Annotated in this window: 51 protein-coding genes and 1 pseudogene (1 of these 52 cut by a window edge); 25 read left to right on the top strand and 27 right to left on the bottom strand. The window is 43.0% G+C overall.

The annotated features are described in order from the left end of the window. Positions 1-620: the 3' portion of an alpha/beta hydrolase gene (locus B0I21_RS13130; protein ID WP_133640943.1), read on the top strand. 25 nt of this gene lie to the left of the window's left edge; 620 of the gene's 645 nt are visible here — the last part of the coding sequence; its start codon lies off the left edge, out of view; the stop codon is at positions 618-620. Between the two features lie 123 nt (positions 621-743). Further along, positions 744-1187 carry a KTSC domain-containing protein gene (locus B0I21_RS13135; protein WP_037500477.1) on the top strand — a complete coding sequence of 148 codons (444 nt, stop codon included), beginning with the start codon at positions 744-746 and terminating at the stop codon, positions 1185-1187. A gap of 142 nt (positions 1188-1329) precedes the next feature. On the opposite strand, the gene B0I21_RS13140 is transcribed toward B0I21_RS13135, so the two are convergent. Further along, complete coding sequence (locus B0I21_RS13140; protein ID WP_133640944.1) at positions 1330-1557, bottom strand: SymE family type I addiction module toxin; 228 nt, start codon at positions 1555-1557, stop codon at positions 1330-1332. 150 nt (positions 1558-1707) lie between these two features. On the opposite strand from B0I21_RS13140, the gene B0I21_RS13145 reads away from it, so the two are divergent. Continuing rightward, positions 1708-2127, top strand: coding sequence for a helix-turn-helix domain-containing protein (locus B0I21_RS13145; RefSeq protein WP_133640945.1), 420 nt, complete (start codon positions 1708-1710; stop codon positions 2125-2127). Positions 2128-2181: 54 nt separating this feature from the next. Here B0I21_RS13145 and B0I21_RS13150 read toward each other — a convergent pair whose 3' ends face one another. Continuing rightward, complete coding sequence (locus B0I21_RS13150) at positions 2182-3675, bottom strand: hypothetical protein (protein ID WP_133640946.1); 1494 nt, start codon at positions 3673-3675, stop codon at positions 2182-2184. A gap of 131 nt (positions 3676-3806) precedes the next feature. On the opposite strand from B0I21_RS13150, the gene yiaA reads away from it, so the two are divergent. The 6 genes from yiaA (at position 3807) to B0I21_RS13180 (ending at position 9404) form a co-directional block, all read left to right on the top strand. Beyond that, positions 3807-4277 carry an inner membrane protein YiaA gene (yiaA, locus tag B0I21_RS13155; protein WP_133640947.1) on the top strand — a complete coding sequence of 157 codons (471 nt, stop codon included), beginning with the start codon at positions 3807-3809 and terminating at the stop codon, positions 4275-4277. A 139-nt stretch (positions 4278-4416) separates the two neighbouring features. Further along, a complete protein-coding gene (locus B0I21_RS13160; protein WP_133640948.1) occupies positions 4417-5379 on the top strand; it encodes a DUF2157 domain-containing protein in 963 nt (320 codons plus the stop codon). After that, a complete protein-coding gene (locus B0I21_RS13165; RefSeq protein ID WP_133640949.1) occupies positions 5363-6436 on the top strand; it encodes a DUF4401 domain-containing protein in 1074 nt (357 codons plus the stop codon). Before B0I21_RS13160 ends, B0I21_RS13165 begins: the two co-directional genes overlap by 17 nt. Further along, positions 6414-6911, top strand: a complete 498-nt coding sequence (locus B0I21_RS13170) for a GDYXXLXY domain-containing protein (protein WP_243836128.1) — start codon at positions 6414-6416, stop codon at positions 6909-6911. The genes B0I21_RS13165 and B0I21_RS13170 overlap by 23 nt, the downstream gene beginning before the upstream one ends. Positions 6912-6954: 43 nt before the next feature. After that, positions 6955-8010, top strand: a complete 1056-nt coding sequence (locus B0I21_RS13175) for an ATP-grasp domain-containing protein (RefSeq protein ID WP_208292341.1) — start codon at positions 6955-6957, stop codon at positions 8008-8010. A 110-nt stretch (positions 8011-8120) separates the two neighbouring features. Then, complete coding sequence (locus B0I21_RS13180; RefSeq protein ID WP_133640951.1) at positions 8121-9404, top strand: ATP-binding protein; 1284 nt, start codon at positions 8121-8123, stop codon at positions 9402-9404. Between the two features lie 44 nt (positions 9405-9448). Here B0I21_RS13180 and B0I21_RS13185 read toward each other — a convergent pair whose 3' ends face one another. Next, positions 9449-9907 carry a hypothetical protein gene (locus B0I21_RS13185; RefSeq protein WP_133640952.1) on the bottom strand — a complete coding sequence of 153 codons (459 nt, stop codon included), beginning with the start codon at positions 9905-9907 and terminating at the stop codon, positions 9449-9451. A 202-nt stretch (positions 9908-10109) separates the two neighbouring features. On the opposite strand from B0I21_RS13185, the gene B0I21_RS13190 reads away from it, so the two are divergent. Both B0I21_RS13190 and B0I21_RS13195 read left to right on the top strand, forming a co-directional pair. Further along, complete coding sequence (locus tag B0I21_RS13190; RefSeq protein WP_133640953.1) at positions 10110-10646, top strand: hypothetical protein; 537 nt, start codon at positions 10110-10112, stop codon at positions 10644-10646. A 175-nt stretch (positions 10647-10821) separates the two neighbouring features. After that, the gene (locus B0I21_RS13195) at positions 10822-11079 is read left to right on the top strand and encodes a hypothetical protein (RefSeq protein ID WP_133640954.1); all 258 of its coding nucleotides are present in this window, start codon (positions 10822-10824) and stop codon (positions 11077-11079) included. A 39-nt stretch (positions 11080-11118) separates the two neighbouring features. On the opposite strand, the gene B0I21_RS13200 is transcribed toward B0I21_RS13195, so the two are convergent. Continuing rightward, positions 11119-12186: an AI-2E family transporter gene (locus B0I21_RS13200; RefSeq protein ID WP_166637850.1), complete on the bottom strand. Its 1068-nt coding sequence runs from the start codon at positions 12184-12186 to the stop codon at positions 11119-11121. A gap of 761 nt (positions 12187-12947) precedes the next feature. Between B0I21_RS13200 and B0I21_RS13205 the strand changes: the two genes are divergently transcribed. Both B0I21_RS13205 and B0I21_RS13210 read left to right on the top strand, forming a co-directional pair. Further along, positions 12948-13154, top strand: coding sequence for a hypothetical protein (locus B0I21_RS13205; protein ID WP_133640956.1), 207 nt, complete (start codon positions 12948-12950; stop codon positions 13152-13154). Positions 13155-13276: 122 nt separating this feature from the next. Further along, a complete protein-coding gene (locus B0I21_RS13210; protein ID WP_133640957.1) occupies positions 13277-14398 on the top strand; it encodes a Gfo/Idh/MocA family protein in 1122 nt (373 codons plus the stop codon). 42 nt (positions 14399-14440) lie between these two features. Here B0I21_RS13210 and B0I21_RS13215 read toward each other — a convergent pair whose 3' ends face one another. The 5 genes from B0I21_RS13215 to B0I21_RS13235 all read right to left on the bottom strand — a co-directional run bounded on the left by B0I21_RS13215 (position 14441) and on the right by B0I21_RS13235 (position 20312). Further along, positions 14441-15085 (bottom strand): hypothetical protein, encoded by a 645-nt coding sequence (locus B0I21_RS13215; RefSeq protein ID WP_133640958.1) that lies wholly within the window; start codon positions 15083-15085, stop codon positions 14441-14443. 143 nt (positions 15086-15228) lie between these two features. Continuing rightward, positions 15229-16020: a GLPGLI family protein gene (locus tag B0I21_RS13220; protein WP_133640959.1), complete on the bottom strand. Its 792-nt coding sequence runs from the start codon at positions 16018-16020 to the stop codon at positions 15229-15231. Between the two features lie 7 nt (positions 16021-16027). Continuing rightward, entirely contained in the window at positions 16028-18748 is a 2721-nt protein-coding gene (locus tag B0I21_RS13225; RefSeq protein WP_133640960.1) for an outer membrane beta-barrel protein, read from the bottom strand. A 205-nt stretch (positions 18749-18953) separates the two neighbouring features. Beyond that, positions 18954-19898 carry a homoserine O-acetyltransferase MetA gene (gene metA, locus B0I21_RS13230; RefSeq protein ID WP_133640961.1) on the bottom strand — a complete coding sequence of 315 codons (945 nt, stop codon included), beginning with the start codon at positions 19896-19898 and terminating at the stop codon, positions 18954-18956. A gap of 141 nt (positions 19899-20039) precedes the next feature. After that, positions 20040-20312, bottom strand: coding sequence for a hypothetical protein (locus B0I21_RS13235; protein ID WP_133640962.1), 273 nt, complete (start codon positions 20310-20312; stop codon positions 20040-20042). Between the two features lie 325 nt (positions 20313-20637). Here B0I21_RS13235 and B0I21_RS13240 point away from each other — a divergent pair, with 325 nt between their 5' ends. Beyond that, positions 20638-21327 carry a phosphonatase-like hydrolase gene (locus B0I21_RS13240; protein WP_208292342.1) on the top strand — a complete coding sequence of 230 codons (690 nt, stop codon included), beginning with the start codon at positions 20638-20640 and terminating at the stop codon, positions 21325-21327. 10 nt (positions 21328-21337) lie between these two features. Then, on the top strand, positions 21338-22498 hold the full coding sequence (locus B0I21_RS13245; RefSeq protein WP_133640963.1) for a TIGR03364 family FAD-dependent oxidoreductase: 1161 nt from the start codon (positions 21338-21340) through the stop codon (positions 22496-22498). Between the two features lie 236 nt (positions 22499-22734). Here B0I21_RS13245 and B0I21_RS13250 read toward each other — a convergent pair whose 3' ends face one another. Both B0I21_RS13250 and B0I21_RS13255 read right to left on the bottom strand, forming a co-directional pair. After that, positions 22735-24222, bottom strand: coding sequence for a DUF5690 family protein (locus B0I21_RS13250; protein ID WP_243836130.1), 1488 nt, complete (start codon positions 24220-24222; stop codon positions 22735-22737). Between the two features lie 192 nt (positions 24223-24414). Next, positions 24415-25560: a hypothetical protein gene (locus B0I21_RS13255; protein ID WP_133640964.1), complete on the bottom strand. Its 1146-nt coding sequence runs from the start codon at positions 25558-25560 to the stop codon at positions 24415-24417. A 478-nt stretch (positions 25561-26038) separates the two neighbouring features. Here B0I21_RS13255 and B0I21_RS13260 point away from each other — a divergent pair, with 478 nt between their 5' ends. Beyond that, positions 26039-27049, top strand: a complete 1011-nt coding sequence (locus B0I21_RS13260) for an AraC family transcriptional regulator (protein ID WP_133640965.1) — start codon at positions 26039-26041, stop codon at positions 27047-27049. Here the strand turns inward: B0I21_RS13260 and B0I21_RS13265 are convergent. Further along, positions 27046-27558, bottom strand: a complete 513-nt coding sequence (locus B0I21_RS13265) for a DinB family protein (protein ID WP_166637851.1) — start codon at positions 27556-27558, stop codon at positions 27046-27048. The genes B0I21_RS13260 and B0I21_RS13265 overlap by 4 nt on opposite strands. A gap of 359 nt (positions 27559-27917) precedes the next feature. On the opposite strand from B0I21_RS13265, the gene B0I21_RS13270 reads away from it, so the two are divergent. Then, positions 27918-28265, top strand: coding sequence for a hypothetical protein (locus tag B0I21_RS13270; protein ID WP_133640967.1), 348 nt, complete (start codon positions 27918-27920; stop codon positions 28263-28265). A 39-nt stretch (positions 28266-28304) separates the two neighbouring features. Here the strand turns inward: B0I21_RS13270 and B0I21_RS13275 are convergent, their stop codons facing one another. The 3 genes from B0I21_RS13275 to B0I21_RS13285 form a co-directional block, all read right to left on the bottom strand. Next, positions 28305-29636 carry a RagB/SusD family nutrient uptake outer membrane protein gene (locus B0I21_RS13275; protein ID WP_133640968.1) on the bottom strand — a complete coding sequence of 444 codons (1332 nt, stop codon included), beginning with the start codon at positions 29634-29636 and terminating at the stop codon, positions 28305-28307. A gap of 87 nt (positions 29637-29723) precedes the next feature. Next, positions 29724-32900 (bottom strand): SusC/RagA family TonB-linked outer membrane protein, encoded by a 3177-nt coding sequence (locus B0I21_RS13280; protein WP_133640969.1) that lies wholly within the window; start codon positions 32898-32900, stop codon positions 29724-29726. Then, positions 32887-34455 (bottom strand): TlpA disulfide reductase family protein, encoded by a 1569-nt coding sequence (locus tag B0I21_RS13285; RefSeq protein ID WP_133640970.1) that lies wholly within the window; start codon positions 34453-34455, stop codon positions 32887-32889. Before B0I21_RS13285 ends, B0I21_RS13280 begins: the two co-directional genes overlap by 14 nt. Before the next feature lie 908 nt (positions 34456-35363). Here B0I21_RS13285 and B0I21_RS13290 point away from each other — a divergent pair. The 6 genes and pseudogenes from B0I21_RS13290 (at position 35364) to B0I21_RS13310 (ending at position 38906) form a co-directional block, all read left to right on the top strand. Then, positions 35364-35639: a helix-turn-helix domain-containing protein gene (locus B0I21_RS13290; protein WP_208292343.1), complete on the top strand. Its 276-nt coding sequence runs from the start codon at positions 35364-35366 to the stop codon at positions 35637-35639. A 58-nt stretch (positions 35640-35697) separates the two neighbouring features. Next, positions 35698-36009 carry a helix-turn-helix domain-containing protein gene (locus tag B0I21_RS13295; protein WP_133640971.1) on the top strand — a complete coding sequence of 104 codons (312 nt, stop codon included), beginning with the start codon at positions 35698-35700 and terminating at the stop codon, positions 36007-36009. Positions 36010-36251: 242 nt separating this feature from the next. Continuing rightward, positions 36252-37157: pseudogene (locus B0I21_RS20390) on the top strand (Abi family protein). Positions 37158-37316: 159 nt separating this feature from the next. Further along, on the top strand, positions 37317-37499 hold the full coding sequence (locus B0I21_RS20310) for a hypothetical protein (protein ID WP_208292345.1): 183 nt from the start codon (positions 37317-37319) through the stop codon (positions 37497-37499). Further along, a complete protein-coding gene (locus B0I21_RS20315) occupies positions 37492-37695 on the top strand; it encodes an HIT family protein (RefSeq protein WP_243836132.1) in 204 nt (67 codons plus the stop codon). The genes B0I21_RS20310 and B0I21_RS20315 overlap by 8 nt, the downstream gene beginning before the upstream one ends. Before the next feature lie 428 nt (positions 37696-38123). Next, a complete protein-coding gene (locus B0I21_RS13310; RefSeq protein ID WP_208292346.1) occupies positions 38124-38906 on the top strand; it encodes an HNH endonuclease in 783 nt (260 codons plus the stop codon). A gap of 166 nt (positions 38907-39072) precedes the next feature. Here the strand turns inward: B0I21_RS13310 and B0I21_RS13315 are convergent, their stop codons facing one another. Next, entirely contained in the window at positions 39073-40131 is a 1059-nt protein-coding gene (locus B0I21_RS13315) for a type I restriction endonuclease (RefSeq protein WP_133640972.1), read from the bottom strand. Positions 40132-40509: 378 nt separating this feature from the next. On the opposite strand from B0I21_RS13315, the gene B0I21_RS13320 reads away from it, so the two are divergent. Together B0I21_RS13320 and B0I21_RS20170 are read left to right on the top strand one after the other, a co-directional pair. After that, positions 40510-41082 (top strand): thermonuclease family protein, encoded by a 573-nt coding sequence (locus B0I21_RS13320; RefSeq protein WP_133640973.1) that lies wholly within the window; start codon positions 40510-40512, stop codon positions 41080-41082. Positions 41083-41299: 217 nt separating this feature from the next. Further along, the gene (locus tag B0I21_RS20170; RefSeq protein ID WP_166637852.1) at positions 41300-41602 is read left to right on the top strand and encodes an SH3 domain-containing protein; all 303 of its coding nucleotides are present in this window, start codon (positions 41300-41302) and stop codon (positions 41600-41602) included. 77 nt (positions 41603-41679) lie between these two features. Here the strand turns inward: B0I21_RS20170 and B0I21_RS13330 are convergent, their stop codons facing one another. The 11 genes from B0I21_RS13330 to B0I21_RS13380 form a co-directional block, all read right to left on the bottom strand. Next, positions 41680-43482 (bottom strand): hypothetical protein, encoded by a 1803-nt coding sequence (locus tag B0I21_RS13330; protein WP_133640975.1) that lies wholly within the window; start codon positions 43480-43482, stop codon positions 41680-41682. A 134-nt stretch (positions 43483-43616) separates the two neighbouring features. Next, positions 43617-45188, bottom strand: a complete 1572-nt coding sequence (locus B0I21_RS13335; RefSeq protein WP_133640976.1) for a hypothetical protein — start codon at positions 45186-45188, stop codon at positions 43617-43619. Between the two features lie 26 nt (positions 45189-45214). After that, a complete protein-coding gene (locus B0I21_RS13340; RefSeq protein ID WP_133640977.1) occupies positions 45215-45934 on the bottom strand; it encodes a hypothetical protein in 720 nt (239 codons plus the stop codon). A 37-nt stretch (positions 45935-45971) separates the two neighbouring features. Beyond that, positions 45972-47369 (bottom strand): hypothetical protein, encoded by a 1398-nt coding sequence (locus tag B0I21_RS13345; RefSeq protein WP_133640978.1) that lies wholly within the window; start codon positions 47367-47369, stop codon positions 45972-45974. A gap of 9 nt (positions 47370-47378) precedes the next feature. After that, positions 47379-48692, bottom strand: a complete 1314-nt coding sequence (locus B0I21_RS13350) for a TRAFAC clade GTPase domain-containing protein (RefSeq protein ID WP_133640979.1) — start codon at positions 48690-48692, stop codon at positions 47379-47381. Between the two features lie 11 nt (positions 48693-48703). Continuing rightward, positions 48704-49690 (bottom strand): hypothetical protein, encoded by a 987-nt coding sequence (locus tag B0I21_RS13355; RefSeq protein ID WP_133640980.1) that lies wholly within the window; start codon positions 49688-49690, stop codon positions 48704-48706. Between the two features lie 62 nt (positions 49691-49752). Continuing rightward, positions 49753-50319 (bottom strand): hypothetical protein, encoded by a 567-nt coding sequence (locus B0I21_RS13360; protein ID WP_133640981.1) that lies wholly within the window; start codon positions 50317-50319, stop codon positions 49753-49755. After that, positions 50319-51074, bottom strand: a complete 756-nt coding sequence (locus B0I21_RS13365) for a hypothetical protein (protein WP_133640982.1) — start codon at positions 51072-51074, stop codon at positions 50319-50321. The genes B0I21_RS13360 and B0I21_RS13365 overlap by 1 nt, the downstream gene beginning before the upstream one ends. 3 nt (positions 51075-51077) lie before the next feature. Next, the gene (locus B0I21_RS13370; RefSeq protein ID WP_133640983.1) at positions 51078-53861 is read right to left on the bottom strand and encodes a virulence factor SrfC family protein; all 2784 of its coding nucleotides are present in this window, start codon (positions 53859-53861) and stop codon (positions 51078-51080) included. Between the two features lie 7 nt (positions 53862-53868). Continuing rightward, complete coding sequence (locus B0I21_RS13375) at positions 53869-56880, bottom strand: virulence factor SrfB (protein ID WP_133640984.1); 3012 nt, start codon at positions 56878-56880, stop codon at positions 53869-53871. A gap of 18 nt (positions 56881-56898) precedes the next feature. Continuing rightward, on the bottom strand, positions 56899-57654 hold the full coding sequence (locus tag B0I21_RS13380; RefSeq protein ID WP_133640985.1) for a DUF805 domain-containing protein: 756 nt from the start codon (positions 57652-57654) through the stop codon (positions 56899-56901). Positions 57655-57671 lie beyond the last annotated feature (17 nt).

Raw genomic sequence — 57671 nt, forward strand, 5'->3', positions numbered from 1 at the left:
TTAGTGGCTTGGGGGCGGATGAGCGAGCGTTCCAAAATATAGACTTTTCGGGCCTGGATATTCAACATGTGAAATGGTTGACGCCAAATAATGAAGAATCTATTCGCGCGTATGCCAAGCGTCTTGCTACGCAGATAATTGAAAAAGAGCCTATCCTTATAGGTTTGTCCTTCGGGGGCATAATGGCTTTAGAAGTTGCGAAGCATATCGCTGTCAAACGTATTATCTTGCTATCATCTGCAAAGAAGAAAGACGAGATCCCTATTTATTTCCGATTAGCAGGAAAGATTCGGTTGCATTTTTTGCTACCCACAGCGCTACTTAAAAAAGCAAACTGTGTGAATTTTTGGCTATTTGGAACGAGCACATTGGCTGATAAGAAACTTCTGAAGGATATACTGAGCGATACAGATGTCACCTTTCTTCGCTGGGCGCTGCAACAGATTGTTCGGTGGGACAACGAATCAACACCTTGTCCTATAGCACAACTCCACGGAACGAAAGATCGCATATTGCCGATTCGCTTTGTAAACGATGCTGACCTGATCGATGCTGGGGGGCACTTCATGGTTTTGAACCGAGCAAAGGAGGTCAGCGTTTTTATTCGAAAACACCTTTAGCGCAGGAATAACCGAAGAAAAGCAATCGCAAAAAGGCAAACCTCCTCATTGTTAACATAATCTTTATACGATATATCTTAATTTATGTTGAACCGCTGAACTAGAATAACTACCTTTGCGCCGATGAAAAAGATAGCAGACTACAGAAAACTTTTAGATTTGGACGCTAAAGCTGATCTCAGCGCATTGAAGTCGCGCTATAGACAGATCATGAAGGAATGCCATCCTGATAAGTTCGTGAATGATGAGGAAGGATTACGCGCAGCGGAAGAACGAAGTAAAGAAATGATCGAAGCCTACCATTTTTTGGTAAGCATTTGTCCGGAAACACTAGAAAACCAAAAGCCGATTTATAAAAATACAATCGAGACATCAAACATAAGCGATTTTGATTGGAAAGGACATATTTTGACTATATCGTTTTTAGATGGTAGCAAATACGAATATTTTAATGTACCCCGCAATGAATACATTAAACTGGTCAATGCAGATTCACCAGGTAGATTTGCCAAGCGACACATTTATCCAAAATATGGATACCGCAATGTATTGAAAACCGCAGAATAGCGACCATTTTCTCTTACACTCTAGGCCTGATGGGGATAGCATGGCTTACGCGCTCTCCTTATCAGGCTTTCTTTTTGGCGGCATTTTTCCTACCGCGCATCCTACGAGCTGGTAAAACCGGATTAGGCACTTCCTCCTCTTTCTAAAGATTCGCAGGCGACGTTTCTATTTCGATAATAATTTTTTTCTGGTATACTTTCAGCGTCAATGCATCCCCACGCTTAAAGCCACAATCCCCAAGCCATTTTCCGGTTAACGTAATGACAGGGTTGTAGCCGCCGTAAACCCCATCCCTCGCGGCCCATTTGCGAGATACCTTTAAGCGCCTTGTTACAAACTTATCGTTTGTTCTTTTGCACAGTCCTTTCATAGCATTTCTCCTTTATTTGGACGAAGTACGAGATGCCATGGCGTATATTCAATCCTTGTCGAGAATAATTTATCCCGTAAGAAGGATACTTCAGAAATATAATTTGTTTATATTTAAAGCATTCTATTTTTCGATAAAAACAAAACAGGTATGATACACTCCGGCAACAAAAAAATACATCAAGGCAGAAATATAAAACGCTTCCGTGAAATGCTGGGTATCAAGCAGGAAGCGCTTGCATTTGAACTCGGCGAAGACTGGAATCAAAAGAAAATATCGCTCTTAGAGCAGAAAGACATTATAGAAGCCGACATATTAGCACAGGTAGCAGGAATCTTAAAGGTGCCTACCGCAGCCATCGAAAATTTTGACGAAGAACAAGCGATTAACATTATCGGTAACACGATTACCAACCATGATCATGCTTTTAATCTTGGAACATTAAATATTCATCCTATCGACAAACTCATTCAGCTGCACGAAGAAAAAATTGAACTTTACGAGCGCATGCTGAAAGAAAAGGATGATATGATGGCAAGACTGGAAAACTTGATAAAAAGCAACTCCTGAGAACCTTCAGGCAAGCACACAAGATAGTCGGTAAAATACGCGAGCCGCAGCAGATTAATAAGCGCCTTTAATAAGTTTCAGTGTAACCTCGTGAGAAGTATTTTTTTCCCAGCGCGCGATCAGCCATGCAATAAAGCTAAGCCTAAAAATATCGCTGTTCCCTGCTTCTCTTAGTTGAGCCAACACCGCTTCTTGATAAGATGGCTCAAAAGCTACCACCGGTTTTAACAGGTATTGCTCAACGAGTCGCAGGTAAGCCAGCACACGATCTTCTGACGTCGTTTGTAAATATTTTTTATAGCGGCGCCGAAAGCTCTGCAGTCGAGACAAGGCAAGTTCTACATTTTCAAATTGTGCCTGAACAATAATCTCCATCAGGTTTTTCCGAATGGTCCATAGCATGCCGAGTTTTTTTTCGTACCAGGCGTCTGTCCGCGTAAGTGCAGCCAGTTGGCGAAGGCTTTCACGATTGTTATGCTGTGCGTAAAACATGGCCAAGCAAATCCGCAAATCGGCAATATCTTCGGCTTTGGTTGTCGCCTTGACCTTCGCTAGTGCTCCTTGGAGTACGGAGACTGCGGCATCTCCGCTGCCATTAAAGTGAAGATTTAGCGCTATAAGTAACTGCTGTCGCGCAAAAAACAAATCCCCATAGCGTTTGTCGCCCGCCATGAGTTCGGCCATCTTTAACAGGTAAGATTCACTTTTGCTAAAATCTTTATTCCGTAAATGAAAATTAGCCAAAAAATACATGATCGAAATATGGTGGAACAGGTGAGTCGATTTTTTATCGGGCTGCGCACTAATAAAATTATTGATCCGCACCACATAACGTTCGATCAGCGAATAGTCTTGTTGTATTGCCGCATATTCATTCGCTATAAACAGAATCTGGTAGATGGATTTAAACGTCATCAGGTCACGCAATGAAATTTTGTGTTTACGAATGCTGCTGATAATGAGTGAGGTTAAATGAACAATTTTTCCTTTGAGGTTTACCTCTTCTAGCTCGCGCCGCAGGTAGGCGTAGGTAATGTTTAAATTTGATTCACGGAGCATGGCGGTATGATTGGCGAGAAATCGGGCAGTCAGTTCATCCAGATTTTCCGCCCCTTCCAGATGCGCATACTGCAGCTTCAGCAACAAAAGCTCGTTCACCAAATTAAAATGCTCTATATCATGAGCGAGACGTTCTGCTTTATCCAACGATTTAAAGGCTACTTTCGAAACGCCATTCTCGAGCAGAAAACGCGCCACCACGACAAGACGCGATGCCTCGTGGGCTTCGGAATGGTTGATTTCAAATGCCTTGTGCGACAGGAAGGAGAGCAAACTTCGTTGTAACCGCAGCCGCAAAGCGTGGTAAGCATCGTTGTTTTCCCGTTGTTTATACAATTTGCTTAGTGCATTTATATCGTCAGTTTCCAACAAATTGAACAACTGCAAATTCTTGACATCTGTACGTCTATTTTTTCGCTGTAAAAACCTTTTAAAATCTTTCTTATCGGTATTATCCAGCAAATTTATCAATTGAGAAAGCGTATCCATACCACTACTATTAGCAAACTAAAGGTACAATATTCAGCCATTAAATCGTCAGCATATATTGTTTTTTGACTTTTCTACCTGATGCTTGTACCCGACATTTGCTTTCATATTAATCATTAAAACAAATAAATATGGAACCGCTAAATCAAAAAACAGAAGAACACGGACCTATCGTAAAAAAACAAAACGATGATCCAAGAAACCCGTTCAAACCGACTGCTGCATTTGTTGGCGCATCGTGGTTTGCCCTACTAACTGGAACAGTTGGCTATTGTATAGGCTTGTGGAATGCAAGTATGGAATTAAATGAAAAAGGCTATTATTTTACGATCCTATTATTCGGGCTATTTGCCGTAATTTCTGTCCAGAAAAGTGTTCGGGACCGAACCGAAGGATTGGTCGTTACCGATTTATACTATGGCCTAAGTTGGTTTGCTACCATTGCCGCATTGGTGCTGCTTACCGTGGGGCTTTGGAATGCAGATCTCGCGCTCAGTGAGAAAGGATTCTATGCGATGGCATTCTCCCTCAGTATATTCTCGGCCATCGCCGTACAAAAAAATACCCGCGACGCTAAAATGTTTGAGGATAAAGATCTGTAACGTAGCGGTTGCCTGCCCCGTAGCTCCTTGCCTAGCAAGGCTGCGGGGCTTACCGCATTGGTCAATCTATTGCATATGCTTAACTGGTCTACAACAATACGATGTAGACAGCTTACAGCGCACTTAAACTTAAGCTCTTATGAACCATATTAAACGGGAAGATATACATAGGCTGGCTCCGCATAGCAGCCTTACAGCGGCGGACGCTAGCAGGGCACTGCGTACCTTCGTTTACCCCAACACCAAGGCTTGGCAGAAATTTCTTCGCATCTTCTTCCTCATCCTGGGGGTCGGATTTTCCATTTTGGGGGTCATTTTCTTTTTTGCCTACAACTGGGCCGATCTGCATAAATTTGCAAAAATAGGCATTATCGAAGCGCTTGTCTGCGGAATAACGCTACTCGCAATCAACCCTAAGTTTAGCACACAAACGAAAAACATACTCCTCACGGGCAGCTCCCTACTCGTTGGTGCTTTATTCTCGATTTTCGGACAGATTTATCAAACGGGAGCAAATGCCTATGACTTCTTCCTGGCATGGACGCTCTTTGTCACGATCTGGGTCATCATTGCTCGATTTGCTCCGCTTAGTTTATTCTACCTTGTGCTGGTAAACAGCACGTTGATTTTGTATGAACAGCAGGTGACTACAGGCTGGCCACCGAGCCTATTCTACACTATTCTGTTTTTACTAAATGGTAGCGTAGCCATGGCAGCCATCTTCCTTCAACAAACGAAGCGGACGATGAATGTGCCTATCTATTTCACCAATACCGTGTCTTTGGCTGCCGTAGCGTTTGCAACTAGGGGCGCCATCGCTGGTATCTTTAGCAACGATTATATTTACCTGAGCCTAATAGGCGTCATTATCATTGTGCTCTACAGCACTGGAATGCTATACGCTATCAGGCGCAAAGATGGATTCTACGTTGCGATCTTATCTTTTAGCTTGGTCGTGATCGTATCGGCGCTTTGGGTGCATCTTATCGAGGATGTAGTGTTGTATTTGTTCGTCAGTGCCTTCATCATCATGAGTGTAACGTTTATTATCAACAACTTACTTAAATTTCAAAAAGCTAAACACCATGGAACAGAAGAATAAAGTAGACCACATGCTGGCTTACTTCCAATCTACCTATAACGAAGATATGCAGTTTGACAGGGTCGCCATTGATCGTGCATACAGTGCCGAAGATACAAAACACCCATTGATCATAAAAATCCTTTCCGTTTTTGGCGGCTTGCTAGCATCCATCGTCTTTTTTGGCTTTTTGTTTTTGACAGGCTTATACGAATCTAAAACGCTACTGTTAGCATTTAGCGCATTAGCGATCGCTGCTGGCCTACTCGTTAGCAGAAACGACAACGGCATTCTTTGGGACACGATGAGTGTAGCGTTATTGGCGATAGGCTTCATTATGCTTTCGTTTGGTCTTACAGCGTGGGATATGCCGTCTCAACAGATCCCCCTCGTTCTTATAGTTGTAGCCGCAGCCTGTTTGGCCCTCGCCGGCAATTACATGATCTGCTTCGTTTCGACATTAATCCTGCACGGAAGCATACTAGCCTATATCATAGGTAATCATTGGGATCAATTCACTCCCTTTTACTTATGTGGGCTTGTCCTGTTGCTTAGTTATATATTTTTAGACGAAGCAGCACTCATCACCCGACCAAAATCTTTACTAAAGTGGTATAACCCAGTAAAAACAGCGCTTATTTTCGCCTTTTTTTCGGGCCTTATTACCCTTCGGGTGGACTTTCCTTTGAATGTACCGGTACAGGCTGTCTTGTTTACATCGGGCACCTGCATTATCCTGATCCTGTTTAATGCCCGGGCTGTGCTCAATCGTTTCGCCATCACAAAAAGCAGTTACCTTATCCTTACCTACGCCTTGATCTTGCTAAGCTTGATACCAACGGCAGTTGCGCCGGGCATAGCAGGATCCCTCCTCATTCTTTTGCTTTGTTTCCAGACAAATTATAAAACAGGATTTATTATTGCGGCCATTGCGCTGATCTACTTCATTGGCCAATGCTATTATGATTTACGATTTACACTCTTGACCAAATCGCTGTTGTTATTCGCTTCCGGCACATTCTTTATTATTCTTTATCTTTTTATATCAAAACGACATGATCAACATAAAAAAATATAGAGGCCCCATCATTATCGTTAACCTCGTTTTGTTGTTGGCTTACTTTCAATACAGCGTTTTCAACAAAGAACAGCTATTGACCGATGGGCAATTGCTGCTGTTGCAGCTAGCGCCGGTCGATCCGCGTTCACTTATGCAGGGCGATTACATGCAGCTTCGTTATGAAATAGCGCGAGGTGTACATCCCGATAGTGTCGGTCGTCGGGGTTACTGCGTTTTACAGGTGCTTCCTGATAACACCACGCAGCTAAAACGCTTTCAAGCAAACAAAGAACCGTTGGCAAAAGATGAACAGCTGCTGGCCTATACATCGCGCAACAAATGGCAAATCGCGCTCGGGGCAGAGTCGTTTTTCTTTCAAGAAGGACAGGCGAAAAAATTTGAAAACGCGAAATATGGCGGGCTTCGGGTTGATGCTTCAGGAAACAGTTTGTTGGTGGACCTGTATGATGAAAACTTGAAGAAGATACGTTGATTGCGGGAGCCACGATGGCAGGGTTATTGTCATCATAATGGTTATGGAGACAAAAATTGCGTTAATCTACCAAGCTGCAGCAGCGCCCGAGACAGATGGGGTTATTAAACCGATGAAGGAAAGTGGCTATGCAGACAGCTGTGCAGATATCGCGTTTGCCTTAAAGCAACAAGACATCGACGTTATTACGCCCACAAATTCTCCGGATGTACATAATGACCTGGATTGGTGCTTTCCCGATACAGCCATTGGCATTCAACGGGCCATCGAACTGGGCGCTAACACCTTATGGCTTAACACGGTTTTGTATAAGGGACATCCTATACAACGGTTTATCGACGAGGGGCTAGCCATTATCGGCCAACTTCCTGAAACGGTAGACCGCTTTGATGATAAGTGGGTAACCAATGGTTTGTTAAAAGCGAACCATCTGCCTATACCGAAATCTACGATCATCACACGGCAGAATTTACTAAGTGTTGTGCTGAATTTCCCGTTCCCCGTGGTTGCAAAGCCCATACGAGGCCGCGGCAGCCAGGGCGTTTACTTGGTCGAAGATGAACAATCGCTCCAACATCTTATGCAAGATATGATTACCGAACGTACTTATGGCGATGTGCTGTATGTAGAAGAGTACCTCGCCGGTGAAGAGATGACGATCACGGTAATGCCCCCCGGAAACTATGTTATCAAAGGGCAACGCGTCAGAAAATCGTCTTATTGGGCTCTTCCGCCGGTAAGACGATTTAACCATCAAAATGGCATCGCCCCGTACAATGGTGTTGTCGCTGTTTCGGAAAACAGTGCCGTGCTCAATGATTTTGAACTGGAAATGGATGATGTAAAAAAGCTTTGCGCGCAGTGCGAAACCGCTGCCAATATGGTAAAAGCAAAAGCTCCCGTCCGTATCGACTGCCGAGCAGACGCCAATGGCAAATTTTACCTCTTTGACGTGAATATGAAGCCAAACATGACAGGCCCTTCCAGACCTGGACGCCAAAATCAAGATAGCCTAACAGCACTTGCCGCTCAAAAAATAGGCTGGGATTATAACATGCTCGTTCGAAATATCGCATCACTCTACTGGACAAAAGCCTAATAAAACCCTTTGGCCCATTGCCTCAAGGCTTATGATAATTCATAATTTTTTACCCCGGGGCAAACAAGTAGAAAGTATTTCATTAACTTCGTCTTTATACGGAGCACACCATGAAAAACAACACCAATATTACCAATGCTAGTATCGAATCGGCTGGATTGCCCAAAGATTATAAGCATGCTATTGCAGAGTATATTTGGAACGGTTTTGATGCGAAAGCAAGCCGAGTTGATATTCGTTATGTAAGCAACGAATTGGGGTATCTGCATAGCCTAAGCTTCGAAGACGACGGCGAAGGAATTAACCACAGCACCCTGCAGCAATCTTTTGGAAATTTTTTGGATTCCATGAAACGCAGCACCTTAAAGCGCAGCTCTTACATCCGTGGCCGAAAAGGAAAAGGCAGATTTTCCTTCTCCTTATTTGCCACACGTGCTACATGGAAAACGCGCTACCGAGCTGCTGATGGAAACCTGCGTGAATACGAAATCCTTATTGACCGAGATCAGAAAGAAACCTACGAAGATTCTTTTTTAGTTGATGCCCCTCCAACAGGCACGGGTACGTCGGTGCAACTTGATGGTATCTTCGGCTTAACGGAACGAAATCTCGATGCTGCTGACTTTTTGGATTTCCTTGCTCAGGAATTTGGTTGGTTTTTATTTTTAAATAAGGATCAAGGCTTCCAGATCACGTTAAATGGTGTCGCTCTGCACTACAATCATCTTATCGCAGAAAACGAGACTGTAGCCTGGACAATAACGGATGAATTTGACCATCCCTATACTTTTCAGGTCAATTTCATTTATTGGAAAGAAAATATAGGCGACCGTTATTACTATTATTTTCTGAACAGCGAGAAAATCGAGGTAGCGAAAGAGCTGACGAGCTTCAACAACAACGCTATTCAATTTCACCACAGTGTTTATGTAGAATCATCTTTCTTTAACGCCTATGGTCAGGAATCAATGGCCATGAGTAAAGACGAAAACCTGTTTTCCCCGTTGCAGCAGCATGTAGTGTTTAAAAAACTTATGCTTGAGCTGCGCAATCTCTTGGAGCGAAAGCAAAAAAAATACGTCCGAGAGCATGTATCCGAAAATATATTACAGGGCATCAACAAAAAGAAAATTTTGCCCGATTTCGATAACTCCTCAGCTGATCAAAAACGTAAAAACATCATATTAAATATTCTACGTGAGCTCTGTATTGCTGAACCAAAAGTCTTTACAACCATGAAAGATGACTATCTTAAAGCCTACATCGGTTTTATTGACTTGTTGCTTCAAACCGATAAACGTCAATCGATTTTATCCGTTATCGAGCAGACGCTCCCACTCGGTGAGTTCGAGCGGGAGAATATAAGTCAAATCCTTCAGGACGAACCAAAGTAACATTCTGCAGCTCGTAGTATCACCCTGAATGGATGACGCGCCATTTACTTATCCAACAAGCTTAAGTCAAGCCAGATATAGGGTCTATCCAAAACGGTATAGGGCAAAGCCTTGTTTTGGATTAGCTTCTCTTTGGTATCTTCATCTTGCAGTGGTAACTCCGCCGGAGGAACAACTAAAGCAGTAAATATTGCATCTTCCTCTTTGATCGATATATCACTCTGCAAGAGATTAACACCGTGACTTTCCAGTAGCGAGGCTGCCTCTGACTTGGTTAACTGCACTAAATTTGCGAGCGAAGCGTCAAAAGACTGCATCGCTTCGGTATAATGGCTTGCAAATTTATTGTTTATATAGCCTTCATAAAGTGTTCGATCATTGTTGCGAAGCGCGTCATTGCGAATGATAATGCGTTCGGGATGCAATTCAAAACTAAAATCTGCGGAATCTTCCAAAAATCCATAATGTAAATTGTACCTATCCAATCGCTTGATGAGTTCCATGTTTTGTTACTTTTTTGTCTGTATTTTTTAATAAGATGGTTAAACGCGCGAACGCTTCAGCGGCGTAAAAGCTATAGCTAAAATCCATATCTTACACGTTTATCCACTTGTTAATAGAACAGGCGAAACTACGTTTCGTTTACCCAGCGACGCCACGTGCTTGGCATGTCTTTTGCCCACAACTAACTAAAACTACATCACCATGTTAAACAGCCAAACAACACGATTACAGCGCACAATTTTCGGCCTGCTTCTTATTTTTTCGCTCAGCGCAGCGCAGAAAAGCTACGCTCAGATGGACGAGCAACGGTTCAAGATCGAACTCCGTATAGAGGCCGGCAACAAAACGGCGAAAACGCTATTGAACTCCTCCTCCATAAGTTTTTCCAGACAAGAAGCCTACGCTAGTTTAGACAGCACGAAAACGCAGAAAACCTCGGTCGGAACGAATACTGTTCCGCAGATTCCACGGGAAATTTACTTGAGTGCAGATGCCGCTTCGGTTAGCAAAGAAGCGATGGAAATATTGGCTCAACATAAAGGGACGTTGAAAGGATCAATTATCGTTACCGATGCCTACAACCAGTCACAAGTGAAAACGATACAATTCGCTGAAGCCCTCTTGAGTGGCTACTCCGATCAAGTGTCTTCATATGGGTACAATGGTAAACCCGGCAGCGTTGCTTTCTCATTTGTTTGCAAAGAACTTGTCGTTGACGGCGTAAAGCTAACACCATAATCTTGCGCTGCCTAAATAGGCAGCTTTTTTTGCTACGACTGAAAACGAATAAGCGCGTGGATTGTCCTCCTTATGCCGGATCAAGATGACAGAGATGTGTAGCGTGCGAAAGAAGAATTGTTACCGGAAATAATTTCAACAATAACTACAGGATATACTTCTTTTTAACAATATTATGGAATTCCAAACACTGGTAAATGACCCTTATCGCGGCTTGCGTTTTCGTATACATCTCGAAAATGCGGACTTTATCGTGAGACTGCTTAAAACAGAAATTACGAAAGACACAAAAGAAATCAAAATCCTAATGGACGGTATGCCCAAGACGCTACGCAAAGATGACTTTGGAAACTGGCAGGTCGACGGGATCGAAACAGAGCAACACTTCGCAAGAGCGGTATGGAACTGTATAAGTTTACGCTACCGGATATAAGAATTTATATCCGGCGATAGGTTTATCAACTGGTTAGGCCTAACCAACGTGTAGGCTATCCTGCTCACTTTTCTCTTTCCTATCCTGTTTTTTAATATAGAGATTATCGACCATAACCATCACAATAACCAATATTGGCGTTGCGAGCACAACACCCCACCCTCCTAACCACACGCCCATAAATACTTGCGTGATAATGAGCAACGCCGGAGGTGTCTCAATTAGCTTTTGCTGTACCAGTGGCATAATAAAACTACTTTCCACAAGCTGCACTAAGCAATAAAGCAGTATCACCCAAAGGGCGGTTTCCGGCGACTGGGATAACGCAACTAGCGCCGCAGGAATGATCGCGATAACAGGGCCGAAATTGGGAATAAAGCTTAGTAGTCCAGCAATAATAGCTAATATCAACCAGAGATTGACGCCAAGGCATACCAGTCCAATAGCTGTCAACACGAAAACAACCAACATCGAAAAAAGCATTCCCTTTAACCAGGCTTTTAAATTCCCGCTGATTAGCTCGATGATTTCGCTTCCTTCCCTCCTAGCGGCGGCCGGCAATAGCTTAACCATACCTTTCTTATACTGCACTGGACTTGCCGTAAAAAACACCCCAATAAATATAACGACGTAAATATCACCCAAAAATCCAAACGAGCTATTGAAAAATTTTGTCAGGTAGGGCGTCACTTTTTCCATCGTCTGTGTAGACTTCACTTCCTCAACGATCGACTTTATTTCTTTGTTTTGCTGTACATAAGCCGAAGCATCGTCTAGCAATTTCGGAAGCTGCTCCGCAAAGGATGTGGCCTCTTCTGCAATCCTTGCGCCTACCAAAAAGAACAGTCCTCCTAAAAATAGTACAGTGATCCCTACAGCCAACGACAGGGAAAATTTTTGGGGAACCGACAAGCGCCTTCTAAGCAATCCGGCCAATCCGTGAAAATAAACCGATAAAATTGCGCCTGCTAGGGTCAACAATAGCACGTTTACCGCCTTCCAAAGCAATAAAAGCACAACGATGACGGATGCCGCGATGGCAACCGCGGTCCAAACTTTGGCCGTAAAACCATTTCTTGGAGATTCTGGGGTTTTGTCTATATTCAATTTAATTTGTATTAATTGAGCGTGTATCCTGTATCTACGGTGAACAATGATCCTTCAGAAAAGTTTATAAAGCAAAATTATCGCAAAAATGTCATTTTTGGCATACAAATTGCCGTGATGTGGATAGGTTAATAATTGGTTTGGTAACCCTTCACGCCGCCCGGTTGTGGAGGGTTCCGTTTTTTTATACCGTTTGGTGTTTCTTCAGTTGTCATTTCAAAGTTTTCCCTTTAAATTCAAACAAATCCAATTATATAACAGTCATCTTAATTACCGCAAGGGAATTATAACAGGAAGAATAAAGGGTTCCAAAAATTTTAAAAAGGAGTGTTTCAAAGCCGCGACACTTTTTAAAAAGCAATACCCCACTTCAGCAGTTGAAGCAGGGATTATCTATCATTTTAACTACAAGTCAACATTCCTGTAAAACACATCACTGGCTTTTTTGTAATTGACGCATCGATTTCCTCCGCAATCTTTTCGTTACGAATAGATAGAACTGGATTACATTAATTCCTACAATAAGGCTATATAGTATATGCAAAACGATCATATCTCTAATTTTAATACAAAGTTAGTTTTGCCCACTCCACAAAAACAGTAGTGAGAATTTTTTTCACTATTTTTTTTGGAATGCTTGGGCATTTGTGAGGACTACCATGATCACATAAAGCCGAAAAACCTGAAAATAAAAAAAACGGAATCTTCCTATAAGTTGTTCAATAGATAGAAGTACTAATAACACATTAAAATTCAAGACTATGAACAATCAAGGAAAGAACATAGACGACAAAACCATCTATTCTGACAAAGAGAAGGACAAGTCTAACGAACAAAAGAAGGAAGATCAAAAGCATGATAAAGACGGAAAAGGAATTGACTACATTCCACCAACGCCAGAGCCTGCGTCAGATTCTTCAAGAAAACATGATGATCCTATTCGCGATCACAATCCGAGCGTACTATAAACGGTCCGTTTAGATAAAAAAGGCAGTGAAGCTTTCGCTTACTGCCTTTTTTATCGTATCCAAATGACAACATACGTTCTTCAGCATCTAACCGACTGCTTTACTCCTGTAATTAGAAACATATGAACCCTTCAAGACGAAATTTCATCCAGAAGTTTGCCCTTTCGGCAACGGTACTACCTATGCTATCGAGCTTTTCTACGACGCAAGCTGCGGCGTATTTGGGGCAGAAAGATGGCCCTGTGCTTCGTGTAGCGTTAATGGGGCTCGGCGGCTATGCTCAGCGGGTTGCAGAAGCCATGCAATCTTGCAAACGCGCGAAGATTACGGGTCTGATTAGCGGCACGCCCGCTAAACTTAAGGAGTGGGGTAAAAAATATGATGTTCCCGAAAAGTCGCACTATAACTATGACACCTTCGATGCCATCAAAGACAATCCAGAAATTGATGCCGTGTATGTGATCACGCCCAATGCCTTGCACCACGATCAAGTGATTCGGGTGGCGGCAGCCGGCAAACATGTCATCTGTGAGAAGCCGTTGGCCATATCGGCAAAAGAAGGTCAAGAAATGGTTGACGCCTGTGCGAAAGCCAACGTGAAGCTTTTGATCGGTTATCGGATGCGTTTTGAACCCAACACGCTGGAAGTGGTTCGGCTACGAGAAAAAGGCGAGCTGGGGAAAATAAAGTTTTTCCAGGGGCAAACGGGCTTTGTCGCCGGCGATCCATCACAGTGGCGACTGAACAAAGCGTTGGCTGGCGGTGGCTCGATGATGGACATCGGCATATACGCTATTAATGGTGCACGCTACATGGTGGGCGAAGAGCCGGTATGGGTTTCTGCGCAGGAAACCAAAACAGATCCTGTTAAATTTAAAGAAGGTGTAGATGAAACGATTCAATTCAATATGGGCTTTCCTAGCGGAGCAGTAGCATCCTGCCTGTCATCCTACAACATCAGCCATTTGGATCGATTTTTCTTGAGCGGGGATAAAGGTTTTGCAGAGATGTGGCCCTCCACCGGATATGGGCCAATTAAAGGACGTACGAATAAAGGTGACATTGGGAAGCCGCACACGATTCATCAAACTACCCAAATGGATGCCATGGCATCGATCATCTTAGATGGTACCGAGCCCCATCTGCCGGTAGACGGTATGGTTGGTGTGCAAGATTTAAAAATTATTGAAGCGATATACGAATCATGCCGCACGGGTAAACGCCAAACCTTAGATCTGGGTTAGAAGGCGGCGCGTGTCCACTAACCATACGCAGGACAGTGTGCGCTATCGATAAAAAAAATGATCAATCAACGACATGAACGCTTCTTCATCGCTTTCATAGCGACGTGTTAACGTGCGCCAAGTCTTTTCATTGAATTGCAACTCGTTACCAAAACTGTCGCTGTATAGGTATTTTTTAAAGATATCTTTCTTCAAGGAAGCTTTGTCGTTTCCGTACGTGTATTCCAGCGTACCGTTTAACGTTTTGTTAAAGCTGCTTTTGACACCATCGACCTCTTCAGCAATCTGATCATGACCAAAGATGTCCTTTCCTTTTTCCAGCTTGTACCCTTTATTATCTTCGATAATCAGTTTATTAAATATATCAATGCTGTATTTCGCGACATAGCCTTCACTGCGTCGATTCTCCCGAATCAATTCATTAAAAAGCTCGCGCTTCATGTTTTCGTTCCCCAGTATCCCGGGATAGGTCGCGATTAAATACTTTTTTTCCAGCGTTACCTTGTTGTTTCTATTGTCGGTAAAGATAAGGTCATCAAAAACATTTTTTTTGAAGGTAGACTGGTAGTCGCCATCTCTTGATTGGTAATTTAAGTCCCCGAACATGTCGCGCTGGATGGCTGCCTGCTGCGAAAATGTGCAGCATGCATACAATAGGAAGAGCGTAAGGATGGCTATCTTTTTCATATTTTCTTTACTACATTGGATAGGCAATATACTTTAAAGGTTTAAGAAAGTCATAAAAAATGCACCATCCCGTTTCTCGAATGGTGCATTTCGCATTTAGTACAGCAAACGTGTATTTCGCTAGCTCCAGCTATATTCCGAGCTTAAAGTGTACCTAGCTTCATGATATAGTCTACCGTCTCTTTATTCAACCAGTCCTTCAGGGTGCTGGAAAACTGATCTATCATTTGTTGTCTCGTCATGACTTTCACCTTTTTGGTATCAAAGACTTTTTTGTCAATGGGCACATTGGTGCTTAACTCTACTTTACTCGCAAAATAAGATACGTGCTGGCTAGGAACCACCAAGCCTAAAATCATGCCGGGCAGGCCGCTAATAGATTCCGGTCCGCCACTTACCGGCATCTCGGTATTATAATAAGCCACGACATACACCGAGTCTGGTGTGATGCCATTGGCACGTCGGCAAGAATACCCGGCTATCTCTCTATACTCATTTGTTATCCGCCATTTCACTTTCTTTACCGTGTCTTGAATAATGACCTTTTCACCCATCAGGTCGTTGTAGCGCTTATACTCCCTCGTTTTCAGGTTAGATAGCGTTACTGCATCAAAATCTAAGGCAAACATCATAATGAGCTGTTGCGTCATCTGATCGAGCTCTACCTTTTGCGGTTCGAAAAGCGTTTCCGTGTCATTAAATTTAAGGGTCTTTTTCAGAACAACTTGCTGCGGAATCTTAGGCAGCATGTTTTGAAATTGCGCGCGCGATCGCTCATCAGCCTTATCGATAAACTGTTTGTTTACGATGTTTTTCATGTACATTGTCTTGTCGTAGGTTATCGTCCCCGACTTCGAAAACATGGTGTATTGCGCCTTTACGGTATGCATGGCAAACAAGGCGACGAAGGAGCATATATATAGTTTAAATTTCATAATGAATCTAGTTAACAAACATTTTTGCAAAATCCCAAGATACCTTCAGCATATAGTAGCGTCGAATGGTATCGAACCTTCTTTGTGTGAACACCGAGTTTACCGCCGAACGACTGAACCCGCGATTCTGGTTCAACACATCGTTGATCATGAAATCCACGACCAAAGACTCATTCTTCAAAAACTTCTTGCTGACGCCCGGATGGATCAGAAACTGTTCAAACTTCTGGTTGAACGCCTCTGTGGGCGCCTCATAGGTATAATTGTAGTTGGCATACACTTTTAAGGTTTTCGTAAAGAAATATTCCACACTACCATCAGACCCGAAAACAAAACCATTGCTGTTGATGTCTGTCTGCAAGCTCGACTTCATTAATCGGTATTGCGGACTTAGGTTCACATTAAAGTTCAAACCGGTCTTTGTATCCCGGATGATGTTGTAGGTAAAATTAAAATTCGTGGTGTTTACCTGGTTAAGGGCACCGTTGAAAAAATTGTAGTTTTGATTCCAGTTCAAGGACAATTGTGGCGAATTGCCTAAGCCTAGATCTTTATCCAGCTTAAAGTAATGTCCTGCCCAACCGCTCGCGTTGATGTTTGTCTTTCCATCGATATTATTCCACTCGTAGAAGTTGACGCCTCGAAGGGTATCGATATTCTGTGAGATAGGATCCTTCTGGAAAACCACATTACCACCTACATAGAAATAACTTCCTGTAAGCAATTTGAAGGTATTATACCCAGCATTGAAAGAGTTGCTAAATGATGGTTTGAGTTCCTCATTCCCCACGTACTGATTCAGTGGATCGCTGTTGTCCAGTATAGGTTGAATCTGGCTCAACGAAGGCAACTGATTTCGTCCATTATAATTAAACCATAACACCTTACTTTTTGTAAAGGAGTAGCTACCATTCAAAGACGGGTTGTACGTGAAAAAGGTTCTCGAAAGCTCGTCCTGCGTACGCACGTTAAACTGGTTCAGTTTATCATTATTGAGGCTATTGCTAAAGTTAGCTCGAAATTTATCCGTCGTATAGTTCAATGCCACTTTATAGTTACTGCTCAAGCGATCAAAATTGTAATTGTTACTGAATCGCTCATCTAAATCAGTATACTCGCCATTGGCCGATTTATTGAAAGATTCGACCAGAGAAGCATTTTTATTCCGCTCGATACCACCACCAACAGAAAGATTAAACACCTTCGAAAGGGGTTCTGTATACGTTATCGATGCACGCTGATTTTCGGATGTTTGCAATCTATTTTTCACTTGATCGGTGATGGAATCTGTATTGGTAAAACCGTTTTCCACGCGGCTATACAGCGTGCCACCGCCATTATTCTCATCGCGGCTCACTTGCCCATTAAACGTGAAAGACCGACCTTTTTTCATAAATTTATGGGTGTACAAGGCGTTTACACGGAATGAACTCACGTCGGCTTCCGTCATTTCTTGACTATTATTGGTAATAATAGGTTGCATGTTCGGATCTAGTTGTTGTGATCGTAGGTCATTAACCGTCCAAAGGTTTTTCTTCGTTGCATTCCCGGCTATGGTTAAGCTGTTTAGGGAATCCAGATTCAGATCGTATTTTAGGTTCACCCGGTGTTGATCATTTTCAGTATTCACATTTTTGGACATGTTATTGTTGATGATCCCGCTCATAATCGTTTCCTCATTACCATTACTGCTGATACGCCCGTATTTATAGTTTAGGTTTACTTTGTGCTTATCCTCTTTGAATCGGTCCGAGTAGGTTACTCCTGTATTGATCGCATTGGGTATACCCACCACGCCCTGCCCGGAAAAAGGATCTTGCACGTTGGTGAACCAGGTACTCCCATCATCGCCGTAAGAAACGCCACTATCGCCCCCAAATTTTTCTGCATCTTCGCGGCCTAAGCTTGTTGTTGCGTTATTTCCGAAAAGGCTATAGGCCGATATTTTTTGGCTGCCTTTAAATTTGTTGATCATCAGCTGGCCCATGTAAAACTCGTCCGTTCCACCGCCAAGCAATGCTTTACCAAACAATCCGTTTTTGGCATCTTCTTTTAGCTTTACATTGATGGTTTGCTCACGCTGCCCATCATCGACGCCGGTCCGTTCAGCCTGCTCTGACTTCTTTTCATAAACCTGCACTTTATCCACCATATCCGATCGTAGATTGCGCGTTACTAAGGTGGGGTCGTCCCCAAAGAACTCTTCACCATCAACCAGTACACGCTTCACCGTTTTACCTTGCGCCGTGATATTCCCTGCGGCGTCAACAGTGATGCCGGGCAGCACTTTCAATAGATCTTCCACTTTCGCATTTTTCTCCACGGTAAAACTTCCGGCATCATATTCCGTCGTGTCGCCATTAATCTTGATCGGGATACGCCCCGTTACCACAACTTCCTCCAGCAGCTGCGCCGTGCTCGTTAAACCGATGGCGAGATTCTGATAACTTGCTTTTGGTAGAATTTCGGTATAGAAATCTCCATACTTTGGGTAGCTGGCAATCAGCAGATACGTTCCGGTATCTGGCTGCGCCAAGGAAAACGAACCGCTCTCGTCCGAATAGGTAAAATCGACGAGGATCGAGTCCTTCGCGGTAATCAGCATCAACGATGCGTTAGTTAGTTTTTGGTTGTCCATCACATCGGTGACTTTTCCCGACAATTTACTTTGCGCATGGAGCGAACAACTTAGCACGCTCAAGAGCAAAAAGACAAGATGTCTCTTCATAAAGGTAAACATTCAATTATTTTATAATATACACTAGATACGGGTATATGTCGATGAAATAAAAGGAATGTTACAGGTTTTAAAAAAAAGATGAAAAATGATGCAAAGCGAGCTGTACAGGGGCTGGTATTTAGCATCGCGCCATAACGCAAGCATTCGTCAACCTATTAAAGCTCACGAATGCGCGTTATCTCTTAAAAAAATTTTATCCGTTAATTTTAATCTCGTCCAGCAGTGCAACCTCGGTGAGATCAAATGGCGTTTCTTGGTACACGAAATAATTCAGCCAGTTATTGAACAGCAAGTTGGCATGTCCTGTCCAACGCACCACGGGTGCATTTTGCGGGTTGTCCTCGGCATAGTAATTGTGCGGCACATCAATCTCCAAGCCTTTTTCTACATCTCGCTGATACTCGTCGTGGAGCGTTAGTGGTGCATATTCGGAATGTCCTGTCAGGTAAAATTCACGCCCACCTCGGGAAGATACAATAGCTACCCCTGCTTCTTCGGATTCAGACAGGATGCTAACGGCATCCTTGCGCAGCAAATCTTCTTTGCGTATCGTCGTATGTCTACTGTGCGGAATGTAAAACTCATCATCAAAACCGCGGAACAGCGGGTTTTTCTTTTCGGTAGCGTTATGTTTGAAAACCCCAAAAAGTTTTTCATCAAGTGGTACCTTCTCTACACCATGAAAATGGTATAGCGCGGCTTGTGCTGCCCAGCATATGTACAATGTGGACGTTACGTGACTTTTTGCCCAATCAAAAATCCGGGTAATTTCGGCCCAATAACTCACCTCTTCAAACTTCATCATCTCTACGGGTGCACCCGTAATGATCATGCCATCGTAATAGTTATTCTCAATCTCGCCAAAACCCTTGTAAAACATTTCGAGGTGCTCTTGTGGCGTATTTTTAGGCGTGTGGGTATCTAAGCGCAAGAATTCCACCTCTACTTGCAGAGGCGTGTTCGACAGCAAACGCACAAAGTCGGTCTCCGTAGAAATCTTTAAAGGCATCAGATTTAAAATCAACATCCGCATGGCGCGAATGTCTTGCGCATTGGCGCGAAGATCCGACATCACGAATATATTTTCTTCCTTTAAAAGCTCGATGGCTGGTAAGTTGCTAGGTATCTTGACAGGCATATCTTCTTCTCTTTCTCGTAGATTTAGGCAAATCTAAAAAGAATATACCAATTGTAGCCATACAAACCTGACATTATAAAGCTATTACGAAAAAAAACGAGACTAAGATGACCCTAGGCAAAAGCGTGACCGCCTCTTGACCTAATCTTCCAGCTCGTCCGCTAATACTAGCCGACAAAATTTCATCGTCGGGCTCTCTTCGTCGACGATAGACATAGGTCGTTCTTCATCGGTAGACGTAAACGTTGGGTGCTCGGCTTCTGCAGGCCGCTCCACCCGGATATCGGGAATATGCTCCCCTTCCTTATCAATGTTTGTGATAACAAAACTGTCCGAATCTTTTTCTACAATTTCGTACTGAAATAGTATTTCTTCACCTGAATCTGTGTATACTGTCTGCGATTTCTTTTCCATGTTTTGCTTTTTTGGTCTATCTCAAGAAGAACGAGCGAAAGGTTGGCATTGTTCAAACAAAACGCAAAAAAGATAAATAGCGTCTTTGTATTACTTGCTAAGAAGTCGACGGTAGATTGCGGTGTTCAACAACGCGCCTATCAATCGACATATCAACGCGCATGCAAAGATTTAGTTTTTGTAAACAAATCATTAACTACGCTGCAGTATATCTAATACAATTGCCTATTAAGTCGAATAACAACTATAATTTCAGACAAGTGATTGATCTATATTTATAAATACTAAACATTTCATATATTTGTGTTACTATAAAAACAAAGAAATGGGAAGAGCAAGCCAGGTAATTCAAATGGTCGTTTGCGATATGGCGGGCACCACGATCAATGAAGACAATCTTGTCTACAAAACGTTGCGACAAGCTATTAATCAGTTCGGCTACGATTTTACGTTGCCACACGTGCTTACGCATGGCGCCGGAAAAGAAAAAAGGCAGGCCATTGAAAGTATCATCGGCACGGTAGAAAAAAATCTGGAGCCACAGCGTATAACGGAAATCTTTCAGCTTTTTTTGGACCTATTGGAAGAGAAGTATGCATCAGCTCCCATAACGCCGCAAGCGAATGCTGCAGCGTTTTTTAAAGCGCTTACTAGCAAAGGAATCCGTATCGTATTGAATACCGGATACAACAAGAAAACTGCGGAAAAACTGATGGATAGGCTGGGCTGGAAAGTTGGCGCAGATATTGACGCTTTGGTCACGGCGGACGATGTGCCAAGGAATCGCCCTCATCCGGATATGATCTTACATGCCATGCAACGATTCGGTATCCAATCGGGCGATCGGGTAGTAAAGGTTGGCGATTCTGCAATCGATATCCAAGAAGGGCAAAATGCCGGATGCCGCCTGAACATAGGTATCACCACCGGCGCACATACGAAAGAACAGTTACAATCAGCAAGTCCGAATTATATCGTGGATAACTTGATGGACATTCTACCACTTTTAGACTAACACATAGCTTATGGCAGAGACAAAATATGATCTTATTGTTATTGGGGGTGGCATATTAGGCACCTTTCACGCCTACCATGCCCTTCTACGTGGGCTTAAGGTTCTGCATTTGGAGAAAGATAATTTTCCGGTGGGCTCTACGGTGCGCAACTTTGGCCAAGTGGTGCCATCAGGCATGGCTGACCGCTGGTTTGGGTTTGGCGTAAGAGGCTTGGATATCTATAACAACATCCAGCGTGATTTTGACATTTCCGTTCGCAACAACGGCAGTTACTACATCGCGTCAGATGATCAAGAGCTGCAGGTGATGCATGAACTTGCACAGCATTACAACCAGGTAGGTTATAGCCATCAGGTATGGAGCAAAGAGCAGGTGTTGGCGAAGTTTCCGGATTTACGAGCAGACTATGTGAAAGAAGCCCTTGTTTTTCCCCAAGAACTTAGCGTAGAACCCGAGTTGATGATCCAGCGCTTGCACGTATACCTGAAAGAAAAGTTTCCGACGTACCGCTTACGCTATAATCATACAGCGCTACATTGTGAAAGTACGCAGCAGTCTGTTTTCGTGACCTGTACAAACAACCTGCGCTTTGAGGCTGATCAAGTTGTGATCTGTAACGGTTATGAGTTTAAACTGCTTTACCGTGATCTATTCGATGATAGCGGGTTGGAAATAAGCAAATTGCAAATGCTTAAAACCAAACCGCTGCCACAGGTTCAGCTGCCCGGCAATATCCTGACCGGACTAACCATCAGACGATATGAAAGTTTCGAAGCCTATGCACCATCCTTCCATCACTTGAAAACGCCCGAACATTATGAAGAGTTGAAAAAATGGGGAATCCATATTCTTTTTAAGCAAGCCGTGGATGGGAGTATCATCATCGGAGATTCGCACGAGTATGCTGCCGGAAACCGCTTGGAAGAATTGGGGTATCGTGTCAATTCGGCTATTAACGCCCTAATGATGAAGGAGGCAAACCGTATACTCCCCGTTTCGGAACAGCAAATTGCTTCATCGTGGGCAGGATTCTATGCGCAACATAAAAACCATATTGTTGAACACGACTTGGACAGCCGCATCCATATACGAACAGGTATTGGCGGTAAAGGCATGACGGCTAGCGCGGGTTATGCTGAGCACAGCATCAAAAAATTGCTTCATGGGTAAAGGTTGCGCAACCGTTTTTCTTATTATGTGCAAACCTAATGGCGCGTAAATCGGCTCAACAGGTCGAGCTAGCGCGCCCACTGCGGGGGGCATAACAGAGACGTTTACAACATAGCCCGCAAAGCTATGCTGGAGCATCTTTCACCCTCCTCGCAATACCCTTTTTGTCGCACCATACGTAACTACCCACTGTCGCCAAACCTACCTCCAGAACGTGTTACTCGCCTCCACCGATATCACTTCGCGAATTCCATATCACCCATTGTGGCGCTGTGCCGTCTATATTTTTGTCTGAAATAGACGGCCGATAAGGCTACCGCTATGGCGCCTATACCTGCCCCGAACAAAACCATAATCTGAAAAAAGCTGCCCCAGCTCGCTTGAAACAAACCAAGCTCCCGAACGAGCAAAACAAACACGCTACCTAAATAGCCCACTGAATCGGCAACATACATTAAGAAGCCGATATTGCCCTTCACTTTAAAGGCCGCTAGAAAGCGTTCGAAAAAAATCGCATTGAAGGGAATGTAAACCATATACAATCCTAGCCCGGTCAACACCATCCAGGTTACACTGTCCAGCAGTTGGTTTTGAAAACAATAGGTAACCCCGGCGGCAAGCATACAGCCGAAAAACAACATCATATGTATATAGGAAAACGCGCGCACATTCCCTTTTACACAGATCATCAAACTCATTAGCGCCAACACCAACAATGCGATGAACGTATCGGTTCTGAAATAAATTCCTCCATCGGTCACCCCTACATCAGCCCATATCTCCACCTCAAAATTGTCGCGTACATCACGAAGCATGGTAAACAAGAGGTAAATAAGCACAACGATTGCCAGCCCAGGCCAAAAGCTTTTTAAGAAGCTGATGCGCTCGGTATGCGTCATAGGCTTTCGCTCGGTGCGCAGCGCTTTGTCCTCTGCATCGGGCGGCGGCACGCGTTCTAAAATCGTGGTGAAGAGGAGGAGTGGCAAAACAAATAATAATCCCGTAGCGAAGGGCATCCAACTTTCCGTAACGCGCAAATGCTCCATTAAAAAGCGCGCTAAAGATTTTACAAAGCCCGATGCAAAAACGAGGCTTACACTCATCACAGCAGCAAGGAACTCCGTGGCACGTCGCCCCTCCAAATAGGAAAAAACGATCCCCCAAATCATCCCTAGGGGCAAACCGTTCATAAACATAAATAGGATATTATAAGGCGCCGGCGTAACGGCAAAACCTAGCAATGCTATCCAGGCCAACCCTATTAGCACAAGAAGCTTAACCCCTCGCTTACGTTGGCCAAGTTCAGCGACAAATTTGATACCATAAAACTTGCTGAGCATGTAACCCATCACTTGGGCGATCACCAACCAAACTTTGTAGTCTATGCCGAGCACAGGCAACTCGGCGAACATAGCCGCTGTAAAAGCCTTTCGATAGGCATACATGCTGGTGTAACAGCCAAATGCCGCCAAAGCGAGCAACAGCATCTGTACCACATATGGCGCCTTGCCAAGATCGATCTTGCGTGAACCAAACGCTTTCATGAGCAGCTTATTTTCTTGTAAATATATGATCAAAACCAGCTTCTGCCAACCCATTTTTCTTACGTGAGATGCTCCAAAGATTTGGATGATGCGTCTTGCCATCTTTCGTTCACCTAGCAAGGCCGGGAGTTTGCGCTGCGATTTCCAAAAGGCACATTCCAAATCCATATGCATATCCATTTCCCAGATTCATGCTACATGGGCGATACGGAAACAAGTAAAGTTAAACAATACTAAACAAAGTTTATTAAAAATAATCCTATTTCGCGTTAACAAATTATTAAATCCATGCGTTAAACCAGCTTTTCAACCCGTAACGGTGCGGGGATCGAGCATCAGTGTTCAGTATCCAATTGACCATAGAATGAAGACCTAACTTAGCGGAATAAAATCATTCCATCCGTTGTGATCCATTGTTTTAACAGTGATTAAAAATCTTTCTATAATATTTTTTGGCATGCCCCGCCCTATGCGCAGCATTTTCTTTTGATCTGCTAAGCTATGCTTTTCCAGCAAAGAGGCCACCACATCAGGCTGCAGCTCCAGCCGAGTTGCATTCTTTTTTAGCGGGTAAATAACTAAAAGCATATTCACATATACGTTGGCGGAAATTTTAAGCATCCATTTGTCTATTCCACGCTGCTTAAGCTGATTAAACACCGCATCAGCCTGAAGCCTCTCTCCGTCTCGCAAAATAACATACCGCCACCTGGATGCGGAATGAATAAAGACAATATCTAAGAATCGAGGTGCAGCCCCCTGCATGGCCCCCTGTATCCCGCCCTTCTCGATCAGGAAATAATAAAGATTTTGGGGGTAGCTTTCATCATCGAAACGCGAGCGATGTGTCTTATCGGTTTCTTCGGCGTTCGAGCCTTGCGCTATCCTACTGCCAAACGGTTCATCATGCTTCTCCTCACGTTTTGCCAGCAGATCCTGTACGTTCGGGAATTCCTCTGCGTCGGTGTTCAGCAGCGGCGGTAAAACTACAGCCTTTACTTGTTTAAACCCCCTGCGCCCTACCTCCGAAACAACCTCATCAAGCTTCTGTTTCCCAATACCGCTATCGGAATCGATAGACCCATGCGGGATGTAGAGGAGACCAAATTTTTGCTTGCGCCAAAGGGTAAATGCATAAAGGAATGTCAGCACAACAATAGTTGGCATGTAATAGAGCAGATCATGTAAAACCCTATCCTTAACATGATCTAGCGACTCGCCCACCGCCGCGACCATAGCGAGATGCATAACGTAGACTGGCGCAAGAGCAAATAAAAAATAATAGACGGCAGTATGTCGTCCGATAAGTCGTTCCTGCTTTGCCTTTCGTTCAGCTAAAAAATGTACTCTCGCGTAGGAAATCCAGAGTGCATATCCTACAAAAGCGCCCGTAGTAAGCAGCATGTCTAGCCAGAAACGGAAGCTTCTAAGAGGCTCTTTCTCGGTGCCGGCGCAAGCCGTGATATTAATCAACAGTGCTAACACCAAAATAAATAAAAACGCGTGGCTAAATTTCATATGTTAATCCCCCCTAAAGCTTGGTTATTAGACAGAATCTGAGCGATTCCTTTCATATTCTACATCCCTAATATATAAAAATTAACGAATAACGACAAATACTATAAATGAAAGCACAAAATAACACCACAACGAACAAAACCCCTATGCATACGGGATGGATCAAGATGTAATAGTGACTACCACAATGTGCAAGGAATCTACAGAATAACCATTTTATGCAGGGCTAACCTGTTTACAATAGACCATATTGACCATTTTTTGGACGCAGTTAGCTTGCGGAAGTCGTTGATAAATAATTCTTTTACCAAAAGCGGACTGACGATAACGCCATCGTCAGTCGACAAGGTATAGGTGCGCAGCATATCATCAGCAATCGAAACGCGCTAAAAGGCTGTCCCATTGTATTAACAGAATCGAATTTTTGGATTGGCCATCCTTAACATTCCGTATAGATAATTACCTAGCGACGCAAATCATGGAAAAGAGCGTTTATTATTTGCTACCTGTACATTTCAGGCAAGTTTCTGAATTCCCAAAGCAGGAGCTGTTTGTACCGCCTACGCGCATGCTACATGCGAAGTGTAGCTACTGGCTAGGGGACGGGGGACGAGCTGTCTTACAGGAATTTGACGGACAATATGCTTATTTACAGCTGCTGGATATCGATACACCTGATTCTTTAATAGTAAGCCTTTCTGCAGCACGCCCAGACCTACACGCGCTATACCTGCTGTCTGCGGAAGGGCCTATCGATTTTTCCGAGGAAAAGGCGGGGCAATGCATGGCCTTAACGCCAAAACAAGCCTGCTTTCTCTACCTCCCAGAAGGAAACTATGGCTTGCGGGTGGGTCCGGGCCACAATCAACTTTTTACATTTGCTTTCCGGGCCACAATTTTTCGGAAAGCAAACGAGCCACCTTATCATTTTATTCAGCCATTGGTACATGCTCATCGCACCCAAGAAGCGGCTCCACGAGCGAGCTCGCCCCACGTTATCGATATGCGCAGCGAGCATCTGGTCAACCGGCTATGTGTTGCGCTGCACCCCCGCCGCCTCGGCAACGATCAGTATATCCTCAGCAAAGTTATCGACCTGATCCAATTTGCTCATGAGGCCATATCGGCAAAACAAGGCACCCTGCAACATGAAGAGCGTCTAGCAAAAGAAGCCTATACCCTTTTGCAACATTATGTTAATGAGGATGGGCAACAGGTTCGCATAGGCCAGCTTGCTGCAGCGCTCGGAAGGAGCAGCAGGTATATTCAACAGTTGCTCCGCAGGCATTATGGGTATAGCGGGCACAAACTCAAAGAGCACATGTTGCTAGAAAAATGCAAAGCACTCTTGGCGGATGGGTATAGCGTAAAGGCTTGTGCCTATATCTGCGGTTACAGCTCTATAGAGGCATTTCATCATTTTTTCAAAAGGCACATGCAGGAAAACCCAAGCAGCTACCGTGCGCGGCAACTGGAAAAACCCCGTTAATGTGGTGTTTCCAAAGCCTCCACCGTGCTCCGAAGCTGCTTTAAGTGTCGCTGCGTATGGTAAATGTTAAACCACAACCATTCCAAACGGGTGAAGGGGCCGTATTCTGGAATTTCAAAATCGGTACACGTACGTGCCAGATCTTGGCTATCGATCACGTCGATGCTTTGCCGAATGCGCAACTCCAGCGCGTCTAGCAGGCGTTGCTTGTCGACCCTTTTCTCTGTAGGCAGCACAGCCTCCGGTGCATCCATCTTGATATCAAAATTTAAAAAAATGGATTTGATTTGCGGAATGCGGGCATCAGGCGCGCGCTCAGTTTCGCGGCTGTTGCCGTTCATGGTATCGACAGAAGCGTATGATTTCCGGATATGATCGCCAATTTGGCCCGGCGACCAGCCGCCATCCGCAGGCTTCGTGTTTAACGCCTCTTCATCAAGATTTTTAATGATATCGACAAATGCATCGCTTACCTCTTCGAAAGCTTCCGCCGTTTTATATTCCATCATAACAACTATTTTTAAGACAAAAACAATGCTGTCGTTGCTTTGTTTGCTGCCCCATCGCAAAGCTAAAAACTGCGTTTGTAAACTATCCGTAATGCGGTTCCGATCTGAGCAGCTCCACATCATACCAGAGCCCTACCTTTACGCAACACCCGATGAATTTAGGCGTATACAAAATACATACAAGCATCATGAAACAGCATAGAAAAAAGTTCGCGCTGTTCCGGCGCTAAGCGCCGAACGCCAAAAAACATAAACAGCAAATTAGTAGCTGATGTGCTGCGCACTGAACCGCATCGCTAGACATGAATAAAAAATGTATCACATAAAGTTCGCACTGACCTCAAAGTGCATATTGAGCTATGGCAACATTAAAAACGAGCTGGCTACGCGCCAGCGTACTTTTCGGTATCTTGGTCTTTGGTCTATTCTTCGCCGTAAAAGCCTTAGAAGTCGAAACAACGACATCGCAAACGCAAGATTGGTTTATTTACACAGGTCCAAATCAAAGCCTAGGAGAAATTGAAAACCCTGATAATTATCAGCTAGCGGATGAGCAGCCCGGATGCAACAGGGGCTCAGAACTTTGTTCGATAGCAGCAGCAAACGATGGCAACGACAGACCGGTTCTAAGCAGCCCATTGGTTAATCACATTTTGAGCACCATACAAAATGGACAACCTTCTGAAAGCGTTAAGCTACAAAATTAGTCCCTATTAAGCGGAGGGCCCAAACCGGGCCCTTCCTATTTACCGCATATTTTGTTCAATGCCACCATATCGAATCGCCTCTAGCGGTATTGGTAACGCATAGCCCAAGCTATTGGGTTCCAAGCGGTAAAGCTGCCCATTGAGCCTGCGTTGCAGCACAATATTTTCCCCATCCAAATTACGCCTTCGAATATCGCTCCAGCGGCGGTTTCTATAGATCAATTCTTTCCTGCGCTCGCTTTGTACAAGCGCCAAAAGCTCCGTCGTAGAAATGGCCATATTTGGGATGCCTGTAGGCATATACCGCATCCGAAAGTAAGGTTCTAGCCATTGCCGAGCTGCTTCCTCCCGGTTTGTTCGCAGCGCAGACTCTATGCAGGTAAGATACATTTCGCTCGTACTTAGACCTGTAAACTGGGTGTTGCGCGCTTGTAGGAAGCTTCCCTTAAAGATCGCATTCGCATCTGCATTAAATTGAAAGTAGCAGCGCTTTCGGTAATCCGTATCGGTGTAAGATGCATAAAGCACGGAGTCTACGATGGAACGTTGGGGTGCTAGAAATTCACTAAATCGGTTCGTATAGTGAATCACTTCGATATTATACATATCAAACGGTAGCGCCGCAGTATGGTTTATCGTTGCAAAATTTAACAATGTACTTTCCTCCTGTAATACCAGTTGGGCAAACGCAAATGCTCGTTCATAATCAGCAATATCAAAGGCTACTCTCGCCTGCAGCGCCCTCGCCGCACGTTTTGATGGTCGTGTCTGCACAGCTGTGGTTGAAGGCAACAGGTCGACAGACATAGCTAGGTCTTCAAAAATTTTGCGATAGCATGCTCCTACTGCCGCCCGAGGAAACGAAATGTTTACATCCGCTGTCGTGCGTAATGGAATGCCCAACGCGTCTTCATTTTCCCCCACCCGATAGGGCATAGAAAATATAGTCAATGCCTCGAAAAAAGCCAGGCTCCGGTAAAACAGAGCAGTGCCTTTGATCTCATTGTATATCGCTGGCGTTAAACGTTCGCGAAGCTCTTCCACCCTTTCCAATACAACATTTGTATAATAAACCTCCTCATAAATCAAGCTCCAACCAACCTCATCATTCTCCGTACTGCTGTAAATATATTTATTTCGCGCTATTTCTGAGCCGGAGGCATTCCAGGTTTGATCCAGCACATAGTAGTTATCTGCTAGATCCTCGCCCGTGATAATCTGTGCATGCATCACAAACTCATTATCCAATAGGGCATATAGTTCCGACGCCCGTTCAATGGTAGCCAAACCAGCATCAGGCTTCACATCCAGGTAATTGCTGCAGCTCGACAGGAGCCCCAATATCGCCAGATAAGTTCGTATATTGTTCATATGTATGTTTTTAAGCTGTTAAACACCTTGTTAAGCATTTCCTATCCTGTTTTATGTTGGCCAGCATGGAGATCATATCCCGCTCCACTACAAGCCCATAGTAAATCCAAAAGAAACTGTGCGGGGTAGGCCAATATCATTTCGCGGAGTAGCCGGGTCTACCCCCACATCATTTGCTTTCCATAATATCCCCACATTGGAGACCAAGGCAAAACACTCCATGTTTTGAAAAAACCTTGATTTCCCCCATCGGTATGCCACGCGCACATCGTTCAAGCGCAGCACATCTCCACGTTGCACATTGACCTCCGCACCGGTATAAAAGCTATTTCTAAACGAATTGGTTGGGTAGATAAAGGATGGGACGTTCGTATGCTGCTCATCCCCAGGAGCTTGCCAACGGGTAGACCAGTCGGCATGTAGAGGTCTCCACCCTCCTAGATTACCCTGCTCCAGGCCAGCACGCCTAAAAAAGTATTGAAATCGAAATCCAATATTCATCGACAGCGCGATATTTTTGTAACGCAGGTCGTTGCGCAGCGAGCCAAACCAAAGTGGGCGTGCGTTGCCATGCAGTATCAGGTCATCAAAGGTGGAATTGTTAATGATGCTGCGATAGTCTTCGCTAGCCTCTCCATTCAAAAAACCTATTGGATTGCCCGTTTCCGGGTTTAGGCCACCCCATCGATAACTAAAAACCCCATACGCCGGGTAGCCCTCGATGGGGGCAACATTCTGTATCGCAGACATCACGGGATTCCGCTCGACCATATACCGTGTTACCATCACTTTATTATAGCTTAGCATCAGTGTACTGGACCATTGGAGGGCACCTTGCAGATTTTGACTTGTCAAACTAAAATCCATCCCCCGCCCCATCAGGTTTGCACTGTTCATATTCATCTGCTCAATCCCCGTCGTGGGATCCATCGGTGTGCTGCCTATCAAATCCACGGATTTTTTTTGATACAGATCCATAGAACCTTTCAGGCGGTTTTTCAACAGCGCAAAATCGAGCCCGAGGTTGGTCGTTTGTACATTTTCCCAACGTAAGGACGGGTTGGGCGGGTTGACAAGGGTAGCAAACCGCAAGCGCCCATACTCGGACACTGCAGTCCCATAACGCACGGTGCTGAGCGCCGGCACGGTATTGTTCACATTACCGCTGTGACCATATGAAATACGAAGCTTGAGCGTGCTAAATAGTTCGCTGTTAAAAAAGCTTTCCTTATGCAGGCTCCAGGCGCCGCCTATGGACCATAAAGGTGTCCATTTGTTATTGGTGTCCACGCCAAATATATTTGATGCATCTCGACGGGCACTGAGATACAGGTCATACCGATCCGCATAGGTGTAGGCCATATTTCCGTACAGTGACACGAAGCGATTTGTAAACGCCTGCGTATAAAAACCCGTTGTACCAATGGAATTAGATCCGCCGACGTTTTCATATGTCGGGAAGTTTGAAAGTAAATCAACCGGTACAAAGGTGAGATTGTCTGGGTTGTAGCCAAATAGTCGGTTCCCATTCGCTGTTCGGTTGGCCTCCCGCACTTCGGCACCGATCAGCATGCTGATGTTGTGTTTTTTTGCAAATCGCTTTTGGTAATCCAGTTGATTACGCAGCGAGAGGCTTCGGCTATCGCTAAAGGTCTGCGCAAGAATTCCGCCCATCGGCACGCCATAGCGGTAGCTGCCCTGCGTACCCGAGGTGTAGCGGTTAATCAGATTTCGCGCTAAATAGCTGTCCAGATCAGACAGTTGATTTCCCTTTCCATTGTTATAGCCCAATTGCCCACTGCTGCTGAAGCTTAGTCCGGGCAAGATTTTTACCGTAGCGCCGAGGTTGATGAGCAAGTCGTTCGCCACCGTCCAGTTTTCGCTGCCCCGCAGCTCGTCATATGGCCGATACCGCCAGTCCAGCAGGCCCCGACCTTCCAAACCATCTAGATAGCGGGCACTGTAGGCGTGGTTTACGGCTAAGGCCTGGCCATTCTCCACCAGTTGCGCATAGGGGTATATGGGCTGTGCGGCGTCATACCCAAAATTAGATCGCTCGTCGCGCAGCCTGCTAAACATGATTTTACTCTGCACATCCACCCTTTTCCCTAACGAGATATTGTAAGAGCTGTTGAGCGTGATTCGCTGCGTGCCATTATAGCGTAGCGTATGATCCTGCTGATCAAAGCCGGCAGAAAGGTAATAGCCGCTGCGCTCGGTGCCGCCGCTGATGTTGAGCGCATAGCGCTGATCGACAGCATTGCGATAAAAATAATCCATATAATCCTGGCGGATGTCGATACTGCGGTAGCGATCAATCTGCGCACGCATAGCATCTTCGGACAGTAGCCCGTCCCTGTTCAGCCGCAACAACTCGACGACAGGCGATAGCACGGGCCGCCGTAAATTGTTGATCTGTGCATTGTAAAAGCCTTGCTGGAATAGAAACATCTCCATGTCGATAAATTCGCTGCTGCCCGCCTGGCGCAGGCGAAAAAGATCTGGCTTTGCCTCGACAGAGAAGTTGCTGCTGAGGCTAATGCGCTGCGCCTCACGAGCACGACCCTTTTTCGTGGTCACCACGATGACGCCATTACCGGCACGCGCACCCCAAATGGAGGAGGCCGCCGCATCTTTTAAGATTGAAATGCTTTCCACATCGTTGGGGTTGATGTTTTCTATACTCCCCTCATAAGGAAAGTTGTCCAAAATAATGAGCGGCGCCTGTGCGCTCTCGATGGTGCTGATGCCCCGCACGCTGATATTGCCATCGGTACTGTGTGGAAAGTTGTAGTTGTAGGTGCGGCGGTCAAAGGCTACCGCTGTCGTCATATCTTCCAAGCGGTTTAGGATATTCGAACTAGGCGACCGCTCAAGCACTTCTTTTCCCACTACTTCTACCGAACCTGTCAAACGCTCCCGGCTGATGCTTTGGTAGCCGGTATTTACCTCGACCTCGTCCAATACGTTGTCGCCTTTCACCAACAGCACCAGCAGCTGCGGGGGCAACGCATCAAAGCTGCGTGTATAGGGCGCATAGCCGATATGCGTGATGCGTAGATGATAGGGTTTCTGGAACGCCGACAGGTTATAGCGACCGTTCTCGGGTTGGAGCCAGCGCCCATTTACCGTGATACTGTAGTCGGCCACGGCTTCCTGCGTCGCGCTATCACGCACCATCAACGTCAAGCCTGTTTGCGCTTGAAGGCCCAGCGGCAGGCACAGCGCCAGCCAAGCGATGATCCAGAGACTACAGCGTACCATAGTTCCTCCCTTTTATAACCAATACCGGCATGACTGCTTGGTCCGGCACCACGCGCAAGCCCGCCTCTTTTATCAGTGTTAGCAGCTGTTCTGTCGTAAGCTTCGCTGTGTCTTGCCTTGGGTAGTATCGCCCATTCGTTAAGGAGTCTGGGTCGATAAGCGGCAGCGATGAAGGAAGCCGGTTGTAGGTATCAAATACATGGAACAGCGGGCGCGATTCTTCACCTGCTGAAGTTGCCAGCGTGCCCCCGCTTTGCAAACGCAAAACCTTTACACGGCGGTCTTCTAGCGTAAAGCGGATACCCAACATGCGCTCCAGTGCGTCGGCCATGTTTTCACGCAACAGAGAATCATTAGCGTCTAGTGGCGCCACACTTTCGTAGCAGAGGCTGTGCTTAACCAGCCAAGGCAGCTTATCCCCCATCCGCGTGTGGTAATTAATGCTTTCCAGCGTATAGGCAGTATTTTCAAAAACGACGCGGTTTAGCGGGATTGCATCCTTTTGCAGCGCCCGCAGCATCAACGTCAGGAGGGGTTGATTGTAATAATATACACGCTTCGTGCCCAGCGCAGAATCGGCGAGCAGCCCTTCTACGGGTGCCGAATCTTGCCGATAACCGCTCAGCACATTGTACAGTTTAGGGCCATTCGCAGCAATATTGCCCAGCCCTATGAGTGGCTTGTTAAAAGCAAAATCATCTTTATAGTAGTTTACTTGAGGCTTACCTCCTCGCAGCGCGGTGCCAAATAGGGCGTCATTCATCGACTCGCTACCGCCGATATGCAGCACTTTGTTGTTGCGGATAAACACCATATGCGGCAAGGTTTTATGCCGAAAGAACATGCGCAGCGCCGCGTCATTGATCACCAGTGGTAAAGATGTGTTGGCGACGATGTCATTTTTTTGGGAGAAGGAAACGACCTCATTGGCTGTTTGCGTGGTTACAAGCAAAAGACTAAGTCGATCGCCATACGTATTACGCAGGGCTTCGCCATGCTTCATCGAGCTGATGCAGCTACCACACCAGGTGCTCCAAAAATCAAGCACCAGCAGTTCGCTCTCGGCATAGTCGCGCATGGATCGCGTCGTCAGCTTTTGGCCGGGATCCAACATCGTTAAACTGAGGTTCCAAAACTCTTCGGGAATTTCATCGCCTATGCGGAGTCCGCCGTTGTCCCTCGACCCATCGGCCCCACGATCGCGGGGCTCCTGGGCGAAGGCAGCCGATAGGCTGCTAAACAACACAACGAAAAACAGCCCCATGGGCAGGAAAAATCGATGTACGCCGCTATTCAAAGCGTCGCGACGCTTAGTGTTTCTTTCGGTCTGCGCGCTTTCTTGATGTGCACGCGCCACGCTGTAGCTAGGGCTTGACAAAAGCGCAGTCCTTGCTGACTCATTTACACGGTGGTCGACTAGCGGCTTGTAACGAGGCCTGGGCAGCGCAAAGTACCGTTCACAGCTGCTAGGTAGCAACTCGCCCAGACCTGCGGATCTGCGCCACAGCGGCACAGCAGGACACCGCCCCGGCGATAGGTTAAACATTGTTTTCATGATTAGGAAGTTTAAGCAGGCTATGCTGAGGGCATGAGGCTATAGCCCACGCTGATCAACGCGATAGCATGCAGATAAATAAAAATTCCGAAGTCATTGTAAAAAAGCGGAAATCATAAGGGTTATAACGGTCTATACAGCAGCGCCTTCGGAAGGATGAAAAATCAATACCGGCGCCTCCCTATATCAAGTGTATTGGAAATGTTTCACCGTCTCTTGCCGATCAATAAAAAAACAGTTAGCTTTATGCTGAAGAAATAATAAACCGTTTGTTTTTATTGACCTATCGACGGGAACACATTCTTGTTGTTGAAGTTTATGAAGGCAGCCGGAGGCAGACAGTCGTAAAAGGAAGCTTGCTCGAGGGTATTTTGTAGAATATCAAATACGCAGCGTTGTCGCAAAGCGTATGGAGTCTTCCCTTTTCGTATTGCCTGTTTTATTGTTCTACCGATCAGTTCGGCGGGCACTTCACGTTCTTATACATAGATTTTGGGTAGTGGGCCTCGGAATATTCCGTGACCAAGTGCGCATGTCTTGTTCTTGTGGTCATTATGTTTAGTATTATAATCTTTTGATATATGATCATAAAACGATGGGCACTTCAGCAGCTTAAGGGATGGCGGTATTGTTGGAAAACCAATAGGGCGAGCCTCAATGCTTTACAAGTGGTACCGTCAAGAACCACCACAACCTTAGTTGTGGCTCCCTAAAGACTTACATGAAACTCGCCCTATTGAACTGATGTACGAAGATACAAAAATACAATAGATAGCGAGCTCACGATCGACTCATAGGGAAATTTGACGGTTTTCTTGTATGAGTGACATCGTTAAAGCCGAGACTTTATGTCCCTGCTCTATTATTCGCTTATGTAACTGAAACAAAGATAATATTAAAATTTATATGTGGCAATAAAACCACAATATTTTTTTCTGATGAATGAAAAATACGCGCAGATATACACGAGAATTGGTAGAAATCTAAAGAAGCGACGCATTGAATTAGGACTGACACAGGATCAATTGGCTAAGAAGACATCCAAAATTGACAGATCAAAAATTAGCGATATTGAAAATGGGAAGGAAGATTTTATGTTTTCCACATTGCTAGAGTTAGCCACTGCTTTGGAAGTAGATGTCGAGGAATTGACGAAAAATTCAACGTCCAATACATTTACTTAATGAAATACCGCCTTTATTGATTTCCGCAAGTTTTGGATTATGGCTAACAGTTCTTCAAATGATAAAAATAACGCGTTTAGTTGAAGTTTTTCACCAGCATGGTGTTTACAATCGAAAGATTGCTGAACTAGTTGGTGTTTCTGAAAGCACCGTCTCGAGGTGGGTGCACAACAAACAACAGCCGGATGTTCATAAACTTTACAAGATAGCTGAATATTTAAAGATCGACATCCGGGATCTGTTTATCCAACGAGCTGGCCCGATGGAAAATGAGGCAACTTTTTTTAGGTGGTATCGGATCAAAATGGAGTACGTTGTTGAGCGTTTACATCCTACGATAAGATCATTTAGTTGCTGTCCATTTTTGTAGCAGCTGATCGTGGTCACAAAAAGTTGAAGCGTCACCACATCTATACGCCCAGACGTTTACTAAGCAAGGCGTCGCTATGCTATAATATGTGCTAAATAGTAATCTTACAGAATGTTTGCTTCAGTTTTGCATCAATTAAATTAAATGCTTAACTTTGTTCTAACAGTACACGCCACGCTACCCGTCAGATCAGCGTCCCAGGGCGTGTCTTTTGCTTTATAACCAAATTATAACGACTGTCTATGTACGATAAAAGTGCATTTACTATACAACAGCAGATAAAACGATTGGGAGATAGGGGGCTGATTATAGCAGATTCCGATAATGCAGAACATTGCCTATCGCACATTAGTTATTACCGTCTTGCAGGTTATTGGTGGCCCATGCAAGCTAACAAATCTAACCATATCTTTAAGCAGGATAGCAGGTTTTGTGATGTAATCGCCCTGTACAACTTTGATAGAGAACTGCGGTTACTATTTTTCGACGTGATTGAGAAAATTGAGATCAGTTTACGAACCAAACTTATATATCATTTATCGCATGAAGTTGATCCATGGTGGTTCCAAAACTTTGACATTTTTAGAAATGCCGGTGATATGGTAAAAACTTTATCTGTTTTAGAAAGAGAAATTGGTCGATAAAAAGATGTATTTATTATCGAGCACAAGAAAAAACATCTAGACGACGGCAGATTTCCCCCTGCATGGAAATCATTAGAGCAAACAAGTTTTGGAACATTATCAAAGCTTTACGGCAATTTAAAAAATACGGTAAAATCAAAGGGTACTATTGCGCAAGAGTTTGGAACCGTCAATCATACTTACCTACCCAGTTGGTTGCAGTCGATAGCGCAAATAAGAAATTATTGTGCGCATCACAGTAGACTATGGAATCGAAATTTACCCGGCAGCCCAAAACTCCTTACCAAACCACCATGTCCATGGGTTAAGAATATACCTCAACAGCAAGAATTTCAATTTTTGTATATTCACCTCTGCTGTATGAAATATTTACTTAATATAGTTCAACCTGACAATCATTTCACGACACGATTCAGCAAACTATTGGAAGATTATCCAAACGTCGATCCAAGGGCCCTTGTATTAAAAAGTAACTGGCAAAGTGAACCCTTATGGAGTATTTAAGTGCAGAATATATTCGCTTTGTGGGATAAGGTCCAATTTTTCAGATTAATCATCAAAATACACGGGTAAAATAGATGCCAACTTATAAAAAGGCATCTACCTTTACTATCTTATAGCAAACAACGCTTTAAAATATTACCTCCCTTTTTGTTTACCAACATGACAAAGATCCTATCTTTGTTTTGGGAAAAGTTTCGAGAAAGACAATCGGTGAACCGGAGCATTTCCTTTTTAATTTACGACGGCTTTGCCGTTTCTCCCAAACATGTGCTGATTATCTCTAAACTGTTGCAGGAAGATTACTTTGCATTAAGCGTAGCTGAAAAGGCCGATTTTGCATAATGCCGTAAGCTTAGCCAAGAAACTTATTGAAGAAGCGCATAGTCCTGATGGCTACAACATCGGGATAAACTGTGGCGCGGCAGCGGGGCAAACCGTGCTTCACTTTCATTGCCATGTGATACCGCGCTACGCTGGCGGTATGAACAATCCGAGAGGTGGTGTAAGGGATGTGATACCAAATAAGGGGAAGTATTAGTGCAATACTTTACAAGCATTCAGGAGTCGCAAAGTTAGTATTCCTTTATATTGATTCTTATAAACGAATGCACCTCAGCTGAGCCTATAATTATGTATCAAAAAATTGTTAGTGGCTTTTGCCAACATGTTTGCTTGCCAATGAAAACCAAATCATTTTAAAACCCTATTTATAATTTTTTGGGAGATTTTAAACTAAACATATAACGACCTATTTCCATGAATTATTTGTACATAAATAATTAAAAATATACTTTTATAACTTGATGTGATGATATCGTTTACAAAAGATTATTCAAGCTAAATCATTCGTAACAAAAAGTTGAAAGTGTCCTTTGCTAACACGGTACCTCATAAATCAAATGATGCAGGATGTGACAATGTTAATTTCCATTCTGTAGCGATAAAAGAAATTATTTGCAAAGATTTATGATACACCTTGTAATAGCAGAGAATGACCACTCACAATGGAATGACGTTACCGGCAAAACCTACCATTTTCCTAAACGTTACCTCAAACACTTTCAAAGGGGAACCAGACTTATTTATTATAAAGGCAAGATGATTGATAAATCTTTTGCGAACAGAAGACTTACTAAAGAGCCACACTATTTTGGAATTGGTGAAGTCGGAGAAGTATTTGAAGACGTTAATTCTCTAAAAGACGACTACTATGCTCAAATCATTAATTTTACGCCCTTTGATGAAGCAGTTGTAAGCAAAAAAGATGGAGTATACCTCGAAACGATCCCAGAAGCCAAAAAAAAGAATTATTGGCGTGACGGCGTGAGATTAATCAACCAAGTCACCTACAACAAGATTGTTAGCCTAGCAGGCATAACTAAGATAATAAATGATGCGGAACAGGGAAGTGAATACGCGTATACTAGCCGAGAGGGGAATAGTAAACAAGTTTTCGTTACGAAATACGAACGCGATATCGTGCTGAGAAAAAGAGCTATCGAAATTCATGGAACGACCTGCATGGCTTGCGAATTTGATTTTAAAAAAACGTACGGTGATTGGGGGACTGGTTTTATACATGTTCACCATATCAAGCCGCTCTCCGATGGTAAAGGAGAACGCACTGTCAATGCAGAAACAGATATGATTGTTTTATGCCCAAATTGTCATTCGATGGTTCATAGAAGAAAAAACACAACACTCAGCTTTCAGGAGCTTTCAGAGTTAATTAGAAATGCGAAAAAATAACTGACCGTTTAAAAAAAACTGTACTGAGCAGTAGCCGTTTGACTACTCGTTTTAAGATGCAAGTCGCCGTCCATTCCGGAGGATGTATAACTGTATTGTAGGGGAATTTGCTCCAACCGGAACTTCCAGCGACTTTTAGCCTTAATAAGAAAACTGGGTTATAGATCTATTCTTTTGATCCGTAATTCAATACGGTCTCCAAGATCTGCTCCGCATAGTGGTAGATATCATCCAGCCGATCCAAATCATGCTTTGTTTCTTTTTTGTCTTTATCAAAAAGCCCGATGCGTAGGCGATTTGGGGTAAAGTAAAATCGGCATATAGGCTTCCGATTATTATCGTCTAACAGAATTCCGCAATACGATTGATTGTCACGCATAAAGATTCGTCCGACCTCCAAGTCTTTACGAAGAATAGACTTAACGATCAAAAACCCATCGATTTCTTCTTGTGTGGTGACGATCAGCGACTCGGGCTCTACTGGTGGTGCTGCAGCGGTCACCTCTGTTTCCGTTTCCTTCTTTAGTGCACTTTTTAGGCGTTCAGCTATTTGGTCATTTACGATCTGCGTGAACACCCTTTTTACCAAAGGTGTGAATTGCTCTAGGATCTTAGCCGTGACCACACTAGGATAAACTTGTTTGGTAAAATAACGTACAAATTCGTCGCTTGGATTATGCATTTCAGCGCTTAACAAAATCGTAAGCTCATTTGCATACTTTAAATCGCTGGCCGCCGTCGAAATACTATCCAGATCGAACACCGATTTATGAAATTTGCGCAGTTCACCGATTTCATTGTCTTTGATATCCGAGATTTTAAATTCGAAGAAAGGCTTTTCATCCATCTTGTTAGCCGTCACCAGGTCGGTGTAAAAGCGGTACTCCACGCCGTTGGTCAGCAAGCCAAATTTCGCTTCCGTGGTGTGAAAATAGCGAAACAGTTGGGAGTTGTGCGGGTCTAACCCATCAGCGTAATGCTTGCACTCAATCAGGATCACTGGTTTGTCATCGCGCAAAATAGCATAGTCCACTTTCTCTCCTTTTTTAATCCCAATATCAGCGATAAATTCCGGATGTACTTCGAATGGATCGAAAACATCATAGCCCAATATCTTCAAAAAAGGCATCACCAATGAAGTTTTTGTAGCTTCTTCGGTTTTAATCTGTGGTAATAGGCGATCGACGCGTTTGGCAAATTGCCGTATTTCATCTTTAAAATCCATAAGGGTATTGTTATGATTAGTTAATGTGATTTCCGCTATTAGCTTTTCATCCTCTTTTCTCACTTTTTAGCAGGATGAGGTTCATTTTTATTATTTCAAATCTAAAACCTTTAGCGAAATGCTCTTTACGGGAAACCATAAATACCATCGAATCTTAATGATAGTTTTGGCTTTTATTTATAAACTTAATTTTTCAGATATAGGTGCCAATGTGCTTAATTTGTACTGATGGCGTTCAAAAATATAAGATTATAAAAATCCAAGAAACTTAGAATTTCTGAACAAGTGTTATGATCGTTGTCGGCTAGAAGCTATTTGGCCAAAACGTTTTCATAACATGTCACAGCGATTAACAGAGGATAATTTACAACCAAAAAAATGAAGTTAAAATACAATCTATGCCGCAAAAAATGGGTCTATCTGATCGGATCTCTGTTGTGTGTTTCGTTGACGGGGTGTGAGCCCAAAAAGGAAACATCAACGAATAATAGAATGGCATTTTTGAGGAATGAGGACGTGAGCGAAAAGGCTACATCTGCTGAAAGCTATCGGATCGTCAAAGTTTCTGATGGCGATACTTTTTGGTGCGAAGATACAGCGGGCGAACGTATTAAAGTTAGACTGATTGGCATTGACGCACCCGAGCCTCGTAATTACTTTAAGAAGAAAAAACAACCGTTTGGGAAAGAGGCGTCAGCATATGCTACAAGACTGCTATTCAACAAGTCGGTGAAATTGGAAATGGATATCAACCCATTAGATCAATATGGTAGAACACTGGCCTACGCATACCTGTTGGACGGCACCTTTATCAATGAAAAAATAGTTAGAGACGGTTATGCCATATTAATGACTATCCAGCCCAATGTAAAACATGTGGAACGTTTGGTCGCCGCGCAACAATATGCGAAAGAGAGGCAGCTGGGGCTATGGAAAAAAACAAACGATTAATAATGTTACTATGCTAAAAATTATTGGCTTTGTCATGGTAAGCGCTCTTTCGACAAATTTCGCATTTTCCCAAACCGCCGCTATAACCTATGTAAATATTGATCACGCGCACGTATTAGGAACGTGCACAGGTTCGGCGAATTGCACAGCCTGTCGAAATTGCAGCAAATGCGCACACTGTAACGCCGGCGGATCATGTGGTGTATGTGATCACACTATGCATAGAAAAAACGTAACTAAGCCTTTGGAAAAACCAAGACCTATCAAAAATCGATCTAAACCTAGCAACGAAAAAACATCCAAACATCAAGACTATTACCTACGAACGGTGGAAATTAATATTGAAAAGGCAAACTTGCGCAAGGGACCTGCTTTAGATTTTCCAATTATTACAACCATCTATCAAAAACAAAAATTAACCTGCCTTTCTAATATTGGAAACTGGGCAAAAGTGCAGACCGATAAAGGTCTAGTAGGATTTATAAGAAGTGATGCCATCAGCGTAAGCAGTAAGCCATAAAGCTGCTGATAGTAAATCAAGAAAAGGCGTGCCAACACAATGGCACGCCTTTTCTTATTTAAGATAAGCTTTCGCAGTTAATTGGGGTAAAAACTTGTAGTTGAACCATAGGTGGTACCATAGGCATTTGTTGCATATGCACGCACATAATAGGTCGTATATCTCGTCAATCCTGTAACAGATCTAGAGAATGATCCTATTGAATTTCCGCTTGCTACGGCTTTTGTGCCTGCGGTCAAGGTTGGGGCCGAGGTATTAGCGCTGTAGACAAATCCGCGTTCAGTGATCGTACTTCCGCCGTTGGTTGTGACATACCCGTTGAAAGTAGCGTAGGTACTGCCGATTGCACTTACTGAAGAGGTAGATACTCCGGTAGGCGCTGTGTAAGGTGTAGGCGTTGTGAAAGAAATAACGCCGCCATAGGCTGTACCTGCCTCGTTGGTCGCAAAAATCCTGGCGTAATAGGTTGTACCGGCAGTCAACCCGCTCAAGGTTGCACTTACGCTTCCAGTACCAGCCCCCGAAGTGATGAATGTTCCACTACCAATGGTTGGCGATGAATTTGTACTGCTATACACTATGCCTCTCGATGAAATAGTTCCGCCGCCCGCGGAGCTGATATATCCAGATACGTAGGCCGAATTTTGTCTAATATCTGTGGCATTATACGTAGTTAGATTAGAAGGCAAACTCGGCAACGTAGTCTTGAACGAGTAGAGGTTACCATATGTAGTGCCCGCTTGATTGGTCGCATAGGATCTGATGTAATAGGTTGTGTTGTATTGCAATCCAGATAAGGTAATCGAAAAGCTCCCTGTCCCAGATCCCCCAGATACGACGGTGCCATTACTTAACGAAGGTGCCGAACTACTGCTACTGTACACTACGCCACGCGCGCTGATCGTTCCTCCTCCCGCGCTACCGATACTCCCTCCTGTATATGCCGAGTTCATCGTTATACCTGACGGACTGATAGTAGAAACGCTACTTGGCAGATCAGGCAATAAGGTCTTAAATACGACGACCGGTCCGTACGCAGTACCGGCAGCATTTGTCGCAAAAGCTCTCGCGTAGTACGTGGTATTAACAGCCAAACTTGTCAATTGGCTAGAGAAGGTTCCCGTCCCTGAACCGATATTTATTACCGCTGCATTGTTGATTGTAGGGACGTTGCTCGAACTGCTATAACATACGCCTCGAACAGTCACTGCCGATCCATTATCTTCCAGAACGGCACCACCTACTAAGGCGGAAACAGAAGTAATCGAGGTTACTGTCGTTGTAGATAATCCTGAAGCTAGAATGGCCGGTGCTGTCGTGAAACTGACGACCTGACCATAGCCGGTTCCAACAGCGGATGTGGCATAAGCCCGCGCATAATATTTTGTCCCTGCCTTCAACTTGGTCAAATTACCTTTAAACGATGCTTCTTCGCTATAGACTGGAAGATTATCGTCCGAAATCGTTGGAAGCGGCTTGGTCTCACTATAGCAGATGCCTTTGCCAGTAACGAGGTAACCACCGTTATCGGTGATTTTCCCTCCAAGTTCCGCTGATATGCGAGTGATAGCCGTTGCGGGTTGCGTTTCCAATTTTGAAGCGTAACCACTTTCCGTTGTAAAACTCAATACATCGCCGTATGCTGTTCCCGATGCATTAGTAGCGAATGCACTGTAATAGTAAGTAGTCGACGGTTTCAAGTTTTGGATATACAACGTGAATGCCCCCGTGTCCAAGCCTTCTGATTTGAGTACATGTTCATTAGAAATGGTAGGCTTCGATTGTGTAGCGTAACAGATGCCAATCTGCGTTAATACTTTTCCGTTCGTTGTATTCACTTTTCCACTTAAGGTAGCTTCGTTCTTGGTTACACTTGCCATCGATTGTGTTGCAACGGCAACTATATTATGTTGATTAAAGTCGAATTGATCTTTATCATCACAGGATGTTCCTAATAGAGTTAAAATAGATAGAAAATAGAATTTTTGTAGGATAGATTTGCAAGGATTCATCGTTATCGGAGGTTAAAAGTAATACCAGTAGTGAATTCGGGTTTGGTAATGTTTTTTTCGATGCCCATCAGCGAAGCTCCGCCAACGAAATTTACAAACTTACCTAGACGCAAAGTGACTCCGCCGTATCCGGCCAGGTAACCGGTTCGTGCGTACCCCTTCTCTTGGAGATAATCGTTTCTGTATAAATGACCGTACACACCGTATCCAGTGCCAATATTCAGAAACAACCAACGGGTTAATCTGAGGTTAGGACCAAGAACAACCTCTGCCTTATTGGGCTGCGAAGCATTGTGCATAGTGTTATATTCTTTAAGCTGTTGACTTGTTTTGAGTCCAAAGCGCAAGATGGTAAAAAAGCCGACGACTCCGCCGCCCGTCTCGAAGCGTACGCCATAGGGAGCTAGCTTTCCATACTCGTAACCAATATTGGAAAACATCGAACGACTTTGTCGGCGAATGGCTGCCTGCTGTTTTTTTTCTTGCTTTTTTAAAAGAGCTTCATAAGCATATTGTGAATTCGGGTAGTTTTTTTGCACATCATCCAAGGCTGAAGTCACATCGTTTCTTTGCGTCTTATCTTCATCAGCAAATGTTTTTAACCAGCTTTGCAGATTAAACTGTACGCTCATCAATTCCGAAAATTCGTAGTTAGCATTACTTTGTAATTGTCGATAACGACTCACTACTTGATAATAACTCACCTTCATTTTTTCTCTGGAATCATCTGGAAAATCATTTGCGACTAAAATCACGCGCGCATAATCGTGGGCCTCGTAGTCAGCCGATATAGCGGCAAATTTCTTCTGTTGTTGCAAGGCATGAGCTGCGGCTTTCTTTTCCTCTTCCTGCTTTCGAAATTCGTCGAGCGATTTAGGCAACCCGTTTAAGATATTTTTGATCTGCTGTACTTCTGCTGTACTTAATTTTGCTAACGAAGACTCGCCGCTGGAAACAATAGCTTCCCCCAACTGCGTTATCAGCAATATTTCATTAAAGTTTTGTGATTTGCTATGATCAAACTGTTGATATTTGATCATAAATTCATAGTATTGAACAGGGCTTTCCTCATAACCGGCCTTTTTTGCAGCTTGTACCGCAGCTAAACTTTGCTCATAATCCTTTCGCTCATAGCTTTTACGGATATCAGCCAGTAATATCGCTTGACTTTGGAGCTTCTTTTGCTGAAGCATTTGAGTTTTAACCTTTTCGTACTCTTGCTGTGTTTTCGGATAGGCCGCCACATCGTCCAGTATTCGTCTAACATCTCCCACGTTTTTGGACTTGGGATAAATTGTTAAAAACAGATTAGCATCACTCCTTACTTTGTTGATGAGCGGAAACGATGGGTAGTCTCCAACCTTCAATAACTTAGCATAATTTGATATGAGAAGATAGTCGACAAGTTCTTTCGTCTTCGACTTTCCATCGATGCTATTCAAGATATCAATGGATGCTTGATAAAAGCCATCATCCATTTCTGATTTAGCTTTGGCCAACAATTTATCGTTGGTCGCTTGGGCAAAACAAAAAGAGGCCATGCCCAATAAAAAAAGGGTTAAAAAATATTTCATATGTACAGATTAATCTAGGTTGGTTTTTATGCGTTTATAAGTTTCTTAGACTTTACAAGTATTATATTACTCATATCTAAGTTCCAATTTTCGTAGTTTCTATAAAATTGCTGAAGCTTGCTTATGCAGGAGTTTCGAACGGAAATGACGGATTTCTTTCTTTTAAGACTCCCCTCCAGATTGGGCATGTTTTTTAGTTCGTTCACCAACTGTGTATACTCTCTGTTTTCAAACTCCGCGAAGCCTTGATTGATTAGAGCATTTACTTTTTGCGGTAAAACTTGGGTATAATAATTTAATGCTTTCACTTTATTTTTGATAGTAGCAATTTCCCGAGTCGTTCCGAACGTGCTTTCCATGTGTGCAATTAAACTATTGAGTTCCTCTTTTTTTACAGGATCTGCACGAAGTAACACATTGATGCGCGCTGCACACAATTCGGTATACTTATCATTCAGTTGCTGCAAAAGCATATCTTGAATTGCCTTATTGAAGAGCTTCTGCGAGGCGGCATTATTGATCTCGATCAGCAGGTTATTATATTGCGCCGGACTGATGTTGTCCACAGAAAGCTCATTAATCTTATTTTCCAAAACGTTGTGTCCGCTTGCCAAAGCGATAGACTGTTCCTGGGGGGAATCTGGTAGCTCAGAGCTGAAACTCCTTAATCTCAACAAACCGACAATCAGCACACCAACCCCGAGAGTAGCGCATAAGAAATAAAGTCCTCTATATTTTTGATTCATGGCATATAGTTTTAACTTGATAATACAAACACAGGTGCTATTTCTTTTCAGCGGAGCTAGCAGCACCATCCGTCGCTGATCTACTCGAGTCCGTTACCGCATTCCGTTTTGTTTTTGTTTCTAAAGTGCGGTTAATGCTGTTTGCAGCAGGGCGTGAGTCTTCCTGTGCTGTCCCCACTGGTTCGTTAGGAATTGTGCTGGGAATCCATACAACAACTTGCTCGCAAAAGTTGTCAACACGAGCAGAATCTGCTTTAAAAATCGACCTTAGTCCGGTTTTAGTTAATTCCGCTGCATTTTTTTCATCACCGCTTTTATAGAACCTCCACCCATCTGCCTTTCCATTGTAAATGAAAACGTAGTCGTTTACAAGAGAATCTTCAAAAGATAGATGGAGCATGTTATTCTTTGAGGTATCGATTTTAAATGGAAAATTGTCTTGAAGACTTTCTGCTGCTAAATTTTTATTTTCTTGCTCTTTTTTTATTCCAAACCAACGCTTGGCAAAATCGACACCCCAATAGCCAATCGCGATGCCCAGCAGTGGCCCTATAATCCAAGCCCATACGACGGCAGTCGAGTTTCGCTTGGGCTGCTTTGCAGAACGGTGCGGCAATATAATCTCTTCAGGACGAACTTCTACTTCGCCCTCAAAAATGGAAACTTCTTTATAGCGCGTGTCGAATGTTAGTTTGTATTGAATCCGATCACCTGCTCTACAAAGAACAAATTGATCTTTTGATAAGCTAATTTCCTGCTCGTTGATCTTGACACGCAATCCGTTTGTTGTGGTATTGTTAAACGTAATTTTCCGAATCTTAGCAAATAGATCTTCTACGGATTGAAACCCGAATTGTTTCGCTATGACTTCATTATGTATGGACTGCTCGTCAAGGAAGTAGACTTTCGTTGCATACGCCAATTTGGGATTATTGAAAGCTTCGCTTTGATCCAAGGTGAGATTTATAAACTGATAGAAAATGGTTTTATCCGGTGCAATGGCCGGATTAATACCATCGTTCTGTTTAATACTCTTTGCAGCCTCCTCCAAAATAAGATCGTAGTTCTGGTTGTTTAAGCTGTTGTCTTTTATATGATTTATATAGTGCGTGGTAATCTGTAGCAAATATTGCATTACACTGGCTATATGTTCGTCACGTTTAACGATTAGACGAACAGCCAGAAAGCCATTGCGCTTGGCACTATCTTTCATACTTGTATTGATAACGGAGTATATCACATGCTGGGTGGTTCGCTTTACCGAGTAACAATAGCCTTCATTAAACTGACCTACTTGATTTCTTTCATCAAATGAAAGTTGCAACTTCTCCAGTTCATTCCTATTCAAACCTGCCGAGACATAATCGTAGTCTAACCCATTGAGCGTACGTTCGATCACAAGATGTACCCTATTTCTATATTGTGTAGTATCCATAAATATTTCTTAAGAAAATCTTTTCCAAAATGCGCCGCCTTTCACGACAAAACTATCTTCTAACATGTTTTTCACCAGTTCTTCGGGATACTTATCTTCAATCTTAGTCACAATCTTCTCGTAAACGAGACTACCAATGGAAAAAGGCAATATTTTGATCTTAAACTGGTTTCTGGAATTTACTCGCGCGGTTTTACAATTTTCGATCAGCGAAAGAAACTCTTGGTTCATATAATCCAATGCTAATTCGCTTTCGGCGCGATCATCATGCAGATACCTAGTCTGCTTGATATAGTCGAACTTATTGACAACGAAATATACGGCGTCTGTGTTTTCCAAGACTTTAGCGTCCTTAAAAATGGAAATGATATTGGTATAAGCAATGCTTTGATCTAAGGCGCTGAACAAATTCTGATCTTCAAAGCGTCTATCATGTGACAATGCGTCAATAACAAAAATCAGGATTTTTTTATTGTTACTCTTGACGTAGTCGATAAAGTCCGGAATCTCTGAATTATCAACGCCTTGGTTGAAAATTTTGACATAATTCTCTCCTGGCACCTCCACAATATTGAATGGATGCGTTGTGCCGGCGGGATCTTTAAGTGAAGTCGCAATATAGTTGTAACTCGATTTCTCAGTAGCAATAGGAAGTATACCATAATCTAAATTTCGCTTTAAGGTTTCCAAATACTTATTGCCATCGGGATTATAGCTATCGTGCATAAGAATCCCTTGCTTATTGGCATGTTTGATCAAGCTTGCTAATATCGTTGACTTACCGGAGAACGGCATACCGACCATATAGAGATCCGTCCGTCCGCTCTCCATAGGCGGCAGATCTTCAATTTTCTTAAATATGGTAATGCCCGAGGCACTGCTATAAAATTTTAATGCCTGAACAACTCTTTTTTCAACACAAATTTGTTCCAGGTAGTCAAACGTAAGCTTCTTGTCCGTAACAAGCGTTTTAATATCATCGGCAGATACCTCATTATTCTTAATTTTCTCCAACAGCGACTCGCTAGTTGGCATCGGCGCCGTTGCAGTAGTCATCGAAGGCATCGGCGGCATGCCAGGAATTAACGGCATGGCTGGCAACTCAAAATCCATTATTGGTGCACCCGGAATTGGCGGCGGCAAAACAATTTTTCCGTTCCGGCTATCATCCAGAAGCTGTAGTTCTTTCAACTTATCTCTTTTCAAACCATGTTGTTCCAGCTCTTCAAATGCAATGAATCCCTGCACAATTGCCTGATCCAAAGCAAGCAATGGAACGCTGTTACAATTCGACAAAATATGTTGCTTTTTATGTTTATTCATCTTTTTAGGTATTAAAGTTCTATCGTTCCGCCCCGGTTAATAACTTCGACTTCCGCATCTTTCTGCCGAGGGCTATTATACTTGCGGACCTGATATGTAAAATAAGGTATCAAGATAAAGGCATGCATGATAAGTATGATTAGCAGGGGCAACAGATAATCTGGTGAATAGATCTTCGCCAATGCAATTGGGCTATTCAACGGTAGTTCCTCATCATCGATCGATATTTTTATCGGTTCATTATCCAGCGGTAATTCCTTAATTTTCGCATTTACCAAATCCGCGCTATTTTTCACAAAATCATGCAACGCCAAATAATTTACAGCCAAATTAAGCCTGTCCCATTGCTGAAAAGTTTGATTGTAGCGTTCCGCTTTTTTTAAGACCATGCTATCCAACAGCTGATGGTTATGATTGTACTTTACTTGGTAGGCATGTAATATCGCATTTGTACTGGATGCTACATCGATGCTATTTGACGGGCTGTTTAAAATAGCTTCGGGAAGGTTGAATGGCGCATTTCCCAGTTCATTACGCAGGACATTGCTTCGCTGGCTTTTATATGCTTGTAATTTGCCTTTAAACTGAGCTTCAAAGGTCTGTAATGATTCATTCGCACGCGCATCATATTGTGTGACTAGATTTTTAAGAAGCTCGACTTTTTCATTCGCCTCTTTCTGCAGGGCCTTTTTACTATTCTTTTCGATGTTTACTAAATGAACCATGAAGACATAACTAACGAGACCGAACACAATAAAAACTATAAAAAAGGCAGTGGCTGGAGTCTTGCGGTATCCCTGATTGAGCATGCGCTCTTTGTTTCCCTTGAGGAGTTGCAATACAAAATAATAAAAGATAACAATGATCAAACTGACAGCTAAGCTCGACAGCATGTTGCCATCTGTTATATAGAGCATTCCGAAGAAATTACAGAGTAACAGTATGAGCAGAAACAGGGATGAAATCACATCCACAAACAGAAAATTTTCTTGTTTCATAGGGGTTTAATTTTTGTTATATAAGGATTTAATTGAATGGTATATTCGTAATTGATGTCACGTTAAAGCGGGCAATTGACAATGTACTCCCACACGGTTTCTTGCGTCGGTGCAGACACTTCCACATAGCAAAAGTTTGGCTTATTCTGTGCCGCATCGTATTTCCATTCTAGTTGTCCCGCCCCAGAAACAAGCCCCTTCGTGTCCGCTATTAATTTCCCATCATAGAAGACTTTAATCCCATCAGGAATTTCCTTCGTGTCATACTGCAGGATGATACGTCCCGATTGATCGCCAATAATATGTTTAGTCTTTGTAATTCCATGTCCGCCAGATTGAACTTGCGCATCGCAGTTAACGGTAGCAGCTTTCTGGTTTTCATCCAGTTCAAGTGACTCCTGATTTTGCTGCGTTTCTTCCGGAAGCATGTTTTCAATACTGTCCAGCTGCTCACGGTATGCGATAGTGTGCTGCTCACGGCAATCACGCAATTCTTGTCGTAATATATCTAAAGAGCCATCAGGGCTCCATAATAAGGCATAGATGAGCATACCAACGAGCAAAAACAATATGGGGTAAAATAGCCACCACCACTTGTTGGCGAATGATTGGCTTTTAGCGTGTTCCATTACGATTTGATTGTTAAAGATTTGAAAAAGAAAACCAAGCAGATGAGTACAAGAAGGAGGATGAGTACCCACCAATAGGTAACCGCGATATATTTCAGGAAGGTCAATAACCTCGCTTTTTTAGTCGCTGCTACTATGCCCTGTTGCTCGATAGTTGGGGAAAAATACGCATCTCGAGGTGCTGTATCAGTATTATTCTCATCGCTCACCATCTTCTCCGTTTGCGTTTTTGCTGTCGTTGGCTGTTTTTCGATATCGAGCTTCGGTTCCTCTATTAGAATCTGCGGCGGCAACAGTGCATCGGGAATATTGTCTATCAGAAGGTTAGGCTTACTATTTTGATTGTTCTCGAATTTCCATCCCCACACAATACTGATATCCTTTCCATTGGTAAAAATGAGATTGTCCTCCGGATTAAGGACCGTCTTAAGGATCGCTCCCCAATATTGCACATTGGAGTCATTACTTCGCAAGAGCTCTTCAACCTGCTTTTGAAGCTCTTCAAAAACCAGCCAGTACTGCTTCAATCCAAACTCGCGATGGTCCGATTGTTCTATAGGCTGGAGATCCGTATGCACACTGTACCAATCAATTTCATAATTGCTTTTGACCGGCTTGGCCAAAAAATTTCGATAGGTTTTATCCAGATTAAAAACCAAAAAATTGCTGATCCGGTCATATTGACTAAACAGATACGCATTGTCAAAAGATAAGGGGATATACCTATCGGTTGCTATGGAGTGAAATTTTTGCATTTCTTAGACCAATTCAAAAGGTGAATATTGTTCGACCAAGAGTTTGAGCTCTTGATTTGCCTGTTCATCGTAATCGATATAGCCCGCATTGACCAACAGTGAAAGGCGCAGGTATTCGATCCATTTGTTATATTTCTGCAGCGCTGTTGTACGTACATCAAGCTGTCCGGCATCAAACAATGCGGAGATTGCATGGCTAGATGTATCAAGTTTACGTTCAAAAAACCGGTTGGGATTAGATGCCAAGATGCTTCGCGCCTCTTCTTTCTCTTCCTCAGTGAAATAGTTGACATCAAAATTGAAGATCAGTTCATTGATTACTAAGGCGAATGTTTCTGTCAAGAAGATTTCATAACCATGGTTTACATCAATTTCTGAAATAATGTCATTTAATAACCGAACGATCCGGTCGACAACTTTTCGCTTTTTTAGCAGTTCTTTGAAATAACTCACCAAAAAGATTAGGCTATTTCGATGGATTCCATTGTCAATAAAAACGTTATATTGATCCAAATTGTCTATCTTCGCCAGCCAAGAATCTATAATTAATTGCACATAATAATCAGATTTTGAAGAGCTACTATCATCCTGATGAAAGAGTTCATTAATGAATATGCCGCTATCGGTTAAAAAATCTTCGACCGCTTTATGGGAAGAAAGCCAAAGGTGTTTTTGAAGAATGGTCAACATTTCTTCCTTTGTTTTGGCCTGCTTCAGTTCGGGATATTGAGCCAACAAAATAGATTCTTGCGTAGTTTCATTCAATATCTTACTGCTCGTATCCACCACCATATGCTCGTTCAATAGTTGAAAAATATCGGATGTATTGATGGATAAACAATGGATAAAGGCATTGAACAATCCTAGATCTTTTACTAACGCACCATTAAACGCTAACTGAAATTGATTGACCTGGCGCATTTGCGTTTCCCGCATAAGGGTCACATCATGTTTATAGACAAAACGTTCCAGTTCCTGCTGGATCTTGGTTAAAATTCCATTTAACTTTTGAAGGTTATGATTGATTTTCGTCTTATTACCCGCTACCTTTGCTAATGATTCTATAATCAGGGCCGAACCGTCACGATTAACGGAAGCGACCTGATCCCATGCTCTTTCTGCATCTGAAAAGTGGTTTTGCACAAAACCATAACGTGTAAACGAGTGCCTCATCACTTTCAAGAAGTTCTCCCTTTCTGGATGAATTCCTTCTTCATAGCCGGCCTTTTCAAATCCAGTAAACGTATCGTTTGAGTATTTATAATCCCGCAACAGATAAAAATTCTTAAATAGATGTTCTTCTGATGTCCACTTGGTATGCCAATTACGAGATTGGGTAACGATCTCCTGTTCGAAAAAACGTTCAAACCGGGTATGCCACTTATAATTCAGCTTTTCGGCAGATTCCAGATATTCCCCGTCATTTGTCGTGTCAAACTTTATTTGATTATTGAAAAAAGTAAAGATGACAAACAGGGTTGGTAAACTTGCTCCTTGAAGAGATTTTGCTCGCTCTTCCATGCTACCGCCAACATTATTCTCAATCCAATTGTATAACAAAGATGGAATTTCATTCACGTTTAATTGCGTGTCATTTGTACAGAACAGTAAATTATTGATATTGAAATCGAGAGAGTATTTGTTGAATAGATATGATACTTTGCCACGGAGTAACATCGCGTCAATATTTTTTGCCATAATATCGTCTTGCTCCAATGCTAGCCGACTACGTGCCCCCGGAAAATCCAATAGATCATTGTACTTTAAAAACTCTTTGGATTCAACTAGTTCTCGAGGAATGGAGAATACAAGTTCAGCAATCAAAGCCGATAATGCAGGAACTTGGATCTGAATCTCTGCACCATTTCGCAGCTTAAAGGTGGTTATTTTATCATTTGAATCATCTTGGAGCTCCCCCAACCGTTTAACGTCCAAAATTGCACCACCCTCACGCAGGACGTTATCAAACTTAATAAAGCCGTAAGCTGCAAATTGCACCCTTTCTAGTTTTTTGATCAGGCTAATAAAAAGCTCAGTCAGCAATGTTTCCTTATTCCAAAGAATGTCAAATACCCTAAACCACTCTTCTGCAGCATAATGGCGAATAATACGGCCAATTCGTTCAAAGAACCTGGTTTCATAAAGTCCTTCAAACAAGATGGTGTGCTGGGAAAGGTTCTTCTCAAAATATCCCTTAATTTCCAGCACCTCAAATTCGCTCAAAAATTCCTGTTGAAATTCAGTCACCTCCAGTTCGAGTTTTTTGAGGTGTGCTTCAAATTCTCCCTTCGAAGGGAAGGATGTGATTTTCTTTAGATCCAGAAAAAATGCGTCGAACAAAACCAACAAAATATCTTTAGGCGTCAACAAATTTACCTTAATCGGAAAATCTGGAAACAAGCGGTCTTGGTCGATCGTAAATCGCGTTACCAATCCTGTACTTTCGGCTCCGGTCCCAGGAGGATTGATTTGCTTTAAGAAGTCGTAATACGCACCATCATGTTCAATTTCGAAAGGTTTACCGGTTTCGCTTAGCAAATTTTTGATTAGGTATGATTTCCCCACCTGACTGGCACCAAATACTGCAATCACCGGTTTATTACCAATATTACTTTGGACCTTTTTTATGGTATTCAGACTGTTTTTTAATGTGAGAAGCGCTTTATTGCGTTCTTCATATTTTAGGTTTCTGTCCGCCCATTGAATCGACCCCTGTATCAGGTCGATCTTACCGGAAATAAATTCCTTAATAAGTTTGATTTCTAAATCAGAATAATTATTCGACATTTCTTTACTATAAAACAAATTCACAAGTATCTAACCAATATCCCTGTACACTATCCAAGGTTTGATAGTGCAGCTGGAAGAAACGCCCAGGTTTTTCATTGCCCTCACTATCCTCGATGTGTTCAATTTTTAATATTTCCTTACTTTCCTCCCAGTCTCTAGAGATCGTGATTTTCAATGGCAAATGGCGTAAAATCTCACCACGTTCTCTGTTAAGCTGTTCTTCATAAAACTGAGCATCGCGGCCAACAAACCTGTTCCTGATGATTTCTTCCATCTGTTTAGGATCTATAGTCAATCTATACATGCCTGAGTAGGTATAGTTACGGGACAGATACTTGGCATAACCGAATTCAAAAGGAATGGATTTAATTAGGAATGTCTGTTCATTTTTTTGTGGTGTCAAAATGACCTCCTTTACATTCTCCGCTTTAGAAATAATGTAGTCAGCTGTCGAATGTAGTTGTTTGGTCAATTCGACGGTATTTAAATTGAAGTCTTGGATTTTTTTGAGTCTAGCAGACATTAATGCGATAATTGCGCCCACAGCCACAATAGTCTTAGGATCATCAACATTACCTAAATTGTCTGCAAATGGATACCATTTTCCGATCCAATACGTATTAAGATTGATGACATTAGTAGGCGAAACAAATAGAAATTTTTTGAACAGCTCCTCGTAACTTAATAAAGAGGCAGGCTTTCCAGAAAGCACAACAAAATCGCACTCGAATTGGTTAATTACAAGACACATCTGACGAACCAGTCCTTCAAATACGCTCGAGACAATCTCATTGACAGCCTGGGAAGATATTTTCCATCGGATTTCCAAAAAGCTGAATCCAAACACTTTTTCGAAATATTTGACGAGGGCTATGTTGTCAAATTTGCCTCCTATCATTTCTTCGAAAGACATTTCCAGCACCTCTTGCTGATTAGCCTGCTCTAAATACTTCAGGACAATTGGCTGAGCGACTTGGTGAACGAAAGATTTACGCATCATCTTTGCGACATAGCCCATATTATTTGAATTTTCTCCGAAAAATCCATTGATACGATTGTGTATGTCTACAATACCCTTTGATCTTCCATAATTTTCTATGCCTCCCAATGTCACATCTACGGAGTCTTTATATGAATTGCGAATAATGATTTTTTGAATAAGTTCCTTCTGAAGATCATCGCCAGCCAGTTTAAAGCTGTCCCAAAATAGCGGCTGTGGAATCAATTCCTGTATTTTATGCGTTGTTTTGAGTTGGTACTGATTGATAATAATGTCTGTTGTGCCTGCGCCGATATCTATGGATGCAATCTTTAACGTACTCTTGTTGTTGAATAAAAAATGATCGATGACATAATTGTTGCTTCTCAATTTTTTTGAAAATAGACTGTAGACAAAAACCAGCTGACTGCAAGTTGCCTCATCATACATCCAGTCTTTTTTATCGTCCAGTTCACTGCGCTTTTTGGCGATATCCTCGATAGAGGGGATAATCTCCGGCTTTTTAAACCAGTTTGTATTTTCGTCTTGATCAAAATAAAAACGTTGATAACCATCCAGCAGATCACAAGCTTCTGCTGCCGCTTTTCGAAGTGCAATTTGCTCGTGCTGAATCATCCCTGTCGGGCACGATATGGTAATCCGTTTAATCGTTCGAGGCATGGTCATTTCACCATGTTCTTCCCTAAACTTATAGGAATTGATCTGTACGTGCGCATGCATCAATACTTCCAAGAACACAAACTTCATCAAGGAAGCCCTAGAAAACATAGACTTCGCTCCAAATGCCCCCTTCGCATTCTTTAAACTTCCGTCAAGACTTAGCTGTTCCGAAATGCCATTCAGATACACTTTCTTTACCCGACTGGATTTCGCCGGTTGAAATTCCCACTCGCGGTCGCTCATCTGATCGTCCCAGAGGTAACGCTTCGGGCTTGAATTATAGGTTTTCAGCTCATAGCCGAGGTCCAGATTAGTGCTTGCAGAATTGATCAGCTTCTCGGCTTCAAAACCGATACGGGTCAAACTAGGAACAATAAATTTATTGTTGTGATAATGGTCTTTATCGATGTTGCCAAAGCTCGATTCGCTAAACAACATGTTCATGGGAAATGAATTATTGTACTCCAAATGCGGATTGGTATAATCCTGTATAATAAGCTTCTTGACACTATCAAAATCAAAGCTATCATCATCTTTGTTTTCGAATAATAAGGCACATGTTGCCGAATTGCCAATATCAATGACAAGATCTACGGTTTTCTTCTTGATGTTGTCGGTAAAAAGCTGAATCTCGGGCGATTCAGTTTGCGCTGCCAGCCACTTGACCAAAAGCATATATTTGGCTACATATTTCTTGATGGGGTGCGTGTACCGTTCTTCCTCATTTTTATCGTAAAACAAATCGGCCAAATATCGATCTATCCATCCGATCGAATTGTCTTGGGTAAACAAAAAATTGCTGAGATTAATTTCGTCGGATTGGATACGGAAAACATTCTCATCGGGATTGTTGCTTAGCTGCGGGCCTGTTTTATCATTCTCACTTCTAGCAAGCGACGTATCCACGGCAATCACGATTTTTGCCATCGAGAAGTCTTCACTACATGTAAAAAACACACGGACCCAATCTGTAGGGTATAACAGATCCCTGTTGATAGCATTATCCTTAAAAACTGGCAATGGAATCCATTTATTTTGATATTGTTTAAGCGTCTGCTTGAGGTTACTTTCTTCGTAAACTTCTGTGAGCATATCACTACAAGCACTTAAGTCGGCGTCGTCTTTTAAACGTTTATTGATCACGAAACCTTTGTCAATAAGCTCCTGCAAACGGTAATAATCTTCGTTTCCGTCCTTTCGAACTTTAAAAACTGGATCGAGGATAAAATCAAAAAAGTTGGTATCAAATGGTTGGTGATAGTAAAGCCTGTTTTCCTTACCAAACTCGAGATCGATATTAACCTCATATTTGTAGTATTGAATACTAGAATTAGCAATCAAAGAAATTCTTTTCATGTATTAAAAATAATATTGTTAAAATCTTGGTTGTAGATTAACGCCCTTGGGGTTAGGGCCATATTGATTTACAAATCGATCGCTGGATCCGAAAGCCATCCAAAGACCGTACAATGGAATAATTTGGAACCATCCGGAGTTACCGCGATCATGGCAGCGTTTTGTATTTTGTGCAAACACAAACCAATAAAATGGAATCAAAAATAGTAGATAAGCGATGCCTCCACCTTCAGAGGCCTCATGATCCTGAGCTAAGAATGCAGCAACTAAAGCTAAGTATGCATACGCAATAATCAAACTAAGCCAGTATTCGGTTCTCCTAATCCTACCCTTAAAGCTAAAGGGGGCGGAAAACATTGCTTGTGCAGGATAAATAGACTCATAACTTCCGTTTCGGAATGGATCATCAATACCGTGTGGTTGCTCCGTGTAATAAGCTTCGGGTTCGCGTTCTTCGTTATTTTTTATCAGCGGTAAATTGTTGACTGCGGTCTTGAAATGATCTTCTGTCGGAGCAGGTTGAGCGAAAATTTGTTCTTTTTCAACAATTAGTTCTAAATCATCAATAGGCGAACTGCTTTCTTCAACCTTTGTCTCCAGTCCTTTAATAGGATGAAAAAACTGTCGGAACTCGTCTAGCTCTCCGGCAGATTGCCAATCTTTTAATCCATCATACCATACCAATGTCTCTTCCGAAATTGGGACAGCTGTGATTTCATCAAAGGAGAGCGGCCCGACCCTTCTGCCCTCAAGTATGTAAAAGTAATTTTTCATCGAAGCATTCAATTAAT

Source organism: Sphingobacterium paludis (assembly GCF_004364125.1).
In the GTDB taxonomy this organism is placed as follows: Bacteria; Bacteroidota; Bacteroidia; order Sphingobacteriales; family Sphingobacteriaceae; genus Sphingobacterium; species Sphingobacterium paludis.

Coding starts and splice junctions, on each gene's coding strand:
- B0I21_RS13135 (WP_037500477.1), top strand. CDS start 744: ATGAAAAAGATAGCAGACTACAGAAAACTTTTAGATTTGGACGCTAAA.
- B0I21_RS13140 (WP_133640944.1), bottom strand. CDS start 1,557: ATGAAAGGACTGTGCAAAAGAACAAACGATAAGTTTGTAACAAGGCGC.
- B0I21_RS13145 (WP_133640945.1), top strand. CDS start 1,708: ATGATACACTCCGGCAACAAAAAAATACATCAAGGCAGAAATATAAAA.
- B0I21_RS13150 (WP_133640946.1), bottom strand. CDS start 3,675: ATGGATACGCTTTCTCAATTGATAAATTTGCTGGATAATACCGATAAG.
- yiaA (WP_133640947.1), top strand. CDS start 3,807: ATGGAACCGCTAAATCAAAAAACAGAAGAACACGGACCTATCGTAAAA.
- B0I21_RS13160 (WP_133640948.1), top strand. CDS start 4,417: ATGAACCATATTAAACGGGAAGATATACATAGGCTGGCTCCGCATAGC.
- B0I21_RS13165 (WP_133640949.1), top strand. CDS start 5,363: ATGGAACAGAAGAATAAAGTAGACCACATGCTGGCTTACTTCCAATCT.
- B0I21_RS13170 (WP_243836128.1), top strand. CDS start 6,414: ATGATCAACATAAAAAAATATAGAGGCCCCATCATTATCGTTAACCTC.
- B0I21_RS13175 (WP_208292341.1), top strand. CDS start 6,955: ATGGAGACAAAAATTGCGTTAATCTACCAAGCTGCAGCAGCGCCCGAG.
- B0I21_RS13180 (WP_133640951.1), top strand. CDS start 8,121: ATGAAAAACAACACCAATATTACCAATGCTAGTATCGAATCGGCTGGA.
- B0I21_RS13185 (WP_133640952.1), bottom strand. CDS start 9,907: ATGGAACTCATCAAGCGATTGGATAGGTACAATTTACATTATGGATTT.
- B0I21_RS13190 (WP_133640953.1), top strand. CDS start 10,110: ATGTTAAACAGCCAAACAACACGATTACAGCGCACAATTTTCGGCCTG.
- B0I21_RS13195 (WP_133640954.1), top strand. CDS start 10,822: ATGGAATTCCAAACACTGGTAAATGACCCTTATCGCGGCTTGCGTTTT.
- B0I21_RS13205 (WP_133640956.1), top strand. CDS start 12,948: ATGAACAATCAAGGAAAGAACATAGACGACAAAACCATCTATTCTGAC.
- B0I21_RS13210 (WP_133640957.1), top strand. CDS start 13,277: ATGAACCCTTCAAGACGAAATTTCATCCAGAAGTTTGCCCTTTCGGCA.
- B0I21_RS13215 (WP_133640958.1), bottom strand. CDS start 15,085: ATGAAAAAGATAGCCATCCTTACGCTCTTCCTATTGTATGCATGCTGC.
- B0I21_RS13220 (WP_133640959.1), bottom strand. CDS start 16,020: ATGAAATTTAAACTATATATATGCTCCTTCGTCGCCTTGTTTGCCATG.
- B0I21_RS13225 (WP_133640960.1), bottom strand. CDS start 18,748: ATGAAGAGACATCTTGTCTTTTTGCTCTTGAGCGTGCTAAGTTGTTCG.
- metA (WP_133640961.1), bottom strand. CDS start 19,898: ATGCCTGTCAAGATACCTAGCAACTTACCAGCCATCGAGCTTTTAAAG.
- B0I21_RS13235 (WP_133640962.1), bottom strand. CDS start 20,312: ATGGAAAAGAAATCGCAGACAGTATACACAGATTCAGGTGAAGAAATA.
- B0I21_RS13240 (WP_208292342.1), top strand. CDS start 20,638: ATGGGAAGAGCAAGCCAGGTAATTCAAATGGTCGTTTGCGATATGGCG.
- B0I21_RS13245 (WP_133640963.1), top strand. CDS start 21,338: ATGGCAGAGACAAAATATGATCTTATTGTTATTGGGGGTGGCATATTA.
- B0I21_RS13250 (WP_243836130.1), bottom strand. CDS start 24,222: ATGGATATGCATATGGATTTGGAATGTGCCTTTTGGAAATCGCAGCGC.
- B0I21_RS13255 (WP_133640964.1), bottom strand. CDS start 25,560: ATGAAATTTAGCCACGCGTTTTTATTTATTTTGGTGTTAGCACTGTTG.
- B0I21_RS13260 (WP_133640965.1), top strand. CDS start 26,039: ATGGAAAAGAGCGTTTATTATTTGCTACCTGTACATTTCAGGCAAGTT.
- B0I21_RS13265 (WP_166637851.1), bottom strand. CDS start 27,558: ATGATGGAATATAAAACGGCGGAAGCTTTCGAAGAGGTAAGCGATGCA.
- B0I21_RS13270 (WP_133640967.1), top strand. CDS start 27,918: ATGGCAACATTAAAAACGAGCTGGCTACGCGCCAGCGTACTTTTCGGT.
- B0I21_RS13275 (WP_133640968.1), bottom strand. CDS start 29,636: ATGAACAATATACGAACTTATCTGGCGATATTGGGGCTCCTGTCGAGC.
- B0I21_RS13280 (WP_133640969.1), bottom strand. CDS start 32,900: ATGGTACGCTGTAGTCTCTGGATCATCGCTTGGCTGGCGCTGTGCCTG.
- B0I21_RS13285 (WP_133640970.1), bottom strand. CDS start 34,455: ATGAAAACAATGTTTAACCTATCGCCGGGGCGGTGTCCTGCTGTGCCG.
- B0I21_RS13295 (WP_133640971.1), top strand. CDS start 35,698: ATGATAAAAATAACGCGTTTAGTTGAAGTTTTTCACCAGCATGGTGTT.
- B0I21_RS20310 (WP_208292345.1), top strand. CDS start 37,317: ATGACAAAGATCCTATCTTTGTTTTGGGAAAAGTTTCGAGAAAGACAA.
- B0I21_RS13310 (WP_208292346.1), top strand. CDS start 38,124: ATGATACACCTTGTAATAGCAGAGAATGACCACTCACAATGGAATGAC.
- B0I21_RS13315 (WP_133640972.1), bottom strand. CDS start 40,131: ATGGATTTTAAAGATGAAATACGGCAATTTGCCAAACGCGTCGATCGC.
- B0I21_RS13320 (WP_133640973.1), top strand. CDS start 40,510: ATGAAGTTAAAATACAATCTATGCCGCAAAAAATGGGTCTATCTGATC.
- B0I21_RS20170 (WP_166637852.1), top strand. CDS start 41,300: ATGCATAGAAAAAACGTAACTAAGCCTTTGGAAAAACCAAGACCTATC.
- B0I21_RS13330 (WP_133640975.1), bottom strand. CDS start 43,482: ATGGCAAGTGTAACCAAGAACGAAGCTACCTTAAGTGGAAAAGTGAAT.
- B0I21_RS13335 (WP_133640976.1), bottom strand. CDS start 45,188: ATGAAATATTTTTTAACCCTTTTTTTATTGGGCATGGCCTCTTTTTGT.
- B0I21_RS13340 (WP_133640977.1), bottom strand. CDS start 45,934: ATGAATCAAAAATATAGAGGACTTTATTTCTTATGCGCTACTCTCGGG.
- B0I21_RS13345 (WP_133640978.1), bottom strand. CDS start 47,369: ATGGATACTACACAATATAGAAATAGGGTACATCTTGTGATCGAACGT.
- B0I21_RS13350 (WP_133640979.1), bottom strand. CDS start 48,692: ATGAATAAACATAAAAAGCAACATATTTTGTCGAATTGTAACAGCGTT.
- B0I21_RS13355 (WP_133640980.1), bottom strand. CDS start 49,690: ATGAAACAAGAAAATTTTCTGTTTGTGGATGTGATTTCATCCCTGTTT.
- B0I21_RS13360 (WP_133640981.1), bottom strand. CDS start 50,319: ATGGAACACGCTAAAAGCCAATCATTCGCCAACAAGTGGTGGTGGCTA.
- B0I21_RS13365 (WP_133640982.1), bottom strand. CDS start 51,074: ATGCAAAAATTTCACTCCATAGCAACCGATAGGTATATCCCCTTATCT.
- B0I21_RS13370 (WP_133640983.1), bottom strand. CDS start 53,861: ATGTCGAATAATTATTCTGATTTAGAAATCAAACTTATTAAGGAATTT.
- B0I21_RS13375 (WP_133640984.1), bottom strand. CDS start 56,880: ATGAAAAGAATTTCTTTGATTGCTAATTCTAGTATTCAATACTACAAA.
- B0I21_RS13380 (WP_133640985.1), bottom strand. CDS start 57,654: ATGAAAAATTACTTTTACATACTTGAGGGCAGAAGGGTCGGGCCGCTC.